The organism is Roseitalea sp. MMSF_3546 (genome assembly GCF_030732865.1).
In the GTDB taxonomy this organism is placed as follows: domain Bacteria; phylum Pseudomonadota; class Alphaproteobacteria; order Rhizobiales; family Rhizobiaceae; genus Roseitalea.
This window is the reverse complement of the sequence record NZ_JASHKB010000025.1, coordinates 1-57,643: the sequence shown is the minus strand read 5'-3', so window position 1 is coordinate 57,643 and position 57,643 is coordinate 1. Positions and strand designations below refer to the sequence as shown.

The 57,643-nt window shown below is 67.3% G+C and carries 44 protein-coding genes, 1 pseudogene and 1 riboswitch; of the genes and pseudogenes, 28 read left to right on the top strand and 17 right to left on the bottom strand.

The window, feature by feature from the left end; genetic code table 11:
* The first annotated feature begins 73 nt into the window (after nucleotides 1-73).
* The 11 genes and pseudogenes from RBB34_RS16495 to RBB34_RS16445 form a co-directional block, all read left to right on the top strand.
* On the top strand, nucleotides 74-1,162 hold the full coding sequence (locus RBB34_RS16495) for an ABC transporter permease (protein WP_306120339.1): 1,089 nt from the start codon (nucleotides 74-76) through the stop codon (nucleotides 1,160-1,162).
* Entirely contained in the window at nucleotides 1,159-2,061 is a 903-nt protein-coding gene (locus tag RBB34_RS16490) for an ABC transporter permease (RefSeq protein WP_306120338.1), read from the top strand. The genes RBB34_RS16495 and RBB34_RS16490 overlap by 4 nt, the downstream gene beginning before the upstream one ends.
* Nucleotides 2,058-2,627 (top strand): isochorismatase family cysteine hydrolase, encoded by a 570-nt coding sequence (locus tag RBB34_RS16485; RefSeq protein ID WP_306120337.1) that lies wholly within the window; start codon nucleotides 2,058-2,060, stop codon nucleotides 2,625-2,627. Before RBB34_RS16490 ends, RBB34_RS16485 begins: the two co-directional genes overlap by 4 nt.
* A gap of 1 nt (nucleotide 2,628) precedes the next feature.
* On the top strand, nucleotides 2,629-3,486 hold the full coding sequence (locus RBB34_RS16480; RefSeq protein ID WP_306120336.1) for a PfkB family carbohydrate kinase: 858 nt from the start codon (nucleotides 2,629-2,631) through the stop codon (nucleotides 3,484-3,486).
* Nucleotides 3,483-4,241 (top strand): uridine phosphorylase, encoded by a 759-nt coding sequence (locus RBB34_RS16475; RefSeq protein WP_306120335.1) that lies wholly within the window; start codon nucleotides 3,483-3,485, stop codon nucleotides 4,239-4,241. Before RBB34_RS16480 ends, RBB34_RS16475 begins: the two co-directional genes overlap by 4 nt.
* Nucleotides 4,238-5,005: an SIS domain-containing protein gene (locus RBB34_RS16470; protein ID WP_306120334.1), complete on the top strand. Its 768-nt coding sequence runs from the start codon at nucleotides 4,238-4,240 to the stop codon at nucleotides 5,003-5,005. The genes RBB34_RS16475 and RBB34_RS16470 overlap by 4 nt, the downstream gene beginning before the upstream one ends.
* A 20-nt stretch (nucleotides 5,006-5,025) precedes the next feature.
* A complete protein-coding gene (locus RBB34_RS16465) occupies nucleotides 5,026-6,474 on the top strand; it encodes an aldehyde dehydrogenase family protein (RefSeq protein ID WP_306120333.1) in 1,449 nt (482 codons plus the stop codon).
* A gap of 102 nt (nucleotides 6,475-6,576) precedes the next feature.
* A complete protein-coding gene (locus tag RBB34_RS16460; protein ID WP_306120332.1) occupies nucleotides 6,577-7,923 on the top strand; it encodes a mechanosensitive ion channel domain-containing protein in 1,347 nt (448 codons plus the stop codon).
* A 112-nt stretch (nucleotides 7,924-8,035) separates the two neighbouring features.
* Entirely contained in the window at nucleotides 8,036-8,965 is a 930-nt protein-coding gene (locus RBB34_RS16455) for a cation diffusion facilitator family transporter (RefSeq protein WP_306120331.1), read from the top strand.
* 106 nt (nucleotides 8,966-9,071) lie between these two features.
* Nucleotides 9,072-12,536 carry a pyruvate carboxylase gene (pyc, locus tag RBB34_RS16450; protein ID WP_306120330.1) on the top strand — a complete coding sequence of 1,155 codons (3,465 nt, stop codon included), beginning with the start codon at nucleotides 9,072-9,074 and terminating at the stop codon, nucleotides 12,534-12,536.
* Between the two features lie 233 nt (nucleotides 12,537-12,769).
* A pseudogene (locus RBB34_RS16445) lies at nucleotides 12,770-13,597 on the top strand (MFS transporter); the annotation flags it as partial.
* Between the two features lie 230 nt (nucleotides 13,598-13,827).
* Here RBB34_RS16445 and RBB34_RS16440 read toward each other — a convergent pair.
* Nucleotides 13,828-14,859, bottom strand: a complete 1,032-nt coding sequence (locus tag RBB34_RS16440; RefSeq protein ID WP_306120329.1) for a LysR family transcriptional regulator — start codon at nucleotides 14,857-14,859, stop codon at nucleotides 13,828-13,830.
* Between the two features lie 95 nt (nucleotides 14,860-14,954).
* On the opposite strand from RBB34_RS16440, the gene RBB34_RS16435 reads away from it, so the two are divergent.
* A complete protein-coding gene (locus RBB34_RS16435; RefSeq protein ID WP_306120328.1) occupies nucleotides 14,955-15,899 on the top strand; it encodes an NmrA family NAD(P)-binding protein in 945 nt (314 codons plus the stop codon).
* A 167-nt stretch (nucleotides 15,900-16,066) separates the two neighbouring features.
* Nucleotides 16,067-18,022, top strand: a complete 1,956-nt coding sequence (gene acs, locus RBB34_RS16430; protein WP_306120327.1) for an acetate--CoA ligase — start codon at nucleotides 16,067-16,069, stop codon at nucleotides 18,020-18,022.
* A gap of 69 nt (nucleotides 18,023-18,091) precedes the next feature.
* Here the strand turns inward: acs and RBB34_RS16425 are convergent, their stop codons facing one another.
* From RBB34_RS16425 to RBB34_RS16410, 4 genes are all read right to left on the bottom strand, one after another.
* Nucleotides 18,092-19,483, bottom strand: a complete 1,392-nt coding sequence (locus RBB34_RS16425) for a PRC-barrel domain-containing protein (RefSeq protein WP_306120326.1) — start codon at nucleotides 19,481-19,483, stop codon at nucleotides 18,092-18,094.
* Between the two features lie 178 nt (nucleotides 19,484-19,661).
* The gene (locus tag RBB34_RS16420; RefSeq protein WP_306120325.1) at nucleotides 19,662-20,285 is read right to left on the bottom strand and encodes a VTT domain-containing protein; all 624 of its coding nucleotides are present in this window, start codon (nucleotides 20,283-20,285) and stop codon (nucleotides 19,662-19,664) included.
* Between the two features lie 422 nt (nucleotides 20,286-20,707).
* A complete protein-coding gene (locus RBB34_RS16415; RefSeq protein WP_306120324.1) occupies nucleotides 20,708-22,048 on the bottom strand; it encodes a TadE/TadG family type IV pilus assembly protein in 1,341 nt (446 codons plus the stop codon).
* A 278-nt stretch (nucleotides 22,049-22,326) separates the two neighbouring features.
* Nucleotides 22,327-22,560 carry a DUF1674 domain-containing protein gene (locus tag RBB34_RS16410; protein ID WP_306120323.1) on the bottom strand — a complete coding sequence of 78 codons (234 nt, stop codon included), beginning with the start codon at nucleotides 22,558-22,560 and terminating at the stop codon, nucleotides 22,327-22,329.
* Nucleotides 22,561-22,676: 116 nt separating this feature from the next.
* On the opposite strand from RBB34_RS16410, the gene htpX reads away from it, so the two are divergent.
* From htpX to purH, 4 genes are all read left to right on the top strand, one after another.
* Nucleotides 22,677-23,633, top strand: coding sequence for a zinc metalloprotease HtpX (gene htpX, locus RBB34_RS16405; RefSeq protein WP_306120322.1), 957 nt, complete (start codon nucleotides 22,677-22,679; stop codon nucleotides 23,631-23,633).
* 50 nt (nucleotides 23,634-23,683) lie between these two features.
* On the top strand, nucleotides 23,684-25,042 hold the full coding sequence (locus RBB34_RS16400) for an RsmB/NOP family class I SAM-dependent RNA methyltransferase (RefSeq protein ID WP_306120321.1): 1,359 nt from the start codon (nucleotides 23,684-23,686) through the stop codon (nucleotides 25,040-25,042).
* A gap of 87 nt (nucleotides 25,043-25,129) precedes the next feature.
* Nucleotides 25,130-26,830 carry a heparinase II/III family protein gene (locus tag RBB34_RS16395; protein WP_306120320.1) on the top strand — a complete coding sequence of 567 codons (1,701 nt, stop codon included), beginning with the start codon at nucleotides 25,130-25,132 and terminating at the stop codon, nucleotides 26,828-26,830.
* A 116-nt stretch (nucleotides 26,831-26,946) separates the two neighbouring features.
* Nucleotides 26,947-28,563 (top strand): bifunctional phosphoribosylaminoimidazolecarboxamide formyltransferase/IMP cyclohydrolase, encoded by a 1,617-nt coding sequence (purH, locus tag RBB34_RS16390; RefSeq protein ID WP_306120319.1) that lies wholly within the window; start codon nucleotides 26,947-26,949, stop codon nucleotides 28,561-28,563.
* A 2-nt stretch (nucleotides 28,564-28,565) separates the two neighbouring features.
* Here purH and RBB34_RS16385 read toward each other — a convergent pair whose 3' ends face one another.
* Together RBB34_RS16385 and RBB34_RS16380 are read right to left on the bottom strand one after the other, a co-directional pair.
* Nucleotides 28,566-29,936 (bottom strand): MFS transporter, encoded by a 1,371-nt coding sequence (locus tag RBB34_RS16385; protein ID WP_306120318.1) that lies wholly within the window; start codon nucleotides 29,934-29,936, stop codon nucleotides 28,566-28,568.
* A gap of 31 nt (nucleotides 29,937-29,967) precedes the next feature.
* Nucleotides 29,968-34,764 (bottom strand): NAD-glutamate dehydrogenase, encoded by a 4,797-nt coding sequence (locus RBB34_RS16380; RefSeq protein WP_306120317.1) that lies wholly within the window; start codon nucleotides 34,762-34,764, stop codon nucleotides 29,968-29,970.
* A gap of 113 nt (nucleotides 34,765-34,877) precedes the next feature.
* On the opposite strand from RBB34_RS16380, the gene RBB34_RS16375 reads away from it, so the two are divergent.
* The 3 genes from RBB34_RS16375 (at nucleotide 34,878) to RBB34_RS16365 (ending at nucleotide 36,541) form a co-directional block, all read left to right on the top strand.
* Nucleotides 34,878-35,141, top strand: a complete 264-nt coding sequence (locus RBB34_RS16375) for a hypothetical protein (RefSeq protein ID WP_306120316.1) — start codon at nucleotides 34,878-34,880, stop codon at nucleotides 35,139-35,141.
* Nucleotides 35,138-36,028 carry a pyridoxal kinase PdxY gene (gene pdxY, locus RBB34_RS16370; protein ID WP_306120315.1) on the top strand — a complete coding sequence of 297 codons (891 nt, stop codon included), beginning with the start codon at nucleotides 35,138-35,140 and terminating at the stop codon, nucleotides 36,026-36,028. Before RBB34_RS16375 ends, pdxY begins: the two co-directional genes overlap by 4 nt.
* A gap of 117 nt (nucleotides 36,029-36,145) precedes the next feature.
* Nucleotides 36,146-36,541, top strand: coding sequence for a hypothetical protein (locus tag RBB34_RS16365; RefSeq protein ID WP_306120314.1), 396 nt, complete (start codon nucleotides 36,146-36,148; stop codon nucleotides 36,539-36,541).
* Between the two features lie 66 nt (nucleotides 36,542-36,607).
* Here the strand turns inward: RBB34_RS16365 and phaR are convergent, their stop codons facing one another.
* Nucleotides 36,608-37,210 (bottom strand): polyhydroxyalkanoate synthesis repressor PhaR, encoded by a 603-nt coding sequence (gene phaR, locus RBB34_RS16360; RefSeq protein WP_306120313.1) that lies wholly within the window; start codon nucleotides 37,208-37,210, stop codon nucleotides 36,608-36,610.
* Nucleotides 37,211-37,473: 263 nt separating this feature from the next.
* Here phaR and RBB34_RS16355 point away from each other — a divergent pair, with 263 nt between their 5' ends.
* Nucleotides 37,474-38,649 carry an acetyl-CoA C-acetyltransferase gene (locus RBB34_RS16355; protein ID WP_306120312.1) on the top strand — a complete coding sequence of 392 codons (1,176 nt, stop codon included), beginning with the start codon at nucleotides 37,474-37,476 and terminating at the stop codon, nucleotides 38,647-38,649.
* A 97-nt stretch (nucleotides 38,650-38,746) separates the two neighbouring features.
* Nucleotides 38,747-39,469, top strand: a complete 723-nt coding sequence (phbB, locus tag RBB34_RS16350) for an acetoacetyl-CoA reductase (protein ID WP_306120311.1) — start codon at nucleotides 38,747-38,749, stop codon at nucleotides 39,467-39,469.
* Between the two features lie 71 nt (nucleotides 39,470-39,540).
* On the opposite strand, the gene RBB34_RS16345 is transcribed toward phbB, so the two are convergent.
* The 3 genes from RBB34_RS16345 to RBB34_RS16335 all read right to left on the bottom strand — a co-directional run bounded on the left by RBB34_RS16345 (nucleotide 39,541) and on the right by RBB34_RS16335 (nucleotide 42,496).
* Complete coding sequence (locus tag RBB34_RS16345) at nucleotides 39,541-41,382, bottom strand: ABC-F family ATP-binding cassette domain-containing protein (RefSeq protein WP_306120310.1); 1,842 nt, start codon at nucleotides 41,380-41,382, stop codon at nucleotides 39,541-39,543.
* A gap of 124 nt (nucleotides 41,383-41,506) precedes the next feature.
* Nucleotides 41,507-41,770, bottom strand: a complete 264-nt coding sequence (locus tag RBB34_RS16340; RefSeq protein ID WP_306120309.1) for a hypothetical protein — start codon at nucleotides 41,768-41,770, stop codon at nucleotides 41,507-41,509.
* Between the two features lie 66 nt (nucleotides 41,771-41,836).
* Nucleotides 41,837-42,496, bottom strand: coding sequence for a thiamine diphosphokinase (locus RBB34_RS16335; protein WP_306120308.1), 660 nt, complete (start codon nucleotides 42,494-42,496; stop codon nucleotides 41,837-41,839).
* Between the two features lie 96 nt (nucleotides 42,497-42,592).
* Nucleotides 42,593-42,693: riboswitch (TPP riboswitch) on the top strand.
* A 55-nt stretch (nucleotides 42,694-42,748) separates the two neighbouring features.
* On the opposite strand from RBB34_RS16335, the gene thiB reads away from it, so the two are divergent.
* The 4 genes from thiB to RBB34_RS16315 all read left to right on the top strand — a co-directional run bounded on the left by thiB (nucleotide 42,749) and on the right by RBB34_RS16315 (nucleotide 47,800).
* Nucleotides 42,749-43,783: a thiamine ABC transporter substrate binding subunit gene (gene thiB / locus RBB34_RS16330; protein WP_306120307.1), complete on the top strand. Its 1,035-nt coding sequence runs from the start codon at nucleotides 42,749-42,751 to the stop codon at nucleotides 43,781-43,783.
* 25 nt (nucleotides 43,784-43,808) lie between these two features.
* Complete coding sequence (locus RBB34_RS16325; protein ID WP_306120306.1) at nucleotides 43,809-45,440, top strand: ABC transporter permease subunit; 1,632 nt, start codon at nucleotides 43,809-43,811, stop codon at nucleotides 45,438-45,440.
* A 74-nt stretch (nucleotides 45,441-45,514) separates the two neighbouring features.
* Complete coding sequence (locus RBB34_RS16320) at nucleotides 45,515-46,183, top strand: ATP-binding cassette domain-containing protein (RefSeq protein WP_306120341.1); 669 nt, start codon at nucleotides 45,515-45,517, stop codon at nucleotides 46,181-46,183.
* 219 nt (nucleotides 46,184-46,402) lie between these two features.
* Nucleotides 46,403-47,800, top strand: a complete 1,398-nt coding sequence (locus RBB34_RS16315) for a M48 family metalloprotease (RefSeq protein WP_306120340.1) — start codon at nucleotides 46,403-46,405, stop codon at nucleotides 47,798-47,800.
* Nucleotides 47,801-47,869: 69 nt separating this feature from the next.
* Here the strand turns inward: RBB34_RS16315 and RBB34_RS16310 are convergent, their stop codons facing one another.
* From RBB34_RS16310 to RBB34_RS16290, 5 genes are all read right to left on the bottom strand, one after another.
* Nucleotides 47,870-48,736 (bottom strand): RNA polymerase factor sigma-32, encoded by an 867-nt coding sequence (locus RBB34_RS16310; protein ID WP_306120305.1) that lies wholly within the window; start codon nucleotides 48,734-48,736, stop codon nucleotides 47,870-47,872.
* Nucleotides 48,737-48,962: 226 nt separating this feature from the next.
* Entirely contained in the window at nucleotides 48,963-49,538 is a 576-nt protein-coding gene (locus RBB34_RS16305) for a CarD family transcriptional regulator (RefSeq protein ID WP_306120304.1), read from the bottom strand.
* 325 nt (nucleotides 49,539-49,863) lie between these two features.
* A complete protein-coding gene (gene fdxA / locus RBB34_RS16300; RefSeq protein WP_306120303.1) occupies nucleotides 49,864-50,202 on the bottom strand; it encodes a ferredoxin FdxA in 339 nt (112 codons plus the stop codon).
* Nucleotides 50,203-50,370: 168 nt separating this feature from the next.
* On the bottom strand, nucleotides 50,371-50,784 hold the full coding sequence (locus RBB34_RS16295) for an RNA-binding S4 domain-containing protein (RefSeq protein WP_306120302.1): 414 nt from the start codon (nucleotides 50,782-50,784) through the stop codon (nucleotides 50,371-50,373).
* The gene (locus RBB34_RS16290) at nucleotides 50,781-53,972 is read right to left on the bottom strand and encodes a helicase-related protein (RefSeq protein WP_306120301.1); all 3,192 of its coding nucleotides are present in this window, start codon (nucleotides 53,970-53,972) and stop codon (nucleotides 50,781-50,783) included. The genes RBB34_RS16295 and RBB34_RS16290 overlap by 4 nt, the downstream gene beginning before the upstream one ends.
* Before the next feature lie 579 nt (nucleotides 53,973-54,551).
* Here RBB34_RS16290 and RBB34_RS16285 point away from each other — a divergent pair.
* Nucleotides 54,552-55,352 carry a metalloregulator ArsR/SmtB family transcription factor gene (locus RBB34_RS16285; RefSeq protein ID WP_306120300.1) on the top strand — a complete coding sequence of 267 codons (801 nt, stop codon included), beginning with the start codon at nucleotides 54,552-54,554 and terminating at the stop codon, nucleotides 55,350-55,352.
* Between the two features lie 7 nt (nucleotides 55,353-55,359).
* Here the strand turns inward: RBB34_RS16285 and RBB34_RS16280 are convergent, their stop codons facing one another.
* A complete protein-coding gene (locus tag RBB34_RS16280) occupies nucleotides 55,360-56,073 on the bottom strand; it encodes a TlpA disulfide reductase family protein (RefSeq protein WP_306120299.1) in 714 nt (237 codons plus the stop codon).
* Here RBB34_RS16280 and argH point away from each other — a divergent pair.
* Complete coding sequence (gene argH / locus RBB34_RS16275) at nucleotides 56,072-57,499, top strand: argininosuccinate lyase (protein WP_306120298.1); 1,428 nt, start codon at nucleotides 56,072-56,074, stop codon at nucleotides 57,497-57,499. The two genes, RBB34_RS16280 and argH, sit on opposite strands and share 2 nt — an antisense overlap.
* The last annotated feature ends 144 nt before the right edge of the window (nucleotides 57,500-57,643 follow it).

The following is a 57,643-nucleotide window of genomic DNA, read 5'->3' as shown; positions in this document are numbered from 1 at the left end:
CGATCCGCGATCATCGCATCAAGCAAAGCTCCGGAAAAGCAGGCGCTAATGCGCTCTTGAAAGGTAAGGCCGCATGAGTGCGGTGGCCGAAACGGCCGACCGGGCCGGCAGTGGCTGGCAGGGCCGGCTCGGCGGGGTCGCCGGCGAGGCGGTGCGCGTTACCCTGCCGGTGCTGATCGCCTTCGGTGTCGGCGCGGCGGTGCTGCTGATCATCGGCGAGAACCCCATCGACATCTACGCCCTGATGGCGAGCGAAGCGTTTGGCTCGTCGCGGCGCATCGCGGCCACGCTGTCGGCGGCCACCCCGCTTCTGTTCACCGCCGTGGCGACGGCGATCTGCTTTCGCACCGGCGTGTTCAATGTCGGCGTCGACGGGGCCTTCGTCGTCGGCGGGCTGGCGGCCGCGACGATCGGCTTCGCCCTGCCGGCCGGGCTCGGCTTCTGGCTGATCGCCATCGCCATGCTCGCGGCGGCCGCCGTCTCGGCGTTCTGGCTGTTCGTGCCGGGCTATCTGCTGGCCCGGCTCGATATCGACGAGGTGGTCACCACCTTGATGCTGAACTTCATCGCGCTGGGGCTGACGGGCTTTCTGGTCAACACCGTGCTGCTGTCGGAAGCCTCGGGCAACAACACCACCGACACGATCCACGAGGCGGCCGAACTGGTCCGCCTGATGCCGCCTTCGACATTGCATGCGGGCTTCATCATCGGCCTCGTGTGCGTTGCCGCCTACGGCGTCTGGACGCGGCTGACACCGGCCGGGTTCGAGTCCAGGCTGGTGGGCCTCAACCGGCGCTTTGCGCGCACGGTCGGCATTTCGATTCCGGCCACGATCATCACGGTGATGGTGATCTCGGGGATCGTCTCGGGCCTTGGCGGGGCGAGCCATGCGCTCGGCCAGGTGCACCGGTTCTCGGACGGCTTTTCGGCCGGCTACGGCTTCACCGGCATGGCGGTGGCGCTGCTGGCGCGCAACTCGGCCATCGGCATCGCCTTCGGCGCGGTGCTGTTCGGCGCGCTCGCCTCGGCCGGCACGACCGTACAGCTCTTCTCGGACATCCCGCTCGACATCGTCAATGTGATCGAGGGCACGGTGATGATCTTCGCGGTCGTCGAGCTGGGCCGGCTGACATGGCGCCGGCGGCGCAGGAGCCTGCCATGATCGCGCTCGTCGAACAGGTCCTCGCCTCGACCATGATCCTGACGACGCCGATCCTGCTGGCGGCGATCGGCGGGCTCGTCAACCGGCAGGGCGGCATCGTCAACATCGCGCTCGAGGCCAAGATGATCGCCGGCGCGTTCATCGCGGTGATTGCCTGCGCGGCGACCGGCTCGTGGCTGGCCGGGGTCGGTGCGGCTGCCATTGCCGGCGCTTTCGTCGGCTGGCTGTTCTCGCTGGCGATCACGCGGGCGCGGGCGAACATGATCATCGCCGGGCTCGGACTGAACGTGCTGATCGCGGGCCTGGTCGGGCTGACGATGAGCGTTGCCTATGGCACCAGCGGCACGCTGCGGCTCGAGGGCGTCGAACTCTTGCCGAAAGTGCTGCCGGAAACGGTCGAGACGGTCCCGGTGATCGGCCGCGCGCTGGCCGCGCTCGACCCGCTGACGGTCTTCGCCTGGGCCGTGGTCGCCGTGCTGCCCTTCCTTCTGGCCAATACGCGGCTCGGCCTGCGACTGCGCGCGGCGGGCAACGCGCCGCAGGTGGCGCGCGCCATGGGCCTTCGCGCGAAGGCGCTGCAGGACTTCGGCACCACCTTCGCCGGCCTGTTTTCCGGGCTTGCCGGCGCGCATCTGGCGCTTGCCTCGCTCGGCCTGTTCAACGAGGGTCTGACGGCGGGGCGCGGCTTCATCGCGCTGGCCGCTTTCTACTTCGCCCGCAACCATCCGGTCGGCACCGCCCTGGTGTGTCTCCTGTTCGGCTTTCTCGATGCCAGCCAGATCCGGCTGCAGACCGCCGGGCTGCCGCCGACGCTGATCGGCACGCTGCCCTACGTGATGGTGATCGTCGGGCTGGTCATCACCGCGCTCAACATCAGGAGGCGGCAGGCAACGGCATGACATCCACCGCGCTCATCGTCATCGACATGCAGAACGCCTTTCTGCATCCGCAGGGCGAGAACGCCTATCCCGATGCCGCAGCGGTGATCGGGCCGGTCACGCAGCTCATCGAGGCGGCGCGGCGAAGCGAGCGGCTGATCGTCTTCACGCTCGACCGGCATCGCGCGGGCGTACCCGATTTCGAGCAGCCCAAGCTGCCTGTCCATGGCGTCCAGGGAACAATGGACGCCGACTATTTCAGCGGTTTCGGACCGCGGCAGGGCGCGGCGCGCGAGATCGAGATCGTCAAGCGGCGCTACAGCGCGTTCTTCGCGACCGAACTGGGCATTCTGCTGCACGAGCACCGCATCGAGCGGGTCGTCATCTGCGGGGTGAAGACCAACAATTGCGTGCGCGCCACCGCCCAGGACGCGTTTGCCTGGGGCTTCGAGGTGGTGGTGCCGCGCCAGGCGACGAACTCGAACCGGCCGTATCTGGCCGCTGCTTCGCTCGAGGACATCGATCGCTACATGGGCTCGGTCGTCGATCTTGGCGATGCGCTGTCCATGCTCGCGGGGACGGCGTGACATGACGCAGCTTGCGGTCACTGGCTATGCCTCGCTCGACTACCCGCTCATGCTGGACGGTGTCGTCGCCGGCAACCGGACGACGCATATCCGCTTTCGCGACCCCGATGCCTGGCCGCGGCCGGGCGGCTCGCCGAGCTATGTGGGCGTTGCGGCACGGCGCGGTGGCGTCGCGGCGGCGCCGGTCACCTGGATCGGCGAGGACGCGCTGGGCGCGCTCTTCGCCGATCACTGCCGCGCGCACGGGCTCGTGGCCGAGGGCATCGAAACCCATGCCGGGGCGCGCTCGCCGGCGGCGATCATGATCCAGCAGGCGGACGGGACGACCGCATGCCTTTACGATCCGGCGCTTGCCGGCCGCGAACGCCTGTCGCCGGCGCAGGCGAGGGTGATCGCACGGGCGGACCATCTGTGCGTGACCGTGGGGCCGGGCCATCTGATCGGCGATATCCTCGCCGTGCGCGGGCCGGACGCGCCGCTGTCATGGGTGATGAAGGACGATCCGACGTGCTTCGATGCGGCCAACCGGGCGGCGCTGGGCGCGCGGGCACGGATTGTCTTCTGCAACAGCGCCGAGCACCGGCTGATCGCCGATGTGGTGCGCTCCGACGCGCTCGTGGTCGAAACGCTGGGTGCCGAGGGGGTCCGCCTGCACCGGGCCGGCAAGACGACGGTCCTGCCGGCCGCAGCAATCGCGGTGGCCGATCCGACCGGCGCGGGCGACAGCTTCGCCGGGGCCTTCCTGGCCGCGCATCTGGGCGGGGCCCTGCCCGAGCATGCCGCGCGCAAGGCGATGGATGCGGTGCGCGCCATGCTGGCCGAACGCGCCGAGCAAGAAAAAGAGAGGGGGCGGGCATGAAGACAGCCTGGTATCTGGGCCACACCGCGAACGACATCGCCGACCGCGTCATCCTGGTCGGCGATCCCGACCGGATCGACCGCATCGCCGCGCAGATGGACGCGCCGCGCTTCCTGCCGGTCAGGCGGGGCCTGCGCACGGTCACGGGCCGGCACGGCGGAACGCCGGTGACGGCGGTCAGCTTCGGCATGGGTGCGCCGATCGCGACCGTCGTCCTGCACGAACTCGCCGCTCTGGGGGCAAGCAGCTTCATCCGCATCGGAACGGCAATGTACTTTCCGCCGGCCGAAGCGGGCGTCTTCACGCTCAGCAAGACCGTGTTCAGTCACGAGGGCACGTCGATCTCCTATGTCGACGATCCGAACGCGCAGCGCGCCTGCGCCAGCCTCAACGCCGCCGCCCGCACGGTGATCGCGGATGCGGGCGAGAAGCTCGTCGAGGGCAAGTTCGCCAGTTTCGACGCCTTTTACCGCGACATGTTTCCGCTCGAACCCGAGCGGGAGGCGCCGATCGCCGCGCAGCTCGGCCGGCTCGAAGTCCAGGGTGTGATCGCCGCGGACATGGAGACCTCGGCGCTCGTCAACGCCGCCCATGCGCTGGGCGTGTCCTTCACCAGCCTGTGCGTGGGCACGGTCGACGGGCGCACGCGGCAAAAGCTCGACACCGACACGATGGCCGAGCGCGAGACGGCGCTTTTTGCCTGCGCGCTCGCCGCCCTCACCCGCCACAGTGCCAAGACCAGGGAGCCGGCATGACCGCTATCGCCAGCGACTATTTCGCCATTCTCATCGAACGCCTGCAGGCGGTGATCGACAGCCAGGCCGACGCGATCGAGGCGGCCGCAGAGATCTGCGCGCGCGCGATCGCGGACGACAAGCTCGTCTTCACCTTCGGCACCGGGCACGGCTCGTTCGCGGCCATGGAGATGTATCCGCGCACCGGCACGGTGACCGGATTCCGGCCGATCGTGGAAAGCGCGATGATCTCGTTCCATCGCGTTCTGGGCGATGCGGGAGCGCGGCAATACCGCTTTATCCATAGCCAGGAGGGCTACGGCACCGCGATCTTGTCCTCGCACCAGACTGATCCGGGCGATGCGATGCTGATCTTCTCGCACTCGGGGCTCAACGCCGTCACGGTCGACATCGCCGTTGGCGCGAAGGAACGCGGCATGAAGCTGATCGGCGTGACCTCGATCCCGCATTCCTCGTCCACGCCCTCGCGCCATTCCTGCGGAAAGCGGCTGTTCGAACTGGCCGATGTCGTCATCGACACGGGCGTGCCCAAGGGCGATGCCTCGATCCGCATCGAGGGGCTGAACGGCGCCGTCGGCGCGACCTCGACCTCGATCGCCATTGCGGTCGGACAGGCGATCAACGCGGCAACCGCCGAAAAGCTGGTCGCGCGCGGCGTCGAACCCTTCGTGATGGTCTCGCCCAACACGACCGAAAAGGAAGCGGCGACGGCACAGAACGACCGCAACTATGCCGAATTGTGGCGCCGGTTGCGGATGCGCTGAGCGCGAGGACGAGGGACATCATGGATCGCGGCTTTTTCATATCGGGCCAATGGCACAAGCCGGCCGGCGTCGATCGCTTCGCCATCGCCGAGCCTGCCACGGGCAAGCCGGTCGGCTCGACGCTGCTCGCCGATGAACGCACCGTCGACGAGGCGGTTGCGGCGGCAAAGCGGGCCGCGCCGGGCTTTGCCGAAATGGGCGCGCGGGCGCGGGCCGACATTCTGGAGCGCGCCGCAACGCTGATCGAGGCGCGGGCACGCGACATGGCCGTCCTGCTCACCCGCGAGCAGGGCAAGCCGGTGCCGGACAATCTGAAAGAAATCCTCTTCGGCGCCGAGGTGCTGCGCTATTATGCCGGTGAAGCGGTGCGCGTGGGCGGTTCGCTGCGGCCGGCCTCGGCGCCGACGATCCGCAACATCGTCACCTATCAGCCGGCCGGCGTGGCGGCCGCCATCGTGCCGTGGAACTATCCGGTCGACCTTTACTGCTGGAAGGTCGGCCCGGCGATCGCTGCGGGCTGTCCGATCGTCGTCAAGCCGCCGCACGAGACCCCGCTCGCCATCGCCATGCTGGTCGACTGCCTGCACGAAGCGGGCATGCCGCCGGGCACCATCGCCGACCTGCCCGGCCTGGGGCCCGTGGCGGGGGCCGCGCTCGCCCGGCACAGCCACGTGCGGGTGATGTCGGCGACGGCCTCGATCCGCGCCGGCCAGGACATCATGCGCAACGCGGCCGGCAACATGAAAAAGCTCAGTCTGGAACTGGGCGGCCACGCGCCCTTCATCGTTCTGCCCGACGCCGATATCGAGGAGGCAGCGCGCGCCGCGCATCGGCGCAGCTTCTCCAATATGGGCCAGATCTGCATCACCGTGAACCGCATCCTGGTGGCCCGCGAGGTCCACGGGCCGTTTGCCGAGGCGCTCGCGGCGCTGGCCGAGGAGACCGAACTCGGCGACGGGCTCGACGAGGCGGTCAAATACGGTCCGGTGCTCAACGCCTCGGTCATCGAGCGCGTGAAGGCGCATCAGCGCGACGCGCTCGACAGGGGCGGCAGGCTGATCGCCGGCGGCCATGCCCCCGATGGCCCGGCGTTCGCGCACGGCCATTTCTACCGGCCGACGGTGATCGATGACGCCCCCCTCGACTCGCTGCCGATGCGCGAGGAGACCTTCGGCCCGCTGGCCGCCATGGCCGCATTCGATTCGCTTAATGACATGTTCGCCATGGCCAACGGGCTCGAATACGGCCTTGCCGCCTACATCTATGGCGGCGATCTCGAACGGCTGTGGTCGATCGCCGAACAGCTCGAATTCGGCGCGGTGGGCGTGAACGTCAACGACACCTCCGAACTGCAGGCGCCGTTCGGCGGTTGGAAGATGAGCGGCTTCGGGCGCGAACTCGGCCCGGAGGGGCTCGACGCCTATCTGCAGCCCAAGCACATCAAGATGCGGGTGCGCCGCGCGCAGTGAACCCGCGCCGGCCGGCGCAACCGTCGCGCGTGGCTTTCCCCCCGGTGCGCTTTGTGCCAAGAGATCGCCGACGGGATACGGCACACGCGGGGGCGCGACATCATGGACATGCAATCGCCGGTCGTGCAGCAGGCGATCGGGTATCTCCAGCAGGCGCAGGCCATAGCGCTCGACTGGCTGACGAGCCCGGCCGCCTGGTCGCAATTCGCGCTGCTCGCGGTGGCCTTCGCCGCCGCCTGGTTCGCCAACCGGGCGCTGACGCCGGCGCTAAGACGCGTTCTGACGCCGGAGGCGGCCGCCCAGACCATCTTCGCCAGGGCACGACGTTTCGCGCTGATGCTCCTGCCGCTGATGCTGCCGCTGCTGGCCTATGCCTTCACCGCGCTCGGCGAGGAGGCAACGCGCGCCGCCTTCGGCGCGGACGCGGTGATCGCCTTCGGCAAGCGGGTCTTCCTGTTCGTGGCGGCCCGGCGCCTGGTGCGCGACATCCTCACCGATCCGTTCCTGAAGCTGCTCGGCCGCTATGTGCTGATCCCGGTCGCCGCGCTCTATGTCGTCGGGCTGCTGGGGCCGACGATCGCCTATCTGGACGGGCTCACGGTCAATCTGGGCAACATCACGTTTTCGGCGATGGCGCTGATCCGCGGCGCGATCGCCGGCGGGCTGCTGTTCTGGCTCGGGCGCTGGTCGAACACGCAGTCGTCGGACTATATCCGCCGCCAGGAGGACATGCGGCCGGCAACGCGCGAACTGGCCGCCAAGGCCGTCGAGATCGCCATCTTCGGCGTCGCCTTCCTGCTGCTGATGAACATCATGGGCATCAGCCTGTCGACGCTCGCCGTCATCGGCGGCGCCATCGGCGTCGGCCTTGGCTTCGGCCTGCAGAAGATCGCCTCGAACTTCATCTCCGGCATCATCCTGCTGCTCGAAGGCCAGGCGACGGTCGGCGACTTCGTCGAACTCGACGGCGGCCAGAGCGGGACCATCGTCAAGATGACGGCGCGCGCGACGATCCTGGAGACCTTCGACGGGCGCTGGGTCGTGGTGCCCAACGAGGACTTCATCATCACCCGCGTCATCAACTATTCGGATGCCGGCTCGGCCAATCGCTACGAAGCGCCGTTCTCGGTCTCCTACGACACCGACATCAACAAGGTGCCGGCGATCGTCGAAGCCGCGGTGGCGAGCCACAAGGACGTCCTGTCGGAGCCCTATCCGCCCGATTGCGAACTGCGCGCCTTTGGCGACAGCGGCATCGAGTTCGCCGTCGAGTTCTGGGTGAACGGCATCGATGACGGGCCCAACAAATACACATCGGACGTGCTGTTCCTGATCTGGAACGCGCTCAGGGACAACGGCATCGAGATCCCCTTCCCGCAGCGCGTGGTCGAGATCAAGAACCCGGCGGCCGCGCAACTGCCGGTGGAGGTGGCGGCCAGGGCCTCCTGAGAGCACAGGAGCGCAGGCCCGGCCCGCCGTACTGCCGACCGCGCCTGGAGACCCTTGAACCTCCAGTCGCTGGAGGTCTTACATGAGGGTGCGGCAGAAGCGGACAGGCACCATGGCAGGCCATCACCACCACGATCACGGCATCGACGCGGGCAGCGGCGACCGGCGCGTTGCCGCCGCGATCGCGGTCAATCTGGGCCTGACCGTCGCGCAGGTCATCGGCGGGCTGGTGTCCGGCAGTCTGGCGCTGATCGCCGATGCGCTGCATAACCTGTCGGACGCGATGTCGCTGGTCATCGCCTTCATCGCGCGCAGGATCGCCCGGCGCGGCGCCGACGAAGCCATGACCTTCGGCTATGGCCGTATCGAGGTGGTGGCGGCGCTGATCAACTACACCACGCTGATCGTGCTGGGGCTCTATCTCGCCTATGAGGCGGTGATCCGCTTCATCGACCCGCAGCCGGTGACCGGCTGGCTGGTCGTCGCCATTGCGGGTATCGCGCTGGCGGTCGACCTCGCCACGGCGCTGCTGACCTACACCATGTCGAAGTCGAGCGTGAACATCCGCGCTGCCTTCCTGCACAATCTGGCCGATGCGCTCGGCTCGGTGGCGGTCATCGTCGCCGGCACGCTGATCATCGTCTACGACTGGCGGTTGATCGACCCGCTCGTCACGCTTGGCATTGCCGGCTACATCCTGTGGATGTCGTTCGCCGAGATCGGCCAGGTCATTCGCATCCTCATGCTCGGCACACCGCCCGATCTCGATCCCAGGGCGGTGATCGCCGCGGTCGGCGCCATCGACGGCGTCGGCGATGTCCATCACGTGCATCTTTGGCAGATGGGCGAGCATGCCGCCTCGTTCGATGCCCATCTTGCCATCGAGCCCGGCGCCTGGGAGCGGGCCGATGCCGTCAAGGCCGAGGTCAAGGCGATGCTGAAGGCGCGCTACGGGATCGAGCACTCGACGCTGGAAATGGAATGCGCGCAGCATGCCTGCACGCAGGCGCAGGTGCTCGGCCACGCCGCCGAGGGCGCCTGACCGGCGCGGCCAGGCGGCGGTGCTTTCGCCGTTTGCGCTGCACAATGGTTGACGCTAAACAGACCCGATTGTGCATGCAGTGCCGTTCTTTCGGGGGAGCCTCAACGTGGCCATTTCCAAGATCCTTGTCGCCAACCGTTCCGAGATCGCGATCCGCGTGTTCCGCGCCGCGAACGAGCTCGGAATCAAGACGGTCGCGATCTGGGCCGAGGAGGACAAGCTTGCCCTGCACCGGTTCAAGGCGGACGAGAGCTATCAGGTCGGTCGCGGCCCGCATCTGGGCCGGGACATGGGGCCGATCGAAAGCTATCTGTCGATCGAAGAGGTGATCCGCGTGGCGCGCCAGTCCGGCGCCGACGCCATTCATCCCGGTTACGGTCTTCTGTCGGAGAGCCCCGAACTGGTCGAGGCGTGCCGCAACGCCGGTATCATCTTCATCGGACCGACCGCGGAGACCATGCGCTCGCTTGGCAACAAGGTCTCGGCGCGCAATCTGGCGGTCGAAGCCGGCGTGCCGGTGGTCCCGGCGACCGATCCGTTGCCCGAGGACATGGACGCGGTGCGCAAGATGGCCGCCGAGATCGGCTATCCGGTCATGCTCAAGGCGTCCTGGGGCGGCGGCGGCCGCGGCATGCGGGCCATCCGCGCCGAAGAAGACCTCGAGCGCGAGGTCACCGAAGCAAGGCGCGAGGCCAAGGCCGCCTTCGGCAAGGACGAGGTCTATCTCGAAAAGCTGATCGAGCGCGCCCGCCATGTCGAGGTGCAGGTGCTCGGCGACACGCATGGAAACATCGTGCATCTGTTCGAGCGCGACTGCTCGATCCAGCGGCGGAACCAGAAAGTGGTGGAGCGCGCGCCGGCGCCCTATCTGGGCGAGGCCCAGCGCAACGAACTGGCCGAATACGCGTTGAAGATCGCGCGCGCGGCCGATTATGTCGGTGCCGGCACGGTCGAATTCCTGATGGATGCCGATACCGGCAAGTTCTACTTCATCGAGGTCAATCCGCGCATCCAGGTCGAGCATACCGTGACCGAGGAGGTCACCGGCATCGACATCGTCAAGGCGCAGATCCGCATCCTGGAAGGCGAGGCGATCGGCCAGCCGCGCTCGGGGGTGCCGGCCCAGCACGACATCACGCTGCACGGCCATGCCCTGCAATGCCGGATCACCACCGAGGATCCAGAGCAGAATTTCATCCCCGATTACGGCCGCATCACCGCCTATCGCGGCGCGACCGGATTCGGCATCAGGCTCGATGGCGGCACGGCCTATTCGGGCGCGGTGATCACGCGCTTTTACGACCCGCTGCTCGAAAAGGTCACGGCCTGGGCGCCGACGCCCGAGGAGGCGATCGACCGCATGGATCGGGCGCTGCGCGAATTCCGCATTCGCGGCGTCGCCACCAATCTGACGTTCCTTGAAGCCATCATCGGCCACCCGGCCTTCCGCGACAATTCCTATACGACGCGGTTCATCGACACGACGCCGGAACTGTTCGCCCAGGTCAAGCGCAAGGACAGGGCGACAAAGCTGCTGACCTATCTGGCCGACGTCACCGTCAACGGCCACCCGGAAACCAAGGACAGGCCGCGCCCGGCGGCCGACGCGCCGGCGCCCGAAGTGCCGTTCGTCGGCGGGGAGGTGCCCGAGGGCGGCACCAGGCGCATGCTCGACCAGATGGGGCCGGAGAAGTTCGCCGCCTGGCTGCGCGCGCACGATCCGGTGATGATCACCGACACGACCATGCGCGACGGCCATCAGAGCCTGCTTGCAACGCGCATGCGCACCCATGACATGGCGCGGATCGCCGGCACCTATGCGCGGGCGCTGCCCAACCTGTTCTCGCTGGAATGCTGGGGCGGGGCGACGTTCGACGTCTCCATGCGGTTCCTGACCGAGGATCCGTGGGAGCGGCTGGCGCTGATCCGCGAGGCGGCGCCCAACATCCTGCTGCAGATGCTGCTGCGCGGGGCGAACGGCGTGGGATACACCAACTATCCCGACAATGTGGTCCGGCATTTCGTCGAGCAGGCCGCCGCGGGCGGCATCGACGTCTTCCGCGTCTTCGACTGCCTGAACTGGGTGCCGAACATGCGCGTGGCCATGGACGCGGTGTGCCAGGAGAACAAGATCTGCGAGGCGGCGATCTGCTATACCGGCGATCTGCTCGATCCGGCGCGGCCGAAATACGATCTGAAATACTATGTCGGCATGCTCAAGGAACTCGAGGCGGCCGGCGCGCACATCATCGCGGTCAAGGACATGGCGGGCCTGCTGCGGCCGGCGGGCGCGACGGAGCTGTTCAGGACCTTGCGCCAGGAAACCGACCTGCCGATCCACTTCCACACCCATGACACCTCGGGCATCGCGGCGGCGACGATCCTGGCCGCGGTGGCCGAAGGCGTCGATGCGGTCGACGCGTCGATGGACGCCCTGTCGGGCCTGACGGCGCAGCCCTGCCTTGGCTCCATCGTGGAGGCGCTGCGGCGCACGCGGCGCGATCCGGGCCTCGATCCGGAATGGATCCGGCGCATCTCGTTCTACTGGGAGGCGGTGCGGGCGCAGTATGCCGCCTTCGAAAGCGACCTGAAGGGGCCGGCCTCGGAAGTGTACCTGCACGAAATGCCCGGCGGACAGTTCACCAACCTCAAGGAACAGGCGCGCTCGCTGGGGCTGGAGACGCGCTGGCACGAAGTGGCCCGGGCCTATCACGACGTCAACATGATGTTCGGCGACATCGTCAAGGTGACGCCGTCCTCCAAGGTGGTCGGCGACATGGCGCTGATGATGGTCAGCCAGGATCTGACCGTCGAGGACGTCAAGAGCCCGGACAAGGACATCGCGTTTCCGGCCTCGGTCGTCTCGATGATGCGCGGCGACCTCGGCCAGCCGCCCGGCGGATGGCCCAGGGACATCCAGCAAAAGGTGCTCAAGGGCGAGGAGCCCTATACCGACGTGCCAGGCTCGCTGCTGGCCCCCGAGGACATGGACGCGCGGCGCGCCGAAATCGAGGAGAAGATCGGACGGCAGGTGAACGAATACGAGTTCGCCGCCTATCTGATGTACCCCAAGGTGTTCACCGATTTCGCGCTCGCCCAGGACAAGTACGGCCCGGTCAGCGCGCTGCCGACGCCGAACTACTTCTACGGCCTGCCGGCGGGCGGGGAGATCTTCGTCGATATCGAGCGCGGCAAGACGCTGGTGATCCGCTGCCTTGCCATTGGCGAACCCGACGAGCAGGGCATGGTGACCGTGTTCTTCGAGCTCAACGGCCAGCCGCGGCGCGTCAAGGTGCCCGACCGGGTGCACGGGGCCGAAGCCTCTGCGGCCCGGCGCAAGGCCGAGGACGGCAACGAGGCCCATGTCGGCGCGCCAATGCCGGGCGTGGTTTCCACGGTCTCGGTCGCAAGCGGCCAGGAGGTCAGGAGCGGCGACGTGCTGGTCTCGATCGAGGCGATGAAGATGGAAACCGCGCTGCACGCCGAACGCGACGGCAAGGTCGCCGAGGTGCTGGTCAAGGCGGGCGACCAGATCGACGCCAAGGACCTGCTGGTGATATACGAGGCCTAGAGCGTCCCGTGACGAGATTGAACCATTCTGCCGGGCCGGTTCGTGTGGGTTGCAGGCCGGCGGGCGCCCACGGCGTCGAAGCGCTTGCCCGTAGCCCCGCCACGTGGCTCGCGCGCGTCTGGCGGACCGCCTCGTCGGACGGGAAACGGAATTGATTCAACCTCGTCACAGGTCGCTCTGACCGAACGAGGCGCGACCGGCACGCCCCCCGCGCCGTGCCGACAGGAGACTTCATGGCGACCGAGGCGATCACCGATGCGGGCGCGGCGCCCGCAAGCGAGCGGCTGCGCCTGGCGCGGCTGGCGGTCTCGGTGGCGTTCTTCGCCAACGGCCTCATGGTCGGGCACTGGGCGACCAAGATCCCGGTGCTGGTCGAGCGGCTGGGCATCAGCGAAGCGGTGCTGGGCCGGCTGATCATCCTGTTCGGCGTGGGCGCGGTGATCGCGCTGATCGCGGGCGCCTGGATGGTGACGCGCATCGGTTCGGTGGCCGTGGTGCGCTGGACCTCGCTGATGCTGGTGCCCTCGCTCGTGCTGATCACCATCGCTCCGAACCTGACCACCACGGCGCTGGCCATGCTGTGGCTCGGCATGTTCCTTGGCGCGATGGACAATGCCATGAACGCCAATGGCGTCGGCGTCGAGGTGGCGCTCGGCAAGCCGGTCATGTCGTCCTATCACGGCTTCTGGTCGCTCGGTGGCGTTGCGGGCGGGCTGACGGGCGGCGCGATGATCGCCTGGCTGGGCGAGATGGGCCATGCGATCGCCGTAACGGGCATCGTCGCCGCCCTGGTCGCCTGGGCCTGGCGGCACTACTGGCAGGAGCCCGCCGCCGCGGACCCCGATTTGGCGGCCACCGATACCGTCCGCCGACGGGGCCTGCCGCGCAAGCCGGGGATCTACATCCTCGGCATCGTGACGCTTCTGGCCTTTGCGCCCGAGGGCACGGTGATCGACTGGAGCGCGCTCTATCTGAAGGACGAGATGGGCGCGCCGCTGCTGGTCAGCGGCTATGCCTATGCGGCCTTCTCGGCGACGATGGCCACGACGCGCCTTCTGGGCGACCGGTTGCGCGGCCGGTTCGGCGACAGGGTCGTCTTCATTGCCGGCGGCCTGCTGGCCGGGTCGGGCTTCATCATCGCGGGCAATGCGGGCGGTTTCGTCACCGCGTGCCTGGGCTTTCTGGTCACCGGCATCGGGCTGGCCAACATGGTCCCGGTGCTGTTCTCGACGGCCGGGCGCTACCCGGGCCTTGCGCCCTCGGTCGCCATCGCCGTGATCACCACGTTCGGCTATGCCGGTCTCTTGTTCGCGCCGGCCTTTGTCGGCATGATCGCCGAAGCGTGGTCGCTGGCGCTGGTCTTTTCGGGCTGGGGCGTCATCGTGGCGGCGGTCGGGCTGCTCGCCATCGCGCTGCCCTCCATCTCATCACGCTCGAGCGGCAGCGACGAGAGCGCCTCGGCCAGAAAATCGTAGACCCGCCGAACCTTTGCGCTGTGACGCAATTCGCGGTGCGAGGCGAGCCACACCGGCAGCGGATCGATTGCAAGGTCCGGCATCACGCGGACCAGGTCGGGCGTCCTGCCCGCGACGAACAGCGGCCCGAAGCCGATGCCCGCGCCGGCCCTGACAAGTTCCCAGTAGGCGACCTGATCGTCGGTGCGGAAGCGGAACGATGAGCGCGGTGCCCAGACACCGAGCCGCTTCATGCCGCGCTCGATCAGGTCGGCCCGGTCGTAGCCAACCAGTCGGTGCGTCTTGAGTTCGTCGATCGTCGCGGGCGGGCGCCGTGCGCCCAGATAGTCCGGATGGCAGAACGCGCCCATGGCCAGATCGCCCACCTTGCGTACGATGAGCTCGTTCTGAACCGGCCGCACCATGCGCACGGCGATGTCGGCATCGCGTGCCAGAAGGTTCTGCACCGAATTGCTCGGCACCAGTTCGATTTCCAGGTCCGGCTCCGCGCTGGCAAGCCGCACCAGGATGGCCGGCAGGATGTAGGTGGAGACAATGTCGGAGGCGGTGATCCGGATCGGGCCGGCGACGGTGCGCTCGCGACCGGTCGCGGCCATGGCGAAGGCGTCCGCGCCGGCGCGCATGTCCCGTGCGCGGTCGGCCAGCAACAGCGCGTCAGATGTGGGCATCATGCCCGCCCGTCCACGCTCGAACAGGACAAGGCCCGTCAGCGCCTCCAGTTCGTCCATGTGCCGGCCGAGCGTGGGCTGGGAGATGCCGGTGGCCCGTGCCGCCCCCGACAGCGTGCCCGCGTCGATGACAGCCAGAAAGCTCTTCGTCAGGTTCCAGTCAAATCCATGGCTATCCATTCATGTATGAATACCAGGGATTTTAAAACTTGTATATGCATACGCGCACGAATGTTCCATCGTGCAGTCGTTGACAGCTGGAAAGGAGACAGACCATGCCAACCGTCGCCATACTGGGCGCGGCCGGACGGATCGGCGGCGCAGCTTCCAAGGCCTTCGTCGAGGCGGGATGGACCGTCAGGGGCGTTGCCCGCGGTGCCAAGGCGGATGCGCTGGCGGCCGGCGTCGAGCCGGTCCGCGCCGATGCCTTCGACCGTTCGGCGCTGATCGCCGCCTGCGATGGCGCCGACGTGATCGTGCATGCGATCAATCCGCCCTACGACAAGTGGCGCGACACGGTCATGCCGCTCGGCGAGACCGTCGTCGCCGCGGCCGAGGCGACCGGTGCGACCGTGATGATCCCCGGCAATGTCTACAATTACGGCACGGGCGTGAGCGTCGACATGGACGAAACGATGACGGCGCGGCCCGATACCGAAAAGGGCCGCATCCGCGTGCAGCTCGAAGCGCTGTTCGCCGATGCCGCGGCCGCACGCGGCGTCCGCACCATCGTCATCCGCGCCGGCGATTTCTTCGGCGGGACGGCGCCGGGATCGTGGTTCGATCTCATCATTCTCAAGGACCTGAAGAAGAACCGTTTCGTCTGGCCGGGGCCCTGGGACTGCGTGCATGCGCTGGCCTATATGCCCGATCTCGCGGAGACCTTCGTGCGCGTCGCCGACAAGCGCGCCGAACTCGACCCGTTCGCGACGCTTCATTTTCGGGGCCATGCGGTGACGGGCAACCAGGTGCACAAGGCGGCCGAGACCGCCGCGGGACGGCCCCTCAAGCGCGGCAGCGTGCCATGGCCGCTGTTCCGGCTTGTCGGTGTTGTCAATCCCGTGGTGCGCGAGGTGGCCAGGATGGCCTATCTCTGGCGCGTTCCGCATTGGCTCGACAATGGCCGTCTGACCGCCCTGATCGGCAAGGAGCCGCACACCGCACTCGACGAGGCGATACGCGAGGCGGTGTCCGATCTGCAGCTCGACCCGCGCAGATAGCGGCAGCCGGACGGCCGCGCCTGGCCTCGTTGTGCGACTTTGGCCGGTTGCCCATTGTCTTATTTACGGAGCGCCGGGCTTCGCGCTACACCGTGCACGACATGTCGGCCGGCACGCCAAGCGATGCCTGTTTGCCGGCGAGACAACGAAAAAGTGGAGGACAATCGATGTCGGGTGACGTGTATCCCGTGCCGGCCGCGGTCAAGAAGAACGCGCTGATCGACGAGGCGAGCTACAAGACCTGGTACAAGCAGTCGGTCGACGACCCCGAGGGCTTCTGGATGAAGCACGGCCAGCGGATCGACTGGTTCAAGCCCTACACCAAGGTCAAGAACACCCGGTTCACCGGCAAGGTCTCGATCAAGTGGTACGAGGACGGCGTCACCAACGTTGCCTATAACTGCATCGACCGGCACCTGGAGCGGCGCGGCGATCAGGTCGCCATCATCTGGGAGGGCGACAATCCCTATGACGACAAGAAGATCACCTATCGCGAACTGCACAACCGGGTCTGCCGGCTGGCCAATGCGCTGAAGGCGCGCGGCGTCAAGAAGGGCGACCGCGTCACGATCTACCTGCCGATGATCCCCGAGGCGGCCTATGCGATGCTGGCCTGCGCGCGCATCGGTGCCGTCCACTCCATCGTCTTCGGCGGGTTCTCTCCCGATGCGCTGGCCGACCGGATCGTCGACTGCAAGAGCCATTTCGTCATCACCGCCGACGAGGGCCTGCGCGGCGGCAGGAAAATACCGCTGAAGAAGAATGTCGATCTGGCCATCGAGGAGGCCGAGCGCGAGGGGGTCAGCGTGGATACGGTGCTGGTCGTCCAGCGCACGGCCGGGCAGATCGACTGGTATTCGGAGCGCGATGTCTGGTATCACGACGCGGTGCGCAACGAAAAGCCCGACTGCCCGCCGGCGCGCATGAAGGCCGAGGATCCGCTGTTCATCCTCTATACGTCAGGCTCGACCGGCAAGCCCAAGGGCGTGCTGCACACCACGGCCGGCTATCTCGTCTACGCCTCGATGACCCATCAATATGTCTTCGACTGCAAGGAGGGCGACATCTACTGGTGCACGGCCGATGTCGGCTGGGTGACGGGCCATTCCTACATCGTCTACGGCCCGCTCGCCAACGGCGCGACGACGCTGATGTTCGAGGGCGTGCCGTCCTTTCCGGACGCCTCGCGCTTCTGGGAGGTGGTCGACAAGCACGAGGTGACGATATTCTACACCGCGCCGACCGCGATCCGCGCGCTGATGGGGGCGGGCGTCACCTATGTCAACCGGACCTCGCGCAAGTCGTTGCGCCTGCTCGGCTCGGTCGGCGAGCCGATCAATCCGGAAGCCTGGGAATGGTATTACAACGTGGTCGGGGAGGGCAAATGCCCGATCGTCGACACCTGGTGGCAGACCGAGACCGGCGGCATCATGATCACGCCGCTGCCCGGCGCCACCAAGCTCAAGCCGGGGTCCGCGACGCGACCCTTCTTCGGCATCAAGCCCGAACTGGTCGACAATGAGGGGCAGGTGCTGACCGAGACGGTCGCCGAGGGCAATCTGTGCATCACCGATTCATGGCCGGGCCAGATGCGCACGGTCTATGGCGACCATGACCGGTTCATCCAGACCTATTTCTCCAGCTACAAGGGCAAGTATTTCACCGGCGACGGCTGCAAGCGCGACGAGGACGGCTATTACTGGATCACCGGCCGCGTCGACGACGTCATCAACGTCTCCGGCCATCGCATGGGGACGGCCGAAGTCGAATCGGCGCTTGTCAGCCATGACGCGGTGGCCGAGGCGGCCGTGGTCGGCTATCCGCACGACATCAAGGGCCAGGGCATTTACTGCTACGTCACGCTGATTGCCGGCTATGAGGGCGACGACAAGCTGCGCAAGGAGCTGGTCAACCATGTCCGCCGCGAGATCGGCCCGATCGCCTCGCCCGACAAGATCCAGTTCGCGCCGGGCCTGCCCAAGACGCGCTCGGGCAAGATCATGCGGCGAATCCTGCGCAAGATCGCCGAGGACGAGTACGGTTCGCTGGGCGACACCTCGACGCTGGCCGACCCGACGGTCGTCGACGATCTGATCGCCAATCGGCAGAACAAGGCGGCTTGACGCCAAGTGGCGACACGACAAGGCCCGGGTGGTCTCCCACCCGGGCCTTGAACGGCGCTTGCCTGGCGCTTATTCGGTAGCGACGCGCTGCTCGGCGTCGCCCTCGACGACCTGGAACTCGTCCATGTTGACCTCGTTCATGCGCTCGACCTGTTCCTCGGTGGTCGAGGCCATGACAAGCTGGTCGTCGCGAAGCACCATGTCGCTCATCGGCAGTGCGACCTGACGTTCGCCAAGACCCAGAAAGCCGCCATCGCCGACGATGACGAAGAGCTCACCGTCGCGGATCACGGCCTGCTCGATATCGCCGATCGTCTCGCCGTCCGCGCCGACGACCTGCATCTGCATGATGCGTTCGACGCTGATCAGCTCCGAATTGGCGTCATCGCCCTGGGCCAGCCGATCCTGATCGGGTTCGATCGTGGACATGCCCGTCTCGCCCTCCGACGCGTCGGTCATGGCCGTTTCCGACTGGTCCGTCGTCATGGCCGTTTCGGTCTGGTCGGCCATCGTCGTCTCGTCGGCCTGGGTGTCGGCCATGTCCTGCATTTCGGACTCGGCCTGGGCCGCCGCCTCGGTGTTGTCGATCTCGTCTTCGGCGTCACCGCCGGCCATCCGGCCCTCGGCCGCCGCGATGGTCTCGTCGCGCGTCATCTGGCGGAACTGGACGTTGGCTTCGCCCGACTGGTTGAAGGTGATTTCGGGCTCACCCATCTGCTCGACATTGATCTGCGGTTCAGAGGCGTTGTAGCGCACATCCGGCTGAACGTCCTGGATGGACACTTCGGCCTGTTCGGCGGCCTCGAGCTCGACCATCGCCTGGTCCTGCTCGATCTGCACCTGCGCCTGCTCGTCATCGTCGGCGCTCTGCGTCTCGCCCACATCGAGGCGAACCTCACCCTGCTCGACCTCGACGGTCGGTTCGGGCTGGGTGACGCGGACCCGCGGCTGGCGCATGGCGACGTCGACGGTCGGATCGGGCATCTCGACGACGATTTCCGGCTTGGGAATGTCGATGGTTATGCGCGGTGCGGCCAGTTCCACCGACACGTTCGGCTGGGCCTGATTGACGGTGACGACCGGCCGACCCGGCTGAACGGTCACTTCCGGCCGCTGCTGCTGCACCTCGACCTCGGGCGCCTGCTGGTCGACCGTCACTTCGGGTTCGGGGATGATGACAGCCAGGCGCGCGGTGGCCTCGGCGTCGTAATTGGACCGGAGTTCATCGCGCGAGATCTCGCCGGTCGCCACGCGATAGGCATCGGTGCACAGCTGCGGATCGTTCTGCTCGGCCACCTGGTGTGCACGTTCGAGCGTGATGCCGGTCTCGCCGGTGTCCTCGGTCTCGACAAATTCGACGAGCTCCATGCATTCGTCGGCGAGATCGTTGTCATCCTGGGCGATCGCCGGCGGCACGATGGCCGTTGCCGCCATCAGCATTCCAATGGTAAGTCTGTTCATGAGTATTCTCCAAGTCTTTCCTATATATTGATCAAGCACAAAGGCGCAGGCGCCGGCCGGAGCCTGCGTGCGGGGGCCTTCATTGAAGCCTTTGAGCTTGGGCAACGGGGCGGAGGGAAGATCGTTCCGCCAGCATGCCGGCGTTCCTGCTTTCGCGCCGGCGCCGGCGACTTGCGGTTCAGTGCGGCGAACCGCCGACGGCCCAGACGGTCATGACGAGGCCGGCCGCAAGCGTACCCAGCGCGACGGCAAGCAGGCGGTGGCGGCGCCACAGGGCCGCGGCGGCGTCGCCGAACAGGAAGATCAGCGCGGCGATCGCAAAGTATCGCGCACCGCGTCCGATCACCGTGGCGAGCACGAACAGCGCGAACGGGTAGCCCGTCGCACCGGCCGAAAGCATGGCGAGCTGGAACGGTACCGGCGGAAGCATGCCGACCAGGACGATGGCCAGAAAGCCGTGGCGCTCGAACATCGCCGCGAACTGCGCCTTTTCGGCCTGCCAGCCGAGCCGGGCGACCATCGGGTCGCCGGCCGCCTGCATGAAGAAAAGCGCGAAGAGGTAGCCCGCCACCGCTCCGGCCACGGCCCCCATCGTGACGCTCGCAGCCATGCGCCAGACCTGGCGGCGCGCAAGCTGCATCATTGGCACCAGAACGATCTCGACCGGCACCGGAAGGACCGTTGTCTCGGCGGCCGAGAAGATGAACAGACCGCCAAGGCCGGCGCGCCCCTGGCGAACGCGGGCGAGCCGACGCTTGAGGGCTCGGCGCCGGATGGTTGCGGATGCGGCTATGGCGGTCACTCCTTGAGCGGGCGAAGACCCATAGCCGGCCGCGGGGATGGGCGCCAGCGCGATGACGCGCACGGGGACCGAAAAGATGAGGGGTTGGCAGGGGCCGAAAAACCGGTCAGGCTGGCGGGGTGTTCAACGAAGCGAAAGGAGGTGATCCGATGTCGAGTGGTTCAATGGTTCCGGTTCGGTCTTTGCGGGTCATCGTCCGTTGGAGCAGCCTCTGACGGCCCGAGTGTTCCGTGCAGCCGGCGTGCCGCCGGTCGCCGGCCGCAGCCGCATGCGAGCGGCCAGCGGCGGTTGAGGCGACCATCACAGGGGCGGCAGGGGCCTGACGGCCGACCGGTGTCATGAATTGCGGGGGCCGCCCTTTGCGGGGCGGCCCTTTCTTCTGTGCAAGGGGTGCCGGCCAGGCCGGGCTGGCGCCGGACCGGTCAGCTCACCAGCCGCAGGCAGGTGATGTCCCTGGCGATCGACCGGAAGGCGTCCTCGAGTTCGTCCTCGCTGGTCGCGTTGAAGAAATACCGCCGATCCTCGGCGTTGGGCGCGGTGCAGCTGCCGGTGACCTGGGTGCCTTCTGGCGTGGCGCAATCGCGCATCATCTGCACGGCGGCCGGCGGCGTTTCGCCATCGGCCGAGGGGGCGGTGAAGGCGATGGTGTAGACCGCGATGCCGCGATCCTTCATGTTGGCGCAGTTGCCCAGCGCATTGGCCCGCGACAGCGCGATCGCCTGGGCGCTGTCCGGCCAGAAGCGGCTCGAATCATAGGTGTTGAACTCGCCGTCGGTCATGATGATGGCGACCTTGCGGGTTTCCTCGTCGCTGTCGGCCGCGACGTCCGATCCGGCCGGCCAGGCCGGGTTCCACAGCGAGGACAGCATGTATTGCGTCCAGGCGATGGCGATGTGCCCGGCCGTCCAGCCCCTGGGCGCGAAACCGTCGATGTGGTCGTCCAGCGTCGTCTTGTCCGCCGTCAGGGGCAGGATCGGCGCCGTGGGACAGTCGCCCGCCTTGGTGATCCCGCCCACGGGCCGGGCAAAGGTGGCGAAGTCGTCGGTGTGCGCCCGCGGCCCGGTCCGCTCGAAGACGCAGCCATTGGAGGGGCCGTCGGTCTCGATGGCGTCGATGACGGGCGATGCGTCGACGCTGCGGGCATAGGGTACAAGCCCGATGCGCACGCGCTCGACGGCCGCATTGGCCTTGAGCAGTTCCTCCACGCCGAGCCTGGCCGCCGATTTCAGCGCATCGATGCGTCTGACGCCCGTACCGGCGATGTTCCATTGCATCGACCCGGTGACGTCGAGCGCCATGGCGACCTCGATCCTGGTGTTCGAGAACTGCGCCTTGGCCCCGGTCGAGACCCTGCGCTCGTCAATCCCGACGATCCTGGACAGCGTCATGGGCAGGTCGACCCAAGCCTGCACCGCCAAGGTCTTGGCACCCTTGTCGATGGCGATCCGGTCGATCGTGACTTCGGAGCCGAAGAAATCCCGCTGGTCGATGTTGGCGAAGACGAAATCGCGAACCCGTTGCCTGGCTTCGTCGTCGGTGTACTTGCCATTGGTGATGTCGCGCGTGGTCGAAAGGACGGCCGCGTCGACGGCCATGTTGAGCCGCGCCTGCGCCGTAAACAGGCGGGCGGCGTCGACCGCCATGCCCGTGGCGGTCATCAGCACGATGCCGGTCAGGCCGAACATCATGGCGAAATTGCCGCGCCGGTCGGCGGCAAAGGCGCGGGCCTGGCCCGCCAGGGTTTTCACGATCGAATGACGCATGCTTGTCTCCCTTGCTGCGCCAGGCGATGCAGGGCGCCTGCCGGCCGGCCACGGGGCCGGGCTCGGCCGCCTTCGGGCTGCGCCAAGTCATTGAAAACAAAGATGTCGGATGCCGGGCAGGGTTACCGGGCGGTTAATGGGGACACGGCAATCGGCCAGCACGCGGTCAGGGCGTGGCAACCTTTGCCGATCGTGTGCGGCAATTGTGCCGATGCCGGACAGGGTCGGTCCCGGAACGGGACGGGTTCGCTAACGGGTTGGCGGCGGCCCCGGCCCGGTCAGAAGTCGATGGCGCGGCCCTTGATCTCCCAGTCGCCATAGCGCGCCGGGTCCTTGCCGCCGCGGCCGCCGATCTCGCGTTGCGCTTCGGCCTCGTGCCGTTCGATCCGGGCACGTCGCGCCTCGGCCTCGTCGAGCGCGCGCCGGGCGGCCGGCGGCAGATCCTCCAAGCGCCGTGCGGGGGCGACCGGCGTCGCGGCGGCCTGTGCATCGTTTCGGCTCGTCTCGGACATGGGACCTCCGCTCGGCGTCGGTTTGCGTTGAAATGGGCCAACAATACAGCCATCTATATGGCGCCGGACGCGCATGGCGTCCAGCCTGGTCCATCATCATGCGGGAGTAAGCCTTTATGAACATGGTCAAGACCGCCATGCTGATCGCCTTCATGACGGCGTTGTTCATGGGCATCGGCTATCTGATCGGCGGCACGGGCGGGCTGATGATCGCCTTCGTCATCGCGCTGGCGATGAACGCCTTTTCCTACTGGAATGCCGACAAGATGGTGCTGCGCATGCATGGCGCCGTCGAGGTCGACGAAAAGACCGCGCCCGAATACTATTCGATGGTTCGCGATCTGGCGGCCAATGCCGGCCTGCCCATGCCGAAGGTCTATATCATCAAGCAGGATCAGCCGAATGCGTTCGCCACCGGCCGCAACCCGGACAACGCGGCCGTTGCGGCGACGACCGGGCTGCTCGACCGGCTGACGCCGGAGGAAGTCGCGGGCGTGATGGCGCATGAACTGGCCCATGTCCAAAATCGCGACACGCTGATCATGACGATCACGGCGACGCTCGCCGGGGCGATCTCGATCCTTGGCAATTTCGCCTTCTTCTTCGGCTCGGGCCGCAACAACAATCCGCTCGGCCTGATCGGTGTGCTGGTGGCGATCATCGTTGCGCCCTTTGCCGCCATGATCGTGCAGATGGCGATCAGCCGCACGCGCGAATACTCGGCCGACCGGCGCGGCGCGGAAATCTGCGGGCGACCGGACTGGCTGGCGAGCGCGCTCGCCAAGATCGCCAAGGCCGCCGGCCGAACCGTCAACGAGCCGGCCGAGCGCAATCCGGCGACCGCGCACATGTTCATCATCAATCCGCTCAACGGCCAGCGCGCCGACAGCCTGTTCTCGACCCATCCGGACACGCAGAACCGGATCGACGCGCTGATGGCGATGGGCGACATTTCCGGCCCCGCGGCCTCGTCAGCAGCGCCTGTGCGCGAACGCCGCGGCGCAAGCGTGCCGGCGACCGGCAGGCGCTGGGGCCGATCCGACGAGGGCGGCCAGGGCGGACCCTGGGGTTGACGGCAGGTCGGCAAAGACGTGCGCGTAAGGGTCATGCCGAGCCGGCGAGCATGGACAAGCCGGGCCTGCCGGCGCGACTGGCCGCGCATCGCCTGCTGAGCGCGATCGTCGACGCATGCACGCCGATGGACGCGCTGACCGACGACGCGCATGGCCATCCGCACTACCTTGCGCTCGATGCGCGCGACCGTTCGCTGGTGCGCGCGATCCTGATGGCGGCGCTGCGCCATCGCGGCGACATCGATCGGATCGTTGCGCGTTTCACCGACCGGCCGCTGCCCGAGGCGGCGAAAGGGCTGCGCGCGATCCTGCATGTCGCCTTCGCGCAGATCCTGTTTCTGGACGTGCCGTCCCACAGCGCGGCCGATCTTGCCGTCGATGCGGCGCGCGCCGATCCGCGCAGCCGGCGTTTTTCCCCTTTGGTCAACGCGCTGGCCCGGCGCGCGGCCAGCGAGCGCGAGGGCCTGCTGGCCGAGATCGCGCGCGAGCCGGCGCGCGCGCCGGCCTGGTTCGCCGCCCGGCTCGAGGCCGTCTACGGCCGCCAGGCGGCGCTCGCGATCGAGGCCTGCCACCGGCTGGAAGCGCCGATCGACCTGACGCTGGCCGATGAAAGCGCTCGGAACCTGGCGTACTGGGCGCAGCGACTCGATGCGCTCGTCCTGCCGACCGGGTCGCTGCGGCTGCGGCAGAAGGCCGACATCGCCGGCCTGCCGGGCTTTGCCGAAGGTGCGTTCTGGGTGCAGGATGCGGCCGCCGCGCTGCCGGTGCGCCTGTTCGGCCAGATCGAGGGCGGGCGCGCGCTCGACTTGTGTGCCGCGCCCGGCGGCAAGACGGCACAACTTGCCGCGCGCGGCGCGCATGTCACCGCACTCGATATTTCGACGAACCGGCTCAAGCGCCTCGCCGCCAATCTGGAGCGCGTCGGTCTTGAGGCCACATGCGAAACGGCGAACCTGTTCGACTATGCGCCCGACGCGCCGTTCGACCTGGTGCTGCTGGACGCGCCCTGCTCGTCGACCGGCACGGTGCGGCGACATCCGGACGTGCCGTGGACCAAGTCCGACGCCGATATCGTCAAGCTCGCCGGGCTGCAGGCGCGCATGCTCGACAGGGCGGCCGAGTTCGTCGCGCCGGGCGGCATGCTCGTCTTCTCCAATTGCTCGCTCGATCCGCGCGAGGGCGAAGACGTCGCAAGCGGCTTTGTCGCCGGGAACCGGGAATTTTCTCTCGTACCGATCGATCCGGCCGCGATCGGCGGCCCGGACACATGGGCGACCGATGAAGGGTTCCTGCGCACCACACCCGCCGACCTGCCCGCCGAACGGCTTTCCGCGCGCGCCGAATCGGTCGATCCGGCGCTGTGCGGCCTTGACGGCTTCTTTGCGGCGCGCATGGTGCGAAATATCTGACTTAAAAGGATGAATTGCGGTTTGGCATTGCGAATCGATGGGGCTATCGTGCCCTTTCGAAGTGGAATCAGGGCAGGATAGGCTGACGTGGCCATCACGCGCGGCAACACACGACCTCGCTACCGGGGAGCCGGCGTCGGCTTCTTCTGGGACCAGGTGCGCCACCGCCTGCGGTCCGGGCCGGTCTCCAACTGGCGGCTGGTCGGTCCGGTGCCCGCGCGCATCGTGCTGTCGCCGCCCTGCCTGCGCCCATCCGACCCGCTGCTGGCGCGCGACTTCTATCAGGGCCGCTTCACCTTTGCCGGGCGCACCGTGGAGACGACAGGCGAGTCGCCCTTTGCCGTCGAGCCTCCCTCCCATGACTGGATGGCCGAACTGCACTCGTTTCGCTGGCTGCGGCACCTTTCGGAGGCGGGCAGCGACCTGTCCGCCGCCCAGGCGCGGGCGCTGATCGACGACTGGGTCGGCCTGCACGGCAAGCGGCTGCGCGAACCGCCCTATGAGGTCGGCGTGGTGGCAAGCCGCCTGACCGCCTGGCTGCAGCATGCCGGCTTCTTCCTGCAGAACAGCGAGCACGGCTTCTATCGCCGCTTCATGGGCATGCTGGCGCGTCAGGTGCGCTATCTCAACGCCACGCTGCGCGGCCATCCCGAAAGCGTCGAGCATCTGCAGGCGACGGCGGCGCTGGCGCTGGCATCGCTCGCCCTGCCGACGCCGGAAGGACGCCAGCAGCGCGCGGCGAGCCAGCTCGAAGCTCAACTGAAGCGGCAGATCCTCGCCGACGGCGCCCATGTCAGCCGCAATCCGGCGCATCTGCCCGAATTGCTGGTCGATCTGATGCCGCTGGCGCAGTGCTATGTCGCCGCCTCCAGGCCGGTGCCGCCCGAACTGATGCGCGCCATCGACCGCATGTTTCCGCGCCTGCGCGCCATGCGCCATGTCGACGGGCATCTGGCGCATTTCCACGGCGCCGGCTTTTCGAAGATGGACCTACTGGCGCGGGTGCTGCGGCTTGACCGGACCGCCGGGCGAAGCGGCGCGCAGGCCGTGCAGAGCGGCTTTTACCGGCTCGATTCGGGCGGCAGCGTCGTCATCGCCGATATCGGCACGGTGCCGCGCGGGATTGATGGGGCCGGGTGCCACGCCAGCGCGCTGGCCTTCGAGTTCTCCTCTTCGCGCAGCCGGATCGTGGTCAATCTGGGCACGGACCGGCTCGGACGCGACGATTACGACGCCATCGCGCGGGCGACGGCGGCCCACTCCACGCTGTCCATCGGCAACCAGTCCTCGGCGCGGTTCAAGCGCTTTGGCGGCGGCAGCCAGCGTCAGAGCCTGCGCTGCATCGCCGGGCCGGGCTTCATCGATGTCGCCGAATGGACGAGCAATGGCATGAGCGGGTTTCAGGCGCGACACGACGGCTACGTGCCCGCCTTCGGTCTGGTGCATGAGCGCGGCATCGTGATGAGCCCCGATGGCGGGCGCGTGGACGGCTATGACCGGCTCGAGCCGATGGGCGCGCTGACACCGCCGGCGGCGGCCGCGCAGGTGCGTTTCCATCTGCATCCGTCCGTCGACGTCGAGGCGGCCGAGGACAATCGCGGCATCATCCTGTCGACCGACAGTTCCGAAAAATGGCTGTTCCGGGTCAACGGCACGTCCTTTGCGGTCGAGGAGAGCCTTTATCTCGCCGCCGTCGCCGGGCCGGTTCCCACATCGCAGATCGTGGTCAATATGGGCTTTCCCGACCTCGACCGGATCAGCTGGCGCTTCGAGCGCATCGCGCAGTAGTGCCGCACCGTAAATTGCTGTGGCCAGCGGCGGTGCGGGGCCTGGCGGTCTCGGCGAGGCACGGCCCGCTGTGATATGCGGATGCCGCGCTCACCGAACATTAAGGACTCATGCCCATGGCCGTCGCCGCCAAGACCATCGCTCCCGACGACCGCGTTCCCGTCAGGCGGGCGCTGATCTCGGTTTCCGACAAGACCGGGCTCGTCGAGTTCGCCAAGGCGCTGGCCGGACATGGCATCGCGCTCGTGTCGACCGGCGGCACGCGCCGGGCGCTCGCCGATGCCGGCCTTGCCGTAACCGATATCGCCGAGGTGACGGGGTTTGCAGAGATCATGGACGGGCGCGTGAAGACGCTGCATCCTGGGGTGCATGGCGGGCTGCTGGGCGTGCGCAACGATCCCGACCATGAAGCGGCGATGGCCGCGCACGGCATCGCGCCGTTCGAGCTGGTCGTCGTCAACCTCTATCCGTTCGAAGCGGCGGTCGCAGCCCAGGCGGATCCGGCGACGCTGATCGAGAACATCGACATCGGCGGACCGGCCATGGTGCGCGCGGCGGCCAAGAACCATGCCTCGGTGGCGATCGTCACCGATCCGGCGGACTATGACGACGTGCGCGCGGAACTGGCGGCCAATGACGGGGCGACGCGGCTGGCCACGCGCAAGCGCCTCGCCGCCCGCGCCTTCAAGCGCACGGCGAGCTATGACGCGATGGTGGCCGATGCATTGGACGGGCTGGCCGAGGACCCGCCGCTGGGCCGCCACGACGCGCTGGGCGGCCGGCGCGCCATGGCCCTCAGATATGGCGAGAACCCGCATCAGGAGGCGGCGCTCTATCTGACCGGCGAGACCCGGCCCGGCGCCGCGCTCGCCAGCGTGCTGCAGGGCAAGGTGCTGTCCTACAACAATCTCGCCGATACCGATGCCGCCTTCGAACTGGTCAGCGAGTTCGGCGCCGACCGGCCGGCAGCGGCGATCATCAAGCATGCCAATCCATGCGGTGTCGCCCAGGCCGACACGCTGGTCGATGCCTATCGGGCGGCGTTCGACTGCGACCGGACGTCGGCGTTCGGCGGGATCGTCGCGTTCAACCGGCCGCTCGACGAACAGACCGCGCATGCCGTGCTCGAAATCTTCACCGAAGTGGTGATCGCGCCGCAGGTCAGCGAGCCGGCCCGCGCGGCGTTCGCGAAAAAGCCCAACATCCGTTTGCTTGATGCCGGCGCTCTCGCCGATCCGCGCGCCGCCGGTTTCACCGTCAAGCCGGTGGCCGGCGCCTATCTCAAGCAGGGGCGCGACAATGCGGTGGTCGGGGACATGGAGCTGCGCTGCGTGACCGCGCGGCAGCCCGATGCACGCGAACTCGCCGATCTGCGCTTTGCCTTCGCGGTCGCGAAGCACGTGAAGTCGAACGCCATCGTCTATGCGCGCGATCTGGCCACGGTGGGCATCGGCGCCGGGCAGATGAGCCGCGTCGATTCAAGCCGGATCGCAGCGCGCAAGGCGCGCGAGGCGGCCCGGGTGCTGGGGCTCGACGCGCCGGGAACGCACGGTTCGGTTGTCGCGTCGGACGCGTTCTTTCCCTTCGCCGACGGGCTCCTGACGGCGGTCGAGGCCGGGGCGAGGGCGGTCATCCAGCCGGGCGGATCGATGCGCGACGACGAGGTGATCGCGGCCGCCAACGAGCACGGCATCGCCATGGTGTTCACCGGCACGCGGCATTTCCGGCACTGAATTCAGGTGCGCGAGCGTACCGGGATCAGCAGCACAAGGCCGATGACGAACAGGCCGATCACCGGCGTGATGCCGATGCGCTGGCTGCCGGAAAGCTCGGTGAACAGCCAGATCCCAAAGGGCGCCAGGAACGCGGTGGCGCGACCGGACAGGGCATAAAGGCCGAAGGCTTCGCCCATGCGCTCGGGATGGTCGACCTGATCGACCAGGAGCGGGCGCGAGGCAGCCTGCAACGCCCCGCCCGCTGCGCCCATCACCGATACCAGGCCGTATATGGCGACGTCTGGCAAGGGCGAGTCGGCGTCCACCTTCACGAAGAACACTTCGCCCGGCGCGATGGAGACGAAACCCAGTGCCGTCGCGATCAGCAGGACGATCGCGATCGCGACCACCTTCTTGGTGCCGATCCTGACATCGAAACAGCCGGCCAGGATCGAGCCGGCAATGGCGATGACGCTGGCCAATATGCCGAAAATGCCGATCTGGATCGTCGTCCAGCCCATCACGCCGATGACATAGATGCCGCCAAAGGCGTAAACGCCATTGAGCGCGTCGCGGTAGAACATGGACGAGGCGAGAAACGCCAGCAGGCTGCGGTGGGAGGGCAGCCCGCGAATGGTTTCGACCAGTTGGGCCAGGCCCTTGCGTACGGCGTTGGCAACGCCGGTCCGGCGCGGCGCGTCGGGCGTGAACGCAAACAGCGGGATGACGAAGACGATGTACCACAGCGCCGTCAGCGGGCCGGCGGCCCGCTCGCCCTCAAGGCGCTGCGGGTCGAGGCCGAGAATCGGTTCGAGACCGAAGAACGTCCGGCCGCTTTGCGGGTCGGCGGCCATGAAGCCCATCACCAGGACCAGCGAAACGAGCCCGCCGGCATAGCCCAGCGCCCAGGCATTGCCCGAAAGGCTGCCCAGCCTGTCGCGGCCGACCAGGCCGGGCATCATGGCGTTGTTGAAGATGGCGGCGAACTCGAAGCCGATCAGCGCCACGACGAAGCCGACCAGGGCGAGGGCGATGTTGAAGGATGTGGGCTCGGGCGCAGCGAACCACAGCGACAAGGAGCCGATCACCGCGACGACCGAAAATCCGAAGATCCAGGGCTTGCGCGGACCGGTGGCGTCGGAAAGCGCGCCGACAATGGGTGCCATGAAGGCGATCAGCAGGCCGCCGATGGTCGAGGCCATGGCCCAGTCGGCCTGGCCCTGCACCGGATCGGGTGCGACGTAGGCGGCGAAATAGGGCGCGAAGATGAAGGTGATGATCAGCGTGTGAAAGGGCTGCGCCGCCCAGTCGAACAGCATCCAGCTGCGTATGGCCCTGCGGTCCGCCGCCGGCTGCGCGTCGTGACCGGGTGCCTCGCTCAATGCGCTCATGGCATGGCGGCCCCGGTTCCGGTCGCGCCGCTCATGCGACCAGGTCGCCGAGCAGGCCGGCGGCGACGGTCAGCCGCGAGACGGTCAGCTCGCCATGGTCGGTCAGATCGGCGATCCGATCCTGGACGCGGGCGATGCGCACCTTGTTGGCGTCGACCCAGGCCTCCACCGCCTCGGACGGGTCGGCCCCGTTGACCGACAGTGCCGAGGTCGTGATGGCGAGCCGGGCGGCGTGGATGGTGTCGAGCGCGCGCTGCTGGGCCAGGCCGTCGAAATAGTCATCGGCCGACAGCTTGTGCGCCAGATGCTCGAGCCGACCGATGCGGAAGCTCTTCGTGACATCGAAATAGCCGCGCGCGGTGGGCACGATATGCCGGTTGGTGGCCTGGGCGGCGGCGATGATGTCGGGTGTCATCGCGATGATGGGCAGCATGGCGAGCCGCCAGGCGGCGCCGTCGGCCAGCCCCTCGCCCGCGAAGCCCTCGTGGCGCTCGCGCACCCAGTTGGCCAGGTATTCGGGGGCCAGTTCGAGCAGTTCCGGCTCGAGCTCGGCACGCGCCGAGGCCAGCCGCTCGACCGCTTCGCCGATCGGCGCGGCCATGTCGCCGCATTTGAGAAACTGGCCGATGGCGGCGCGCTGGGCGTCGGCGAGGTCCTCGTAAAGGTCCATCTGGCGCATGCCCGGGATCGTGGCGTCGAGTGCGTCGATGGCGGCATGGATCGTTTCGAGGTCGAAGGCATCGCGCGTGACGACATGGGCGCGCACGATGCCCGAGGGCAGCTTGCCGGTCGCATCCTCGAACCGGCTGATCACCGACGGGCCGCCGCGATTGACGATCTGGTTGGCCAGCACCGTGGCGATGATCTCGCGCCGCAGGCGATGGCCGCGAATGTTGTCGGCGAAATCATCGCGCATGCGCGGCGGAAAATACCCCAACAGGTCCTTCTCCAAATAGGGGTCGTCCGGCAGGGGCGAGCGCACCAGATCGTCGAACAGCACGATCTTGGCATAGGACAACAGCACGCCGATCTCGGCACGGGCGAGCCCGATGCCGGCCTTGCGCCGGTCGGCCAGCGCTTCCTCGTCGGGCAGCAGTTCGACGGCGCGGTCGAGCGCGCCGCGCTCCTCGAGCTGTTCCATCAGCCGCGCCTGCAGCGCCAGATTGGCGGTCTTGGTGCGGTGCGCGCGGGTGATGGTCAGCGTCTGCTCGTAATTGTTGCGCAGAACCAGATCGGCGACGCTTTGTGTCATCGCGCTCAGCAGCTTGTCGCGCGCCTTGCGCTGCAGGTCGCCGTCCTTGAGCGACTGGCTGAGCGCGATCTTGATGTTGACCTCGAGATCGGAGGAGTTGACGCCGGCCGAATTGTCGATGGCGTCGGAGTTGCAGCGGCCGCCGGCAAGGCCGTACTCGATGCGCGCGCGCTGGGTCATGCCAAGATTGGCGCCTTCGCCGACGACGCTGGCGCGCAGTTCGGGCGCGGTGATGCGGATGGCGTCATTGGCCCGGTCGCCGACATCGGCGTCGCGCTCGCCGGTGGCGCGCACATAGGTGCCGATGCCGCCGAACCACATCAGTTCGACATCGGCCTTCAGAATCGCCTGCATGATCTCGAAGGGCGAAGCCTTCACCTTGCCAAGGCCGATCGCCTCGGCGGCGGCCGTGGACAGCGTGATCAGCTTCTGGCTGCGCGGAAAGATGCCGCCGCCGCGCGAAAGCTTCGATGTGTCGTAATCCTGCCAGCTCGACCGACCCATCTCGAACAGGCGTTTGCGCTCGGCAAAGCCGGTCCGGGGGTCCGGATCGGGGTCGATGAAGATGTCGCGATGGTCGAAGGCGGCGATCAGCCGGATCTTTTCGGACAGCAGCATGCCATTGCCGAAGACATCGCCCGACATGTCGCCGACGCCGGCCACGGTGAAGGGTTCGGACTGAATATCCTTGTCCATCTCGCGGAAATGGCGCTTGACCGCCTCCCAGGCCCCGCGCGCGGTGATGCCCATCTTCTTGTGGTCGTAGCCGGCCGAGCCGCCGGAGGCGAAGGCGTCGTCGAGCCAGAAACCGTGCGCCTGCGAGATCGCGTTGGCGGTGTCCGAAAAGCTCGCCGTGCCCTTGTCGGCGGCGACCACGAGATAGGGGTCGTCACCGTCATGGCGCACGGTGTGCGGCGGCGGGATGACCGCTTCGCCGTCGAGATTGTCGGTCAGCGACAGGAGCGCGGAGACGAAGGTCGTATAGGCCTGGCGGCCGGCCTCGAACACCGCCTCGCGGCCGCCTTCGGTCGGCAGCCGTCTGGGCAGGAAGCCGCCCTTGGCGCCGACGGGCACGATGACCGCGTTCTTGACCTGCTGCGCCTTGACCAGGCCGAGCACCTCGGTGCGGTAGTCCTCGATGCGGTCGGACCAGCGCAGGCCGCCGCGCGCGACCGGCCCGAAGCGCAGATGCACGCCCTCGACCTGCGGCCCGAAGACGAAGATCTCGCGGAACGGGCGCGGTGCGGGCAGGCCGTCCAGGCGGCCGGGATCGAGCTTGAAGGCCAGCGTGGCGCGTGGCCCGCCGTCCTCGCCGGGATTGAAATAGCTGGTGCGCAGGGTCGCGGTGATCGCGTTGCAGAAGCGGCGCAGGATGGTGTCGTCGTCGATGCCGGGCACGTCGGCCAGCGCATCGCGGATGCCCGCCAGTATGTGCTTTTCGGTGACGGCGGTGTCCTCGTCGGGGTCGGCATGGCGCAGCGGGTTGAAGCGAGTGTCGAACAGCTCGAACAATTGCCGCGTGAAATCGGGGTGGCGGCGCAGCGTGTCGGCCATGTAGTGCTGGCTGTAGGCGATGCCGGCCTGCTTGAGATAACGGCCATAGGCGCGCAGGACCGTGGCCTTGCGCGCGTCCATGCCGGCGGCGAGCATCAGCCCGTTATAGCCGTCATTGTCGATCCGGCCGGCCCAGGTCTCGCAGAAACCGTCCTCGAACAACGCGCCGTCATCGCGCGGCAGAACCGTGCCGTCGGCGCTTTCTATGCGCATGTCGTGCAGCCAGATGCAGTGCGGACGGTCCTCGCCGGTGGCGTCGCAGCCGATGCGGTAGGTCAGTTCGGAAATGACCCGAAAGCCCATATTCTCCAGCACCGGCACACGCTCGGAAAGAGCGACCGGCTCGTCGGCATGGAAGATGCGCAATCGGGCGCGATGATCGGCCTGGGTCTCGTCGGACCGGAAGTCGACACCGATCGGGCTTTGCGGTGTGATGGCGTCGATGAAGCGCAGATCCTCGACGGCCTGCTCGGGCGAGACGGTGTCGCGATAGCTTTCGGGAAAGGCGAACATCGCCCCGTCGGCGGGCGAGCCGGCCTCGACCAGCGCGTCGAGCAGGTTGTCCTGCCAGGTCCTGGTGATGGCGGCGATGTCGCGCTCGAGCGCGGCCTGGCCGGGGGTGGGCGTCTTGCCGCCGCTGCGGCCGATGATGACGTGTACGCGCGCCAGCGTGCCCTCGGGGAAGGACGGATACCATGCCGAGACATGGCCGTCATAGGCATCGGCCAGATAGGCGCTGATATCCTCGCGGATGCGCGAGGAATACTTGTCGCGCGGCACGAAGACGATGACGGAGACGAAGCGGTCGAAGGCGTCGATCCGGCTCAGGACGCGCACGCGCGGGCGGTCCGCGAGCGCGACGATCGCCTCCGCGTTGCGCGTGAGCATGGGCACGTCGATCTGGAACAGTTCGTCGCGCGGATAGGACTCGAGCACATTGAGCAGCGCCTTGCCGGAGTGGCTGTCGGGCTCGTGGTGCGAGCGCTTGAGAACGGCGTCGATCTTGGATCGGATATAGGGGATGCGCTGCACCGAGCGGGTATAGGCGGTCGAGGTGAACAGCCCGACAAGCCGCAGTTCGCCCGAAAGCTTGCCCTTTTCGTCGTAGCGCTTGATGCCGATGTAATCCATGTAGGTGCGGCGGTGGACGACCGATTTCAGGTTCGCCTTGGTGACGATGAGAACGTCGCGGCTGTTCAGGAAGGCGCGGATCTGAGGTGTCGTCGTCACCGGTTCGCCGCCGCGGCGCAGGATGCGCACCTCCGGATCGCTCAATATGCCCAGCGCCGGCCGCTCGGCGCGCTGCAGCTTGCCGCGCTTTTCGCCCCCGACATAATCGTATTCGCGGATGCCCAGAAAAGTGAAGTTGTCGTCGTGCAGCCATTGCAGGAAGGCGATCGCCTCGCGGACATCGGACTTGCGCGCCGGCAGCACGCCCGACCGCAGTTCGGTGACGACCTCGTCCAGCCGCGCCAGCATGGCCGGCCAGTCGCGGACGGCCGCGGCCACCTGGCCGAGCGTCGACCCGATCGCGTCGGCGAGCCGTTCGTTGCCCTGTTCGTCGAGGCCATCGACGATCGCGCAGATGACGCTGACCCGGTTGGTCTTCTGGCGCGCCATGCCCGGGCGGGACGTGTCGATGATCTCGAAGGTGTCGTGATCGTGCTGGATGTCGAGCACCGGATGGACGACGAACTCCACCCGCGGCGCCTTGTCGTTGATCTCGCCGAGCACCGAATCGAACAGGAACGGCATGTTGTCGTTGATGACCGAGATCATGCTGACGGGTGTGGCTTCCGGATCGGCCGCGACCTCGACCAGCGACTTGCCGGGCCTGTGCCGCGCCAGCGTTCGGGCGGTCTGTGCGATGGCGCGGGCCAGAAGGTCGGGCGCGATGTTCGACAGGTCCTCGGCATGGGCGTCGGCGACGAGCCGCTCGGCGAGGGTGTGTGACTGCTCGTCAAGCGCGTCGGTGATTTCCGACAAGGCGCGCTTTGCCGCCGCGCTCAGTTTCTGGACCATTGCCCCATCCCGTCCGCATTTTTTGTTGTGTCTGCACCCCTGGGGCGACTAAATCGGGACCATAGCAAAGCCATTGCGGTTTGCAGCACAAAAAGGCGTGTGGATGTATGCCGATGGCAAAGCCCGATGGCACCGACAAGCAGGACGAACGCGAGCGCGAGGCGCGCAAGGCGCTCGAGCGCGTGCACCGCGATTCGGAAGTGGTCGGCCAGTCCTCGCTGGTGCGCGCGGCGGGGCGGGCGCGCGAGCACATGGCCGGTGCCGATGCCGACCCCGAGGACAAGGCAGAATTGTGGGGCAAGCGGGTCGGGCGTGCGCTGTCGGTTGTCGCGTTCGTGGCGCTGGCGATCTGGCTCATTGGGTATCTGCTCGGATGACCGCGGAGATCGCAGGTGGAACAGGCGCGGTCGCGGTGATCTCGAGCCATGTGGCGCGCGGCGCGGTGGGCAATCGCGCGGCGGTCTTCGCGCTCGAAACGCTGGGCTTTCCGGTTATCGCCGTGCCGACCGTGCTGCTGCCCTGGCATCCGGGCCATGGCGCGGCGACGCGCATCGTCCATGACGATGCGGTGTTCGGGCGGTTCATGGCCGACCTGACGGGCGGGCCGTTCGCAGGCGAGATCGGCGCGGTGCTTTCGGGCTATCTGGGCTCGGCGCGGCAGGCGGAGATCGTCGCCGAGGCGGTCCAGACCTTGCGCGCGGCCAACCCGGCCCTCCTTTTCGTCTGCGACCCGGTGATCGGCGACGAAAACGGGCTCTATGTTCCCGAAGCGGTGGCCCGCGCCATCGGTGACCGGCTGGTCCCGATCGCCGACATCGCCACGCCCAACCGGTTCGAACTGGCCTGGCTAACCGGCCGCGCGATCGCAACCAACGCGCAGATCGTCGACGCCGCCCGGGCGCTCGGGCCGACGCAGGTGCTGGTCACCAGCGCCCATGCCGAGGCGGCCGGTCACATGAGCAATCTGCTGGTCGCAAGGTCCGGCGTGATCGAGGCCAGCCATGCGGCGATCGACACCGTGCCCAACGGCACGGGCGATCTGACGGCGGCGCTGTTTCTTGCGCGCCGGCTGGCGGGGTATCGCGATCCGGAGGCACTGCGGCTGGCGACGGCCTCGGTGCACGATCTGCTGCTGCGCACGGCGCTGCGCGGCGCCGACGAGCTGACATTGGCGGCCGATGCGGCCGTAATCGCCACGCCCTCGGCGCAGGTCGCCGTCCGGTCCATGCCCGATGGCCAGCGCGAAGCGGCGGGTAGCCGCTGACATCGGCCGACATGCCGGACGCGCGTGCCTTGCGCCCGCCCCGGAGCGAGGATACACGCTTACCGCCGGGCTGCCCGATGGCCCGATTGATGGTTTCGGACCGCCGGAGACACAGCCATGCTGGCGCATATCCCGCTGATGATCATCCCCTTCATCGCCTACAATGCGATCGCCCTGACCTCGGCGAGCGGCAATCCCTGGGTCGGCGAGGTGGCGACCTTCTCGCTGATCTCGACGGGCGTGTGGATCATGACGCTGGGCGATGTGATGCTGCTGGTGGCGCTGTTCTTCCTGTTCGTGGAGATCATCAAGTCGACGCGCACCTCGAATGCCTCTGTCGTCGACCATCTGCTGTCGACGCTGGTGTTCGTGGCGTTCCTGGTGGAATTTCTCGTCGTCCCGGCGGCGGCGACCTCGGTGTTCTTCCTGATGACGGTAATGGCCGCGGTCGACCTGATGGCCGGCTTTTCGGTTTCGATCCGCTCGGCCGGGCGGGACGTGTCGATCGGCTGAGGGGCCGGTCGTCGTCCGTATCTCGTTGGCCGTGTCGAATCGACCGACGACCCCCGGACCGGCTCCTCACCCCATCTTGTCCAGCTTGCGCTGCATTTCGGCGATCTGCTCGCGCATGGCCTGAAGATCGTCGGCGCTTGCGTCCTCGCCATTGGCGGTCTGGCTGCCGCCGGAACCGGGTTGCATCTCCGAGAGCACGGTGAACGGATTGAACATCTTCATGGCCTCCTGGAACATGGCCATGTTGCGCTCGGTCTGCTCGCGCATCATCTGCTGGCTGGTCGCCATGACGTCCATGGGCGACTTGCCGATCATGTCGGTCATCTGCTCGCGGATGCGCTCCTGCTCCTTGGCGAAGGCCGCCATGGAATGCTCGAGGTAGCTGGGCACGACCATCTGCATCTGGTCGCCGTAAAACGAGATCAACTGGCGCAGAACCGAGACCGGCAGCATGGTCTGGCCGGATTTGGCTTCCTGCTCGAAGATGATCTGGGTGAGCACCGAATGGGTGATGTCCTCGCCCGACTTGGCGTCCTGGACGGTGAAGTCGATGTCCTCCTTGACCATGGTGGCCAGGTCGTCGAGCGTCACATAGGTGCTGGTGCCGGTGTTGTAGAGGCGCCGATTGGCATATTTCTTGATGATGGTTGCGCCGTCGTTCTTGGCCATTGCGACCTCCTCTATCGGCATCGGGCCATGTCAGCGCCCCTGACATTTATGTCGCTCGATGAAACAGTAGCGTGGGATTTGGCCGAATTCAAAGCGTTTCTTGCAACGCACCAAAGCGCTCGCAGCATGGTCGATGCTGCAGGTCTTCCATCTTCGCCTATAGCCCTTTACCCAATAGGCATGTGCCAGAATCTGTGGCAAACCACGCCCGCGGCAAGCGCCTTGCCGTGTCGTAACCGTCAGCTTGTCCGAGGAGACGCATCATGCAGCCAATCGTCATCGCCAGCGCAGCGCGCACGCCCGTCGGCGCGTTCAACGGATCGTTCGCCACCGTTCCGGCGCACGAGTTGGGCGCGACCGCGATCAAGGGCGCGCTGGAGCGCGCAGGCGTCGATCCGAAGGAAGTCGACGAGGTGATCATGGGGCAGATCCTCGCCGCCGGCGAGGGGCAGAACCCGGCGCGCCAGGCGGCGATGGAGGCCGGCTGCCCGCAGGAGACGACGGCCTGGGGCATCAACCAGCTCTGCGGTTCGGGCCTGCGCGCGGTGGCGATCGGCATGCAGCAGATCGCGCTGGGCGACGCGGCGATCGTGGTCGCCGGTGGCCATGAATCCATGTCCATGGCGCCGCACTGCCAGCACCTGCGCGGCGGCACCAAGATGGGCGACGTCAAGCTGGTCGACACCATGCTCAAGGACGCGCTGATGGATGCGTTCTATGGCTATCACATGGGCAACACGGCCGAGAACGTGGCGCGCCAGTGGCAACTCACCCGCGACCAGCAGGACGAGTTCGCCGTCGCCTCCCAGAACAAGGCCGAAGCGGCGCAGAAGGCCGGCAAGTTCAAGGACGAGATCGTCGCCCACACCGTCAAGCACCGCAAGGGCGAGACGGTCGTCGAGGAGGACGAATACATCAAGCACGGCGTGACGATGGACGGTGTCGGCAAGGTCCGGCCGGCCTTCGACAAGGAAGGCACGGTCACGGCGGCGAACGCGTCTGGCATCAATGATGGCGGCGCGGCGGCGGTGCTGATGAGCGCGGCGGAAGCCGAAAGGCGCGGCATCACACCGATGGCGCGGATCGTCTCCTGGGCGACCGCCGGCGTCGACCCGCAGATCATGGGCACCGGGCCGATTCCCGCCTCGCGCAAGGCGCTGGAGAAGGCCGGCTGGAAGGTCGACGATCTCGATCTGGTCGAAGCCAACGAGGCCTTCGCCGCCCAGGCCTGCGCGGTCAACAAGGACATGGGCTGGAACCCCGAGATCGTCAACGTCAATGGCGGCGCGATCGCCATCGGCCATCCGGTCGGGGCTTCGGGCGCGCGCGTGCTCAACACGCTGCTGTTCGAAATGGCCCGCCGCGACGCCAAGAAGGGCCTTGCCACGCTGTGCATCGGCGGCGGCATGGGCGTTGCGATGTGCGTGGAACGGGATTGATCCACACGTCGGTCGTGGTTCGTGGGTCGTTGGTCGAAGGGCCAGTCGACGGGCGAGCGACGACCGACGACCGACTCTAGAGGGAGGAGAACCAATCATGAGCAAAGTGGCGCTTGTCACGGGAGGAACGCGCGGGATCGGCGAGGCGATTTCCAAGGCGCTGAAGGATGCCGGCTATACGGTCGCGGCCACCTATGCGGGCAATGACGAAAAGGCCCGGGCCTTCACCGAGGCGACCGGCATTGCGACCTACAAGTGGAACGTCGCCGACTATGACGAATCCAAGGCCGGCATCGAGAAGGTCGAGGCCGATCTCGGCCCGATCGAGGTGGTCGTCGCCAATGCCGGCATCACGCGCGACGCACCGTTTCACAAGATGACGCCCGAGCAGTGGAAAGAGGTGATCGACACCAATTTGACCGGCGTGTTCAACACCATCCATCCGGTCTGGCCGGGCATGCGCGAACGCAAGTTCGGCCGGGTGATCGTCATCAGTTCGGTCAACGGCCAGAAGGGCCAGTTCGCGCAGACCAATTACGCGGCGACAAAGGCCGGCGACATCGGCATCGTGCGCAGCCTCGCCCAAGAGGGCGCGCGCAACAACATCACGGTCAATGCGGTCTGCCCCGGATACATCGCGACCGAGATGGTGATGGCGGTGCCCGAAAAGGTGCGCGAGCAGATCATCGCGCAAATCCCGGCCGGGCGGCTGGGCGAGCCCGAAGAGATCGCCCGCTGCGTGGCTTTCCTGGCCTCGGACGATGCGGGCTTCATCACCGGCTCGACGATCTCGGCGAATGGTGGGCAGTTCTTCAGCTGATGCGGCATGCCACCGGCTTGGGCGGCCAGGCGATTGAACCGATGTCAGTCACATGACTGACTTGTAATCGCTCACCCCTCGAGCTCCTCGCGCAGGAGCTCGATTTCGAGCCACTTTTCTTCCTTTTCGGCCTTTTGCCGCTGCAGCGTCTCGAGCCTTTCGGCCGCCCTGGCAAACCCGTCCGGGTCGCGGGCGAAGAAATCGGGGCGGGCCATTTTCGCTTCGAGCGCGGCGATCTCGGCGGTCGCCGCCTCGATCTCGCCGGGCAGGGTTTTGAGCGCATGCTTGTGCTTGAAGGAAAGCCTAGCGGGCGCGGCGGCCGGCTTTTGCGGCTTGTTCTTGCGCGGTTCGGACTTCTCCCGGCGGGCGGCCTTGCCGGCATCGCCCTTTCCGGCTTCGCCCTTGCCCGCACCGTTGCCGCGCTGGGCCACCATGTCCGAATAGCCGCCGGCATAGGTGAGCCAGCGGCCCGGCCGCTCCGGGTCAGGCGCGATCACGGCATTGACCGTGCGGTCGAGGAAATCGCGATCGTGGCTGACCAGCAGGACCGTGCCGTCGAAGTCGGCGATCATTTCCTGCAGCAGGTCGAGCGTTTCCATGTCCAGATCGTTGGTCGGCTCGTCGAGCACCAGAAGGTTGGCCGGCCGCGCCAGCAGGCGCGCGAGCACGAGCCGGGCCTTTTCGCCGCCTGACAATTCGCGAACCGGCGTGCGCGCCTGCTCGGGCTTGAACAGGAAATCCTTCATGTAGGAGGCGACATGCTTCTGCTCGCCGCCGACGACGAGCGACTGGCCGCGTCCGTCGGTCAGGAAATGTTCGAGGGTTTCGTCGGGGTCGAGCGCGGCGCGGTTCTGGTCGACGACAGCCGTATGCAGACTGGCGCCGTGGCGCAGGCGGCCGGCATCGGGCGCAAGATCGCCGGTCAGGAGCCGCACCAGCGTCGTCTTTCCTGCGCCGTTCGGGCCGACAATGCCGATGCGGTCGCCGCGGTGCACACGGATCGAGAAGGCATCGACCAGCCTGCGTTCGCCCACCGTCTTACCGATCCCTTCGGCCTCGATGATCAGCTTGCCCGAGCTCTCGGTGCCGGTCGGCGCGAGCTGTGCGTTGCCCTGGGCGCGCTCGTGCTCGCGGAAGCGCCGGCGCAGGTCGTGCAGACCGGCAAGGCGCCGCTGGTTGCGCTTGCGCCGCGCGGTCACACCATAGGTCAGCCAGTGCTCCTCGCGGACGATCTGCCGCTTGAGCTTGTGCAGTTCGCGCTCTTCCTCCTCGAGCGTCTTCTCGCGCCAGGCCTCGAAGGTGGCAAAACCGTGACTGTTGCGGCGCACCGCGCCACGGTCGAGCCAGAGCGTGACGCCGCTGGTATCTTCCAGGAACCGGCGATCGTGCGAAATGATGATCATCGCCGATGCCGAGCGGGCAAGCTCGCCCTCCAGCCACTCGATGGTCGGCAGGTCGAGATGGTTGGTCGGTTCGTCGAGCAGCAGGATGTCGGGCCGGGGCGCGAGCGTTCTTGCGAGCGCGGCGCGGCGCGCTTCGCCGCCGGACAGCCCGGTCGGCGCCCTGGCCGGGTCGAGCCCGAGCGCGTCGAGCATCATGTCGGCCCGGAATGGGTCGTCGAGTGGGCCAAGCCCGCTCGCCACGTAATCGTGCAGGTTTAACCGGTCGCCGAAGTCGGGCGCCTGGGGCAGATAACGCAACGTCGCATTGCGCTCGGTCGTCACGGTTCCGGACGAGGGTTCGACCAGACCCGCGGCGATCTTCAGAAGGGTCGACTTGCCGGAGCCGTTGCGGCCGACCAGCGCCATTCGCTCTCCGGCATGCACGGAAAACGACACCGCTTCGAGCAGCGGCTTGCCGCCAAAGGTCAGCGTGATGTCTTCAAGCCGCATAAGCGGCGCGGCTGCGGCCATGCCTCGCCATCATTCGCCCAACGACCGTCCGGTCGGTCGGACCGGACGGCCATCAATGCCTCAAACGGTCAGGCAAGCCCCGTCTGATGCGGGTCCTGCCTGGACACGGACAATTCCGAACCGGTCAGGGGCAGTCGCCGATGAAGGTGTTGCCGGTGTTCGGATTGCGGTAACGGCAGGTGCGGCCGTTGTCGAGCGTGTCGAGCAGCACGCCGGCGGCGGCGCCGGTCACCGATGCGGCAATGATCTGGCCTGTCGAACCGCCCGTCACGGCAGCGATGCCGCCACCGAGCGCAGCGCCGGCTGTCGCCCTTTGTTCGCCTGTCGTGCAGCCTGCCAGCATGGCGCCAGCAAGGAACATGGCGGCAATTGTGGTTACAATTTTCATGGTATCGTCTCCTGTGTTACCACTGCCAATGTCTACCCCGTCTACAGGATCGAGGTGTGTGAACGGTCACACCGCCAACGTCGCCAACATGGCAGCGGTTCCCGACCCGAGTGTGACGGCCATGTTTTGACGCGCAATGTTGGACAGAGTCAATGAGCTTCCTTGCGCAACCTCGACGCCGTCGAGCGGCCAGTCGGCGCCCGAGATGGTCAGACCGGTCAACGTCGTCAGCGGGATGATCGAGAACACCGTGCCGGCGGGAAGGCCGGGCGCCAGCGTCTGACCGGGCAGGATCGGGCGGGCCTCCTCGATGCCGCTGGTCAGGATGATCGCGGTCCCGGTCCGGCGCGCCAGCGCGTCGGCGTAAAGGATGTGAAACAGCATGTGGTCGCTGCGCGTTCCGCCCAGCGCGCCGCACAGGATGAGTTCGCGCGCCCCGCTTTCAAGGGCATGCTCGATCGCCAGTTCGCCATCGGAGATCGACTTGCGCCAAGGGTGATCCCGGCGCGGCACGTGGTTGTTGCGGGCGCGCAGCTCGGCCGGCGCGGAATCGAAGTCGCCGACCCAAAGGACCGGCTCCAGCCCCAGCGTCTGGGCATGGCGCATGCCGCCATCGGCGGCGATGGCGACCGCGCCCTCGAGCTGGGCGGCGAGGCGCGCGGTGGGCACCAGATCGCCGTCGAGAAGGACGGCAACCCTTTGGGGACTGGCAAGTCGATCGTTCATGGCCGCCCATAGCGCGCCAGGGCCGCTGTCGCCAAGAGCGCCCTTTGGCACGGGCGGAGCGGCCTTGTCGGGCGCGGGACGCGATGCTAGATCGTGGGAGCGCTAACGGGGTGCCGACAACGGCTGAGAGGCGTCATCGCCAACCCGAGGAACCTGATCCGGTTAGCACCGGCGTAGGGATTAGACGCGGGCTCGGGCCGACGGTCCGACGGCGCCTCATCCCCGATCGAAACGAATGAAGGAGGTGCCGCCATGCACGGCCATTTTCGCGTAGCGTCCAGCGCCATTGCGGCGGTCGCCATCGGCGTCGCCGGGCCCGCCCCGGCGCTCGCCCAGGAGGCGGACGCCGAACGGCAGACCCTGACCGTGTACACCTATGACAGCTTCGCCGCCGACTGGGGGCCGGGTCCGCAGGTGGAGGAGGCGTTCGAGGCGCAATGCGATTGCGACCTGCAATTCGTCTCCGTCGCCGACGGTGTGGCGCTGCTCAACCGGCTGCGGCTGGAGGGCGGGCGCACCGATGCCGATGTCGTGCTCGGTCTGGACACCAATCTGATGGCCGAGGCGCGGCAGACGGGCTATTTTGCGCCGCACGGACTTGAGCTTGGCGAACTCGACGTGCCCGGCGGCTGGAACAACGACATCTTCGTGCCGTTCGACTACGGCTATTTCGCCGTGGTCTACGACACCGAGGCGATCGCCGATCCGCCGGAGTCGATGGCCCAATTCCTTTCGCTCGACAGCGAGCACAAGATCGTCATCCAGGACCCGCGCACCTCGACGCCGGGACTGGGGCTGATGCTGTGGATCCGGTACCTTTATGGCGAGGACGCACCGCAAGCCTACGCCGAGCTCGCCGAGCGGGTGCTGACGGTCACGCCCGGCTGGACCGAGTCCTACGGCCTGTTCACCGGCGGCGAGGTGCCCATGGTGCTGTCCTATACGACGTCGCCGGCCTATCACATGATCGCCGAAGGCACCGACCGATACCAGGCGATGGCCTTTAAGGAAGGTCACTACATGCAGATCGAGGTCGCCGCGCAGACCGTTCAGGGTTCCGACAATCGGCTGTCGCAGCAATTCCTCGCGTTCATGACGGGTCCGCAATTCCAGTCGATCATCCCCGAAACCAACTGGATGCTGCCGGTCGCCGAGACCGCCGGCCCGCTCGATCCGGCCTTCGACCGGCTCGTCGACCCCGAAAGGGCGCTTCTGTTCGACCCCGAAACCGTGGCCGAGAACCGCGACGCATGGGTCGATGAATGGCTCGAAGCGTTCAGCCGGTGACGGCCGCACCGCGATGATCGCCTCGATGCGCGCCCTGCCGGCCGCCTGGCTGGCCGGCGGGTTCCTGGTCGCGCTGTGCGCGGTCGCCATCGGTGCGCTGGTCGCACAGGCCGCCGCGCCCGGGGCCGGCGCGGCGATCGCCGGCCATCTGAGCGATCCGACCGTCTGGCGCGCGGTGCGCTTCACGCTGTGGCAGGCGGCGCTTTCGACGCTGATCTCCGTGGTCCTTGGTATCGCCGTTGCCCTTGCGCTGCATGAATGGCGCGACAATGCCGTGCGCCGCGCCATCCTGGCGCTGTTCGCGCTGCCGCTCGCCCTGCCGCAGATCGTCGCCGTGCTGGGGGTCGTCGCCCTTTATGGCGAGCGCGGCTGGCTGACCGGCGCATTCGGCGCCGCCGGCATCGACTTGCCGACGATCTATGGCCTGCCGGGCATCCTGATCGCGCATGTGTTCTTCAACCTGCCGCTCGCCGCACGGATCGTCTTCGGCGCGCTGGCCACGATCGCGCCCGAGTATGAGCGGCTGGCGAGCCAGCTCGGCATGGGGCCGGTCAGCCGTCTGCGCTTTGTGCACTGGCCGCTGATACGTCCGGCGGCAGCGAGCGCCGCATCGCTGGTGTTCATGCTGTGCGTGACGTCCTTCGCCGTGGTGCTCACGCTCGGCGGCGGGCCGCGCGCGACGACGCTGGAGGTGGCGCTCTACCAGGCGCTGACCTTCGATTTCGACGTGCTTCGGGCCGTGGTGCTGACCTTTCTGCAGCTTGCCGTGACGTTCGCGGCCGTGGCGCTGCTGGCGGGCGCTGGCGGTTCGGTGGAGGCGGGGTTCTCCGTTGCCGGCGAGCGCGCGCGCCGGCCGATGCGCGCGGACCGCCGGGTGTGGCTTGTCGCGGTGCTCTTGCTGCCCGCGCTCGCCGCCGTTTTCGTCGTCGGCCCCTTCATCGCGGTCACCGTGGGCGGGCTGGCGAGCGATCTTGCCGGGCTCGCCGGACAGGCGGCGGTGCGCGATGCGGCCGCGACCAGCCTGACGCTTGGCGCATCGGCCGCCCTGCTCGCGCTGATGCTGGCGTTTGCGCTGTGCAGCGGCGTGACCGTGCTGGCGGGCCGACGCCGGTTTCACGGCGCCGCATCGCTGACCGAGCAGGCGCTCGCGCAGGCGCCTTCGCTGATCCTGGTCGTCCCGCCCATCGTCATCTCGGCGGGCTGGTTCATCGCGCTGCGCCTTGTCAGCGATGTCTACGCCGCCGCTCCCTATATGGTGGTCGCGGTCAATGCGGCGATGGCCATGCCGTTTGCGGCGCGCATGCTGCTGCCGGCCATGCTCGCCTCGGCCGAGCGCCACGGCAGGCTGTGCGCCCATCTGGGCATTTCGGGCCGGGCACGCTGGCGGCTGGTGACCTGGCCGGTATTGCGGGCGCCACTGATCGCCGCGCTCGCCTTTGCCTTCGCCCTGTCGCTGGGCGATCTCGGCGTGATCGCGCTGTTCGGCTCCAACGAGGTGCAGACGCTGCCCTATCTGATCCTGCAGACAATGGGCAGCTATCGCACGCAGGACGCTGCCGGGCTGGCGCTGATCCTGACGGCGATGACGATGACATCGATGCTGGCGGCCGAGCATTTCGCGCGCCGGCGCGGCGACCGCGGGAGCCGGCGGCGATGAAGGCGGACGACGATCGCGGGGTGATCTGCGAGGATCTCGGCTTTGCCTACGGGACCGGGGCCGGCGCCACCCGCATGCGGTTCGACTGCGCCTTCGCATCGGCCGCCATCACCGCCGTGATGGGTCCGAGCGGGTCGGGCAAGTCGACGCTGATCTCGCTGATCGCGGGATTCGAACGGCCCTTGAGCGGGCGCGTGCGTATCGGCGGGCGGGACGTGACAAGCCTGGCGCCGGCCAACCGGCCGGTCTCCTGCGTCTTTCAGGAGAACAATCTGTTCGCCCATCTGGATGTGCGAACCAATGTGGGCCTGGGCATTTCGCCGCGCATGCGCCTTGATGCGCGGGACAGGGCCCGGCTGTCGGAGGCGCTGACCCGCGTCGGGCTGGCCGGCTACGAAGCGCGCAGGCCCGGCGAATTGTCGGGCGGCGAGCGCCAGCGGGTGGCGCTGGCGCGGGCGCTCGTGCGGGCCTGTCCGGTGCTGATCCTGGACGAGGCGTTCGGCTCGCTGGGACCGGCCTTGCGCCTGTCGATGCTCGATCTGGTGGCCGATCTGCACAGATCGACGGCAATGACGGTCATCATGGTCACCCACGAGCCGGAGGACGCGCGGCGCATCGCCCGCGACGTCGTCTTCCTGGCCGAAGGTGCCGTGCATGCGCAGGGGCCGCTCGGCAATGTGCTCGAGATGGATGACAATGGCGTGGTGCGCGCCTATCTTGGTCGACATCAGGGCCGCAGTTGACGCGGTTTTGACAGATTCGGCGCGCATGACGATGCCAAGGTCACCGGCATGTCACGCTCGTTAACCATGAATTAGTCATAACTGGCTTGATTTGGGCATGTCGGCGTGATCGCCGCAGGGGTGCGCATAGTGAAAAGCTTCAGTGCCATGATTGCCGGCCGTCTGTGGCGCGTGGTCGGCGTGGCCACGCTCGGCGCGGCGGCCAGCGGCTGCGTGTCGATGGCGGATCTGGGCTCGCAGGCTGGCGTGTCGCCCTCGAACCGGCCGGTGGTCGCCGACAATGTACGCTCCGGCCGGCTTGCCCGAATGGGCGCGGCACAGCATCCGCGGATTCTGGCCTCCTATGGCGGGGAATACGCGGACACGCGGCTCGAGCGCATGGTCGCGGGCATCGTCGGCGAACTGGTCACGGTCTCGGACAATCCCGGCCAGGTATACCAGATCACCATTCTCGATTCGCCGGTGATCAACGCCTTCGCCCTGCCGGGCGGCTATCTTTACCTATCGCGCGGGCTTCTGGCCGTGGCCAACGATTCGGCGGAGCTGGCCGCCGTCATTGCCCACGAAATGGCGCATGTGACCGCCAATCACGGCATATTGCGTCAGCAGAAGGAGGCCGAGGCCGAACTGGCCGGGCGCGTCGTCTCCGATGTCCTGACCGACAAGGCGGCCGGCAAGCGCGCCCTCGTGCGCGGCAAGATCGCGCTGGCCCAGTTTTCGCGGAACCAGGAGCTGGAGGCCGACGCGATCGGCATCGCGGCGATGGGTGAAGCGGGCTTCGATCCCTATGCGGCGGCCGATTTCCAAAAGGCGATGGGTGCGTTCAACAGTTTCAAGAGCGGATCGGGCTCGCAGGAGAACAGCCTCGACTTCCTGTCCACCCACCCCTCGACGCCGCAGCGTGCCGCGCTGGCGCTCGGCCATGCGCGCAAGTTCGGCCCGCGCGGCGTGGGCAGCCGCGACCGCGCGGCCTATCTGGCGGGCATTGACGGCATGCTCTTCGGCGACAGCCCCGACGAGGGCTATGTGCGCGGGCAGACCTATGCCCATGTCGGGCTCGGCGTCGCGCTCGACTTTCCGCCCGATTTCCAGATCGAGAACCGGCCCGAGGCGGTGCTCGCCGCGCGCGCGAGCGATGGCGCGGGTATCCGGTTCGATGGGGCCGACGTGCCGCGCGGGCAGTCGCTGACGGCCTATCTGAGGAGCGGCTGGGTGGAAGGGCTGCTGCCGGAGACCGTGCGGTCGCTGAGGATCAACGGGCTCGATGCCGCAACGGCACAAGCGAGCGTCGGGCGCTGGCAGTTCGATGTCACGGTCCTGCGGGCGCGCGGCGAGGTGTACCGCATTCTGGTTGCCGTGCCGGTCGGCGCGCCGGGGCTGGCCGATCTCGCCGCCCAGAGCCGGCAGGGTTTCCGGCTTCTGTCGGACGCCGAAAAGTCCGGGCTCCGGCCGTTGCGGCTGCGCATCGTGCGTGCCGAACGGGGCGACACGGTCGGTTCGATCGCAGCGCAGATGCAGGGCGCGACCGATTTGCCGGGCTTTTTCCGCGTGCTCAACGGGCTCGAACCCGGCGAGGACGTGCAGGCCGGCGAACTCTACAAGATCGTCACCCAATAGTGCGAAGCACCGAGCCGAAACGGCAAGCGGGCCGCCGCCGGACCGAACGGCAGCCGGCCGGTTGCGTGATCACCCATAGGTGGCTGCAACGGCCGGATTGTCCCTGACAAGCGCGGTGCGCAGCTTTTCCAGCGCCCGGTTCTCGATCTGGCGGACCCGCTCCTTGGAAATGCCAAGCTCGGTGCCCAGCGATTCGAGCGTCGCGCCCTCCTCGGACAGGCGGCGCCGGGCAATGATCCGCATTTCGCGGTCGTTGAGCACGCCCATGGCTTCGCGCAGCCAAACGGAGCGGCGCTCGGTGTCGATGCTCTCTTCGACCAGTTCGTCCTGCAGGGGACGGTCGTCGACGAGGAAATCCATGCGCGAAGCTCCGCTCTCCTCGTCATCGGAAACCGGCGCGCTCAGCGAGGTATCGGGGCCGGACAGGCGCGAATCCATCAGCGCGACGTCCTTTTCGGCAACGCCGAGCGCCTCGGAAATCTGCCGGTACATGGCCGATTGCGAAACGGGCCGGCTGCCGCGCGCGAGCTTGGCGCGCAGACGGCGCAAGTTGAAGAACAGCGCCTTTTGCGCCGAGGAGGTGCCGCCGCGCACGATCGACCAGTTGCGCAGGATGTAGTCCTGCATGGATGCGCGGATCCACCATGTCGCATAGGTGGAAAAACGCACCTCGCGCTCGGGCTCGAAGCGGGCCGCCGCCTCCAGCAGGCCGACATAGCCTTCCTGGATGAGATCGCTCATTGGCAATCCGAAGCTGCGGAACTTGGCGGCCATGGAAATGACCAGCCGCATATGGGCAGTGGTGATCTTGTGAAGCGCTTCCTGGTCGGCAGCCTGTTTCCACCGAACAGCGAGGCTTTGTTCCTCGTCGCGTTCCAGGTAGGGGGCCTGCATGGCCATGCGGACCATATCGCGTCGTGCGGGCTCTGACTTCATCGCGGTCTCCCTTGCACGCTTGACTTGAGCGCTATGGGAGATACGCGACGAAAGTCGGATCGGTTCACATCACGAAGCCGTGATGCAAGCGTGGAAACGGCCGCGAACGCGATTCGCCCGGCGATTCCAGGTCGCTAGAGCGGGCCAAAAAAACCGGCCGGGAGGGCCCGGCCGGCTGAAGGCTTCGAAATTCCGGCACGGCCGCGGCACGCCGGGTCGATGCGGTTCAGGCCGCCTGTTCCTGCGAGCCGGCCTCGTCGTTCTCGGCCTTGGCGGCGCGCTTGGGACCCATCTTCAGATTGGTCTCGATCAGGCGCACGGCCTCGGTCTCGGAAACCTTCTTGACGGCAGCGATCTCGCGCGCCATGCGGTCGAGCGCGGCCTCGAAGAGCTGGCGTTCGGAATAGGACTGCTCGGGCTGGTTCTCGGCACGATACAAATCGCGCACGACCTCGGCGATCGAGATCAGGTCGCCCGAATTGATCTTTGCGTCATATTCCTGCGCGCGGCGCGACCACATGGTGCGCTTGACCCGGGCACGGCCCTGCAGGACCTTGAGCGCACGGTCGACGAAGCCGCCCTCGGCCAGCTTGCGCATACCGATGGACAGGGCCTTTGCGACGGGAACCTTCAGGCGCATCTTGTCCCTCTGGAACTCGATGACGAACAGTTCGAGCTTGTGGCCGGCCACCTCCTGCTCTTCGATGGCCGTGATCTGTCCGACGCCATGGGCCGGATAGACGATGAATTCGTTGGTCTTGAATCCCTGGCGCTGCGAGGTCTTCTTGGGCGAAGCTGCCATATTGTTGTTACTCCCTGTCCGACCCCGTGGGCCGTCGCTCCAGTTGCTCTCATGCCGTTCGGCAACACCGTTTGCACGCACGAAAATGCCGCGAAGAACCCGTTGCGGAGGACATAACGCTCCTCCGTGCAACCGATTTGACCCGGCTCAATACCTCTTGGAATAGCGCAACTGCGCGCCAAGCATCGTGGCTGAAAACGACATTAATACACACATAGCACGAAAACGTGCGTTTTTCAATGGTTTGGGTTGCGCTGCGGCGTCCCGACGCGGCTCTGTTCACAGCCCGTCGACCGGCCGCGCGCCCGAACCTGCCCGATTGCCGTCAGTCGCCTTCGCCGGGCTCGGCCGAGAAGAACGCCTCGAACTTGCCCGGCTTGCCGTCATAGTCGTCGGCGTCGGGCAGCGGATCCTTCTTCATGGTGATGTTGGGCCACTTCTCGGAATATTCGGTGTTGAGCTTGAGCCATTTGTCCAGACCGGGCTCGGTGTCGGGCTTGATCGCGTCGGCCGGGCATTCTGGCTCGCACACCCCGCAGTCGATGCACTCGTCGGGATGGATGACGAGCATGTTCTCGCCTTCGTAAAAGCAGTCGACCGGACACACTTCCACGCAATCGGTGTATTTGCAGCGGATGCAGTTGTCGGTCACGATGTAGGTCACGGTGTCACTCCAGGTTTACACGCCGCAAAGTTGACTTAAGAGGTTTTGTTTTCGGCCGCAACCGCCTCAGGGGTGGAGATCGGTGGTCGCCTTGGCACGATTTAGAATGATTCCATTGTGAGCGAAAGGCGGCAAGGAACGCCATTGCAGGGGTTGCGCCCGATGGCGTCAGATATTGCCGCGCAGGCGGTCGGTGGCGCGACGCTCCTTCTTGGTCGGACGGCCGCTGCCGGTCTCGCGGACGGGGCCGAGCCGGTCGAGCGGCGATCGGGCGCGCTCGGGCGGCGGCGGGCTGAGATCCTCATACAGCATCCGCGCCTCGGTCGCCGGGCCGCGACGGCTGCCGCAACGGGCGATGCGGTAGACGAGCACGCGCCGTGCGAGGTTGATGGTCAGCACGTCGCCGCTCTTGACCGTGCGGCTGGGCTGGGTCGCCTTTTCGGCGTTGACGCGCACCTGGCCGGCGCCGACGAGACGGGCGGCCAGCGACCGCGACTTGACCACCCGCGCAAAGAACAGCCACTTGTCGATGCGCTGGCGATCGGCGCCGGATGTCGCCTGGCCGCCGGGCTCGGTGGTCATTTCTTCATCTGATCCTTGAGCGCCTGCAATTTCGCGAAGGGCGAATCGGGGTCGGCGGGCCGCTCGACCCGCTTGGGCGGGCGCGCGGTCACGGTGCGAGGGGCGTCGTCAGCGCGCTTGCGGCCGGGCTTGCCGGGGCGGTTGGCCGGCTTGCCCTTGCCCTTGCCCTTGCCCCTGGCATTTCGGGTGCGCGGCGGCCGGTCCTCTCCGTCGGCGGTGCGGCGGCCACGGTGGCGGTCGCCGCGCCGTTCGAAACGCGCCTGGCGCCAGACGAGCACGGGCGGTTTTTCCTCCTTGTGTGCCGATCCTTCCGGTGCCGCGCCTTCCGGGGACGGTTCGGGCGACTTCGCCGGCGGCTCACCATGCGCGGTCGCATCGCCATTGGGCCGGACATCGGGTCCCTGTGCCGCTGCGGACGGTGCGGACGGTGCGGGCGCCGCTTCGGGCAGTGCAGCGCCTGCGGGTGCTTCGCTCGCGCCGTCCGGGCCGGCTTGCGTGGCGGTAGCGGCAGGCTGCGGTGCGGATGGTGTCGGCATTGCGGCGGTGTCCGCCTGGGGCGGCGTCTGCGTGGCAGGCCCGGGCGCCTGGTCCGGCGCCTGTTCGGACGCCGCTCCGGCTTCGCCGTCGGTGCGCGTGTCGCCGGTCGTGGCGGGCTGTTGCTGCTCGGCGGGCTTCGGTGCGTGCTCGGCGCGCAGCGCGGAAATGGCACTTTCGGCCGCCTCGGCGTCGACCTTTTCGTGGCGATAGCCGAGCGCGTTGAGCACTTCGCTCATGTCCTCGGCGGTGGCGCCCAGGATCGACAGCATGGCCGGGGTGACGACGAAGCGGCCATCGCCATAGGCGCCGTCGGGCAGGGCGCTGCCGGGTTTCCAGAAGATGCAGGGCCGGATCAGGTCGGCAAGGCGCTCGAGAATGTCGATGCGCACCGCGCGCGGGCCGAGATGGCGATAGCCGGCGAGCTTGTAGAAGGTGCGCTCGAAGCTCTCGTCGGTGACGAGCGAGGTGCGGCCGCTGGCCAGAAGATTGACGACATCGCCGTAGCCGGGCTTGTCGCGCGCGTCGTTCCTGACCGCCCAAAGAAGCGTCATCAGCCCGGCCGGGGCGGGCTTGATCAGCGCCGGCACGAAGATGTGATAATAGCCGAAGCGCACGCCGTAACGGCGCAGCGCGGCGCGGCCGTCCTGGTCGAGCGACTTGATGTCGCCGGCAATGTCGCGGCGCTGGGTGATGCCGAAATTCTCGATCAGGCGGAACGCGATGCCGCGGGCGATGCCGGACAGTTCGTCGGCCTTCTTCAGGTCGGTCAGCGGCTTGAGATGGGTCTCGATGTGATGGCTGACGAAACGCTGCGCCCGGCCGCGCACCTTTTCCTGCGCCGGGCCGGTGAACTGTTCGTCGGCCAGAAGGACCAGGTTGGGCGTCAGCCAGTCCTCGCCGGCGGTGAGCGAGGCCACCGGGGCGCCGAGCCAGCGCAGATAGCCGTCCATGCCCAGCGCGAAATCGGCATTGGGCGCGGCGGCGAAACGGTCGGCGCGCGCCTCGAACTCGGCAGCCAGGGCCTTCTGGGCGGCGGCCTTGATCGCCCGGGCATCCTCGCCCTCCGCGCTCCTGTCGGCGGTGAAGCGAAAGCCGTCCAGCTTCCCGACATGGTGGCCCTCGACGGTCACATCGCCGGCCTGGCTGATTTCAGCGTCCATGGTCGTGTTCTCTTTAAGGCGCTTGATGAGCACGGAAGTCCTGCGATCAACGAAGCGTTTCGTCAAGCGCTCGTGCAGGGCGTCGGAGAGTTTGTCTTCGATGATGCGGGTCTTTTCGCGCCAATGGGCGGGGTCGGCGAGCCAGTCGGGCCGGTTCGACACGTAGGTCCAGGTGCGGATCTGCGCGATGCGGTGCGAGAGCGTGTCGATCTCGCCATCGGTGCGATCGGCGCGGCGCACCTGGCTGGCCATGTAGTCCTCGTCGACATGGCCGCGCTCGACCAGATCGCCGAAGATGGTCGAGATGATGTCGGCGTGCTGGGCCGGCGCGATCTTGCGATAATCGGGCAGCGAACACACCTCCCAGAGCCGCTCGATCGTCTCGGGCCGGTCGCACAGCCGCGCGATCTGCTCGTCGCGGGCGAGAAATTCGAGCGCGCGCTGGTCGACCGCGGGCAGGGCACGGGTCAGGCCGGGCGCTTCGGGTGGCTGCTCGAGCGAGGCCTTGAGTGCGCCGAGCGAGGTGAAGTCGAGCTGCCGGCTGCGCCACTGCAGCACCTTGAGGGGGGAAAAGTCGTGCGACTCGATGCGCTCGACCAATTCGTCGTCGAGCGGGGGCACGCGGGCCGAAACGCCGAACGTGCCGTCGCGGACATGGCGGCCGGCGCGCCCGGCGATCTGCGCCATTTCCGGCGGCGTGAGGTCGCGGAAGGTGTGGCCATCAAATTTGCGCAACTGGGCAAAGGCAACGTGATCGACATCGAGATTGAGACCCATGCCGATGGCGTCGGTGGCGACCAGATAGTCGACGTCGCCGGACTGGAAAAGCTGGACCTGCGCATTGCGCGTGCGCGGGCTGAGCGCGCCCATCACGACGGCGGCGCCGCCGCGCTGGCGGCGGATGAGTTCGGCGACGGCATAGACCTCGTCGGCCGAGAAGGCGACGATTGCCGACCGCCGCGGCAGGCGGGTCAACTTGCGCGGTCCGGTGTAGGACAGGGTCGACATGCGCGGGCGGGAGGCGACGCCCACGCCCGGCAGCAACTGGCGCAGGATCGGCGCGGCGGTGCCGGCACCGAGCAGCAGCGTCTCCTCGCGACCGCGGATGTTGAGCAGGCGGTCGGTGAAGATGTGGCCGCGCTCGAGATCGCCGGCAAGCTGCACCTCGTCAATGGCCACGAAGGCCGCGTCGGTCTCGCGCGGCATGGCCTCGACGGTGCACACCGAATAGCGCGCCCTGGGCGGGGCGATCTTCTCTTCGCCGGTGATCAGGGCGACACTGTCGGTGCCAACCCGTTCGGCGACACGGCCATAGACCTCGCGCGCCAGCAGCCGCAGCGGCAGGCCGATCACGCCGGAGGAATGGGCGACCATGCGCTCGATGGCCAGATGCGTCTTGCCGGTATTGGTCGGGCCCAGGATGGCCTGCACGCGATCGCCGGCGACACGTGCCGGTGCTGCGCTCATCGGGTTCGGAAATCGGGCGGTCATGGAAAAGTGCTTTGGCCAGTGATGATCGCCGTCGGGCCCCGGTCGACACGCTGGGCCCTCTTGCAGGCGCGCAGATAGGCACTCAAGCGTGCTTCGCCAAGGCGGGGCGGGTCAACCGCCGACAACCGGAACGAGTCTGGAACGAATCGGTGACGAATCGCTGACTCGCATGGGTTGCATATTTGTTCCGCTCCAGATGTGGGGGGCCGTCGCCGAACCGCCACCAATTGTGGACGGCGTCGCGCGCGAAAAACCGGGTGCGAAAGCGGTCGCGCGGCGCTGCGCGAAAGCTATGCCGCAGATCGCGGCCAGCCTGGTTAACATGTTGAATTCAAATCGTTTCCTTTACCGGTTGTTAACCATGCCCGTTAGGACTTCGGCAAGGTCTCGTTAACGTTCGGAACCGCGCGCGAACGAATCGGCGACGAATCGGCCCTTGCGCGGTGTTAGCGCTTTGTTCCTACCATATCTGGGGCACTGCCGCATGCGCGGGCACAACTTTGACGATTCGTTGCGCTGCGGAATGGGCGTGCGGGTCGGCAAAGGTTAACGGAGAGGCCGCGATTTCACGTGACCGTATTGACACGTGACTTAATTGTCACCTATGCTGGCGCCGTGGATGCGATCTTCAAGGCGCTCGCCGACGACACCCGGCGCAAGCTGCTGGACATGCTTCGCAGGAAGGATGGCCAGACGCTGTCGGAGCTCGAACGGCAATTGGGCATGAGCCGGTTCGGCGTCATGAAGCACCTGAAGGTGCTGGAGGAAGCGTCCCTTGTGGTGACGCGGCGCTCGGGGCGCTTCAAGCACCACTATCTGAACGCGGTCCCGCTCCAGCAGGTCATCGACCGGTGGATCGAGCCGCTGGTGCAAAAGCCGATGGCCAGGATGGCCCTCGATCTGAAGGCAGAGCTGGAAGGAGACCGACCCATGACGACGGCCACGCAGACAAAGCCCGATTTCGTGCTGGAGACCTTCATAAGGACAACGCCGGAGGCGCTGTGGGACGCGCTGACCAGCGGCGAGAAGACCCCGCATTTCTATATCGCCGGGGCAAGGCTGAACACCGAACTGAAAAAGGGCGGCCGCTTCGACTATCACGGCCCCGACGGCAGCCTGATGCTGGGCGGCGAAATCGTGTCGATCGAGCCGATGAGCCGCATCGAGATGACGTTCGAGCCCGTCTGGGGCGAGGACCGCCGGGCTTCGCGCTATGTCTACGAGATCGAACCGCAGGGCGAGACCTGCAAGTTCACCATCGTGCACTACGATCTGCCGGCCGATCAGGACGGCGTGCGCGAAGGCTGGGCGCGCATCGCCTCGGGCCTGAAGACCTATCTGGAGACCGGCGAGCCGAGCCCGTTCGTGCAGGCGGCCTGAGCGCGGGTCAACGCGACCGGTTCGCGGCGATCGCCGCGTCGATCATCTCGAAGGCGTCCGGGCTCGACCAGTGGGCGGGTCCGTTCATGTTGGCGATCACGCAGCCATTGTCGTCGACCAGCAGCGTCACCGGCAGACCCAGCGCCAGGCCCTGGCGGCGCATGGCGTTGAACACTTCGATCGTCGGGTCGTGATAGAAGGCAAGGCGCGACACACCGATCTCGTCGAGGAAGGCGCGCGGCTTTGCGTCCGAGCCGCCATCGACCGAAATCGCCACCACCGCGAAGTCGTCGCCGCCGCGTTCGGCCTGAAGCGTGTCGAGCCAGGGCATCTCCTCGCGGCAGGGCGCGCACCAGGTCGCCCACAGATTGATCAGCCGCAGCCGGGCGCCGGTGTCGGCCAGGGTGATCGTCTCGCCATCGCCGTCATTGAAGGAAAGCTGCGAGAGGTTTTCGGGATCGGATCTGAGCGCCATGGCGGCGATGTCGCCGGTCAGGTGCGGCTCGATGGCCGCCGCGACAGGCCCGTTCGCCACGCATCGGCCGGCGCTCGTGGTCGCCGCCGCGTCGACGCCATTGCCAGAGGACCCGACGGTCCCGTATATGCCCGCCGAGCCCAGCGCCGCGGCGACGCCGATCACGATCGCGGTCAGGGCGCCCAGCGTCCACTTGCGCCGTGTCGGCGACGGTTTTTCTTCCCTATTGGCAGACGGGTCTTCCATGTCCAGTTCATCCAAGCAAAACGAGGCCGATGCGGCTGCATCCAATTCGATGTGGGGCGGACGGTTCGCAACCGGGCCCGCCGCGATCATGGAGGAGATCAACGCCTCGATCGACTTCGACCGGGCCCTTTATGTCCAGGATATCGACGGGTCGGTCGCCCACGCCACCATGTTGGCACGCACCGGCATCATTTCCAGTGGCGACCGTGACGCAATCGTCGACGGGCTGAACACGATCCGTTCAGAGATCGAGGCAGGCCGGTTCACCTTTTCGCGCGCACTCGAGGACATCCACATGAACATCGAGGCGCGGCTGGGCGAACTGATCGGACCAGCCGCCGGGCGACTGCACACGGCACGCTCGCGCAACGATCAGGTGGCGCTCGATTTCCGCATGTGGGTGCGGGCCGAACTGGAAGAGACAGCGCAAGCGCTGAAAGCGCTGATCACCGTGTTCGTCGACCGCGCCGAGGCGGAGGCCGGCACGGTCATGCCCGGCTTCACCCATCTTCAGACCGCGCAGCCGGTCACCTTCGGCCATCACTGCATGGCCTATGCCGAAATGTTCGGCCGCGACCTGTCGCGGGTCAGGGACGCGCTCGAACGGCTGGACGAATGCCCTTTGGGCGCGGCCGCCCTCGCCGGCACGGGCTTTGCCATCGACCGGCAGATGACCGCCGAGGCGCTGGGCTTTTCGGCCCCGACGCGCAATTCCATCGACACGGTCTCGGACCGGGACTTCGCGCTGGAATTCCTGTCGGTCGCCTCGATCTGCGCGACGCATCTGTCGCGACTGGCCGAGGAAATCGTCATCTGGTCGACGCCGCAGTTCGGCTTCGTTGCGCTGTCGGATGCCTTTTCCACCGGCTCGTCGATCATGCCGCAGAAGAAGAACCCGGACGCGGCCGAGCTGGTGCGCGCCAAGACGGGGCGGATCAACGGCGCGCTGGTCGCGCTGCTGACGGTGATGAAGGGCCTGCCGCTCGCCTATTCCAAGGACATGCAGGAGGACAAGCAGCAGGTCTTCGATGCCGCCGCCTCGCTCGGCCTTGCGCTGGCGGCGATGACCGGCATGGTCGCGGACATGCAGATCGACCGGGCCGCGATGCGCAAGGCCGCCGGGGCGGGTTATTCCATCGCCACCGATCTGGCCGACTGGCTGGTGCGCGAACTGGGCCTGCCGTTCCGCGAGGCCCATCACGTCACGGGCCGGGCCGTGGCGGTCGCGGCCGCGCGAGGCGTCGGACTGGAACGGCTGTCGCTCGACGAATTGCGCGCGATCCATGACGGGATCACCGAAGATGTGTTCTCGGTGCTTTCGGTGAAGAAGTCCGTGGCCAGCCGGACGAGCTTCGGCGGCACCGCCCCGCGCGAGGTCAAGCGCCAGGTCCGCCATTGGCGGCGCAAGCTGAAAAAGATGGAGTGATGCTTCGGGGGCTCGCATGATCACCCCACCCTTCGCCTTTTGCCGCCGCCCTTCGCCTCGCGCCACGATCACCGTATCCTGAGCCAGGTTCGGACTTGGCGATGGGCCATGGTGCTGGCGTCCCCTCCCACGCATGCGGGGGAG

Bases quoted from the DNA above. Each gene is read 5' to 3' on its own strand.
- RBB34_RS16495 (WP_306120339.1), top strand. From the start codon at position 74: ATGAGTGCGGTGGCCGAAACGGCCGACCGGGCCGGCAGTGGCTGGCAG.
- RBB34_RS16490 (WP_306120338.1), top strand. From the start codon at position 1,159: ATGATCGCGCTCGTCGAACAGGTCCTCGCCTCGACCATGATCCTGACG.
- RBB34_RS16485 (WP_306120337.1), top strand. From the start codon at position 2,058: ATGACATCCACCGCGCTCATCGTCATCGACATGCAGAACGCCTTTCTG.
- RBB34_RS16480 (WP_306120336.1), top strand. From the start codon at position 2,629: ATGACGCAGCTTGCGGTCACTGGCTATGCCTCGCTCGACTACCCGCTC.
- RBB34_RS16475 (WP_306120335.1), top strand. From the start codon at position 3,483: ATGAAGACAGCCTGGTATCTGGGCCACACCGCGAACGACATCGCCGAC.
- RBB34_RS16470 (WP_306120334.1), top strand. From the start codon at position 4,238: ATGACCGCTATCGCCAGCGACTATTTCGCCATTCTCATCGAACGCCTG.
- RBB34_RS16465 (WP_306120333.1), top strand. From the start codon at position 5,026: ATGGATCGCGGCTTTTTCATATCGGGCCAATGGCACAAGCCGGCCGGC.
- RBB34_RS16460 (WP_306120332.1), top strand. From the start codon at position 6,577: ATGGACATGCAATCGCCGGTCGTGCAGCAGGCGATCGGGTATCTCCAG.
- RBB34_RS16455 (WP_306120331.1), top strand. From the start codon at position 8,036: ATGGCAGGCCATCACCACCACGATCACGGCATCGACGCGGGCAGCGGC.
- RBB34_RS16440 (WP_306120329.1), bottom strand. From the start codon at position 14,859: ATGGATAGCCATGGATTTGACTGGAACCTGACGAAGAGCTTTCTGGCT.
- RBB34_RS16435 (WP_306120328.1), top strand. From the start codon at position 14,955: ATGCCAACCGTCGCCATACTGGGCGCGGCCGGACGGATCGGCGGCGCA.
- acs (WP_306120327.1), top strand. From the start codon at position 16,067: ATGTCGGGTGACGTGTATCCCGTGCCGGCCGCGGTCAAGAAGAACGCG.
- RBB34_RS16425 (WP_306120326.1), bottom strand. From the start codon at position 19,483: ATGAACAGACTTACCATTGGAATGCTGATGGCGGCAACGGCCATCGTG.
- RBB34_RS16415 (WP_306120324.1), bottom strand. From the start codon at position 22,048: ATGCGTCATTCGATCGTGAAAACCCTGGCGGGCCAGGCCCGCGCCTTT.
- RBB34_RS16410 (WP_306120323.1), bottom strand. From the start codon at position 22,560: ATGTCCGAGACGAGCCGAAACGATGCACAGGCCGCCGCGACGCCGGTC.
- htpX (WP_306120322.1), top strand. From the start codon at position 22,677: ATGAACATGGTCAAGACCGCCATGCTGATCGCCTTCATGACGGCGTTG.
- RBB34_RS16400 (WP_306120321.1), top strand. From the start codon at position 23,684: ATGGACAAGCCGGGCCTGCCGGCGCGACTGGCCGCGCATCGCCTGCTG.
- purH (WP_306120319.1), top strand. From the start codon at position 26,947: ATGGCCGTCGCCGCCAAGACCATCGCTCCCGACGACCGCGTTCCCGTC.
- RBB34_RS16385 (WP_306120318.1), bottom strand. From the start codon at position 29,936: ATGAGCGCATTGAGCGAGGCACCCGGTCACGACGCGCAGCCGGCGGCG.
- RBB34_RS16380 (WP_306120317.1), bottom strand. From the start codon at position 34,764: ATGGTCCAGAAACTGAGCGCGGCGGCAAAGCGCGCCTTGTCGGAAATC.
- RBB34_RS16375 (WP_306120316.1), top strand. From the start codon at position 34,878: ATGGCAAAGCCCGATGGCACCGACAAGCAGGACGAACGCGAGCGCGAG.
- pdxY (WP_306120315.1), top strand. From the start codon at position 35,138: ATGACCGCGGAGATCGCAGGTGGAACAGGCGCGGTCGCGGTGATCTCG.
- RBB34_RS16365 (WP_306120314.1), top strand. From the start codon at position 36,146: ATGCTGGCGCATATCCCGCTGATGATCATCCCCTTCATCGCCTACAAT.
- phaR (WP_306120313.1), bottom strand. From the start codon at position 37,210: ATGGCCAAGAACGACGGCGCAACCATCATCAAGAAATATGCCAATCGG.
- RBB34_RS16355 (WP_306120312.1), top strand. From the start codon at position 37,474: ATGCAGCCAATCGTCATCGCCAGCGCAGCGCGCACGCCCGTCGGCGCG.
- phbB (WP_306120311.1), top strand. From the start codon at position 38,747: ATGAGCAAAGTGGCGCTTGTCACGGGAGGAACGCGCGGGATCGGCGAG.
- RBB34_RS16345 (WP_306120310.1), bottom strand. From the start codon at position 41,382: ATGGCCGCAGCCGCGCCGCTTATGCGGCTTGAAGACATCACGCTGACC.
- RBB34_RS16340 (WP_306120309.1), bottom strand. From the start codon at position 41,770: ATGAAAATTGTAACCACAATTGCCGCCATGTTCCTTGCTGGCGCCATG.
- RBB34_RS16335 (WP_306120308.1), bottom strand. From the start codon at position 42,496: ATGAACGATCGACTTGCCAGTCCCCAAAGGGTTGCCGTCCTTCTCGAC.
- thiB (WP_306120307.1), top strand. From the start codon at position 42,749: ATGCACGGCCATTTTCGCGTAGCGTCCAGCGCCATTGCGGCGGTCGCC.
- RBB34_RS16325 (WP_306120306.1), top strand. From the start codon at position 43,809: ATGCGCGCCCTGCCGGCCGCCTGGCTGGCCGGCGGGTTCCTGGTCGCG.
- RBB34_RS16320 (WP_306120341.1), top strand. From the start codon at position 45,515: ATGCGGTTCGACTGCGCCTTCGCATCGGCCGCCATCACCGCCGTGATG.
- RBB34_RS16315 (WP_306120340.1), top strand. From the start codon at position 46,403: ATGGCGGATCTGGGCTCGCAGGCTGGCGTGTCGCCCTCGAACCGGCCG.
- RBB34_RS16310 (WP_306120305.1), bottom strand. From the start codon at position 48,736: ATGAAGTCAGAGCCCGCACGACGCGATATGGTCCGCATGGCCATGCAG.
- RBB34_RS16305 (WP_306120304.1), bottom strand. From the start codon at position 49,538: ATGGCAGCTTCGCCCAAGAAGACCTCGCAGCGCCAGGGATTCAAGACC.
- RBB34_RS16295 (WP_306120302.1), bottom strand. From the start codon at position 50,784: ATGACCACCGAGCCCGGCGGCCAGGCGACATCCGGCGCCGATCGCCAG.
- RBB34_RS16290 (WP_306120301.1), bottom strand. From the start codon at position 53,972: ATGACCGCCCGATTTCCGAACCCGATGAGCGCAGCACCGGCACGTGTC.
- argH (WP_306120298.1), top strand. From the start codon at position 56,072: ATGTCCAGTTCATCCAAGCAAAACGAGGCCGATGCGGCTGCATCCAAT.
- RBB34_RS16280 (WP_306120299.1), bottom strand. From the start codon at position 56,073: ATGGAAGACCCGTCTGCCAATAGGGAAGAAAAACCGTCGCCGACACGG.